Source organism: Amycolatopsis sp. NPDC006131, from assembly GCF_040614175.1.
Classification (GTDB): Bacteria; Actinomycetota; Actinomycetes; order Mycobacteriales; family Pseudonocardiaceae; genus Amycolatopsis_E; species Amycolatopsis_E tucumanensis.
Map to the genome: position 1 here is coordinate 1 of NZ_JBEXTX010000008.1, position 53,285 is coordinate 53,285.

Genomic DNA, 53,285 nt, shown 5'->3' on the forward strand with positions numbered 1-53,285 from the left:
CTTCCGGAGGCGGCAGCCCCTTTCCACCAGCCCCGGCGGATCCGGGGGTGATGTCACCGGGCTTGGGGAGGCCGGAGGTCTTCGACCGGCTCGCTCAGCATGGGCAGATCCCTCCAGGGCGCAACACCTGGCAGCCGCCGGGTCCGAACGAACTCACCAACGGCTTCGGTGATCGGCTCGAGAGGAAGCCCGCTCCCAGCAGGACCCCGTCTCCGACGGCACGGAGGGTGAGCCGCCGAGAGCGTCAATCGGCGCCCTTCCGGAGCGGTCGTCGGGGGGCTGGAGGCGTCCTGCCACATGGGCCCGAACGGTCACGGCGTCACGACGATCTTCCCGTGCACGTGGCCGCCCGCCTGCAGCGCGACGGCTTCCCGGGTCCGGTCGAGCGGGAACGACTCCGCGATGGGCACGGTGACGGCTCCGGTAGCGACCAAGTCGGCGATGCGCTCCAGCGCGGCCGGTTCCGCTGCGAAGGCTCCGGTCGCGTGCACGCCCGGAAGCCGACCGTCCGCGGCGATGGTCGAGATTCGCGCCGGTGGCACGCCGAGCGCGAGGGCTGTCTCGGCGGTTTCCGTGCCGTGCAGGTCGGTTGCGGCGGTGATGCCGTCCGGGGCGAGTGCGCGTACCCGGTCCGCGAGGCCGGCGCCGTAGGCCACCGGCACGGCGCCGAGCCGCTTCAGGAAGTCGAACGTTCCCGGGGACGCGGTACCGATCACGGACGCGCCGGCCAAGCGGGCGAGCTGCGCGGCCAGAACCCCCACACCGCCGGCGGCGCCGCCGACCAGGACGGTGTCCGACGGACCGACGCGAATCGCGTCGAGGGCGGCTGCCGCGGTGAGCCCGGGGGTGGGCAGCGCCGCCGCGGTGGCGTCGTCGATGCCGTCGGGGGTGCGCAGCACCAGGTTCGGCGGCGCCGGCGGCACGCGCAGCACGACGTAATCGGCGACGGCGCCGACCAGGACCCCGCCATACACGCGGTCGCCCGGGGCGTACTCGGTGACACCCGGCCCGACCTCGTCCACGACGCCGGCGAAATCACAGCCGAAACCGGACGGCCCGGTGATGCCGAACCTCGCCGCATGGCGGGCGGAACCGGCGATCTGCCAGTCCACCGGGTTCAGCCCGGCCGCGCGGACGGCGACGCGGATCTCGCCCGGACCGGCATGGGGCTCGGGAACCTCGCGCACCTGAAGCACTTCCGGCCCGCCGAATTGTTCACGGAGGACGGCCCGGCTCATGCCGCGGTCCCCGGTCCGGTGAGGGCCTGCTCGATGATCCGCCCGTACAACCGGACCGACGTCGACCGCGGCAGCAGGTACTTCCCAGCCACGTCGGCGAGGTTGTTCATCAGGCCGGGAATGACGTGCGCCTTCCGGCCGAGCTGCCGCAGCGCCGTGCGCGCGACCACGGCGGGGTCCATCTTGCGCCCGCTGAGCTTGCCGAAGTCGATGCCGGCCGCGTTGTCCAGCCCCTCGGTCCGCGTCGGCCCCGGGGAGACGACGAGGACGTCGACGTCGTGCTTCTTCCACTCGTGGTTGAGCGCCTGCCCGAGCGACAGCACGTACGCTTTCACCGCGGCGTAGTTGGCCTGGAAGGGCACCGGGCTGGCCGCGAGGCTCGACGCCACCAGGATCAGCGCTCCGCGACGGCGGCCGACGAACTCCCGCCCGAACCGGTGCGCCAGCCGCATAGGCAGCACCCCGTCGAGGGTGAGCACATCCAGCTCGTCGGACAGCTCGTTGCCCACGAACGGACCGGCGTGGAAGATGCCGGCGTTCGCGACGACCATCCCGACGTCCAGGGCGCTGACTTGCCTCGACAGCTCGTCGACCGCGCCGTCGTCGAGGAGATCGAGCGCGACGACCTTGCTGTCGACGCCGTAGGCGCCGGAGAGCTCCGCGGCCAGCGCCTCGAGGCGGTCTTTTCGGCGTGCGACGAGGACGGGGTTCACGCCCGCGGCGGCCAGCTGCCGCGCGAACTGCTCGCCGATGCCGGAGGACGCTCCGGTGACGACGGCGTAGGCACCGTAGGTGCGCAGGTCTTTCATGGTGGTTCCTGTCTGTACCGGGGAACGCCCCGATTTCCGTGCAAGCGTTCCAGAAGTCGTCCGCGACCCTACGACTTCTTGAACGCGCAGTCAAGAAGTCGTAGACTGGGGACATGGCAAGGACAGGACGGCCAAGAGCGTTCGACCCGGCGGAAGCGCTGGCCACGGCGCAGGGCATCTTCTGGGCGTCGGGCTACGGCGGAACCTCGATCCAGGCGCTCGTCGATGGCGTGGGACTCGAACGCGGGAGCCTGTATGCCGCGTTCGGCGACAAGCGCCGGCTGTACTTCGAGACGGTGAAGCTGTACTGGGCCGAGTACGAGAAGACCCTCCGGTCAGCGCTCACGCAGGTCCCGCTGCTTCCCGCGTTGCGCGAGGTCCTGGTGATGCCCGCGCAACTCGGAACCGTCGCGTCCGATCCGCAGGCGCCGCACGGCTGCATGATGGGCAACACCATCGCGGAGCTCGTCCCCCACGACGCCGAAGCCACCGCCCTCGTCACCGACGCGTTCGCCCGGTTCGCCGACCTGCTGATCGAGCCGCTCCGGCAGGCCCAGAAACGCGGGGAAGTCAGCACCGCGTCCCCACCCGAAGCGCAGGCGCAGCTCCTGCTCGTCCTCGCTCAGGGAACCTCGCTCCTGACTCGCACGGGAACCGACCCGGCGACAGCCACCGCGGCGATCGACGCCGCCTTCGCCGGACTACGCGCGGACGACTGAACAGGCAGCATGCAGAAGGGGCCGGGTGGAGTGCCCTCCACCCGGCCCCGAAGACGGCAGGCTCAGCCCTTCCAGACCACCGGCGAATCCTCGTACGCGTCGCCGTCGCTGAACTCCGCCGCGGTCACGCTGGCGCCCTCATGCGCAGCGGTCAGCACGCACGTCTCGTACTTCGCGCCCGCGGTCGTGAACGACCGGTCGGCGCTCTCCGACTCGCACTTGGCGGTGTCCCCGCTGATGATCACGCCCGTCGAGCGCCCGTCCGCGCCGAGGCCGCGCAGGCGCACCGAACTGTAGGACAGGTCGGTGCCGCCGACGTTCTCCACCGTCGCACGCAGGTAGAACGGGGTGAGCCCCTTCGCGCGGTCGCCGAAGGCCGCCAGGTCCGCGTTCTCCCCGCGCTCGATGGCGGTCACGGTGATCGCGATGGTGCCCGACTTCGAGTTGCCGTACTCGAACGGCACCACCGCCCGCTCCCCCACCTTGAGCTCGCTGCCCGGCGCGGTCGTCTCCCCCGCCGCCGCGGGACTCGCCGGCGCAGACGGCTGCGACGACTCGGCCGAGGCGCTGCTCGGCGCGGTCGTGGTGCTCGGCGCCGGCGCGGCGGACTCGTCGTCGCTGCCGCACGCGGTCAGCAACACCGGAGCCACCAGGGCGGCCAGCAGGACGGAACGGACGTGCTTCATGGAACTCCTCGTGTGGAAAGAACCTCAGGCCGCGAACCGGACGGCGTGGTCGCCCTCCGGATAGGCCGTGCGGTCGACGTAGACGAACCCGGCCGGGACGGCCGCGGGATCGTCGAAGTACAGGACGGCACAACGCACCTGTTCGGCCCGCAACTCGGTGACGCCCTGCTCGGTGGGGGGATCCTCGCACTTCTCCAGCGAGCGGGGCACGCTCAGCGCGTGCGCGTAGCCCCCCGCCGGGTCGGTCGCGGTGATCTTCGTGAGGGGGTTCGCGTGCGGATCGCCCGCCAGGACGGCGAAGTGGACGTTCACGTAGTACGGCACCGCATCGCGCACCGCCTGCGTGCTCGCACCGAGCCCCCGCACGTCCCGGAAGTCACCGGCCTCGCCGCGCCGCACCTTGCCGATCCGCAGCGCCAGCACGCTGTCCGGCGGGGTGTCACTGCCGGCGTGCAGCTTGACCACGCCGAAAGCGCCCGCCGGGACCGGGGTGGCCGGGTCGGTGAGCGCGGTGGCCGCGGGCAACGCGGGATTGACCGTCGCCCGCGGCCGCTCCGGTTCCTCGTCCTCCCCTGCGCACGAGGTCACCAGAACCGCCAGCACGGCCGCGGCAACCAGCCGCAGCACGCCCCTCGACCGCACACGCCACCCCTGAAACGTCCTCGGCTCCCGGTCCGGCGAGCCCCCTCACGCGGACGTTAACCCGCCCGGACCATCCGTCGTGTGGGCCGTTCGCACCACAGGACTCACAGGTCGTCGACGCTGATCAAGCCGTCCTGGATCGCCCGCGCCACCAGCGCGGCCTTCGTCGGCGCCTCCCGGCCGATCTGGGCGTACTTGACGCGGATCCGCTCCAGGTGCGAGTTCACCGTGTTCTGCGAGATCCCGAGGCGGTGGGCGACGAAGTCCTTGGACTCCGACTGGAACCACTCCACGAGCACCTCGGTTTCCCTGGCCGACAGCGCGGGCCGGTTCGCGGAGCGGTCACCGGCGAGCGCGCCCGCCAGCGACGGCGGCGTGTACGGCCGCCCGCCTGCCGCCGCGCGGGCGGCTTCCACCAGGTGCTCGGCGCCCTCGGCCTTGGTGAGGTAGGACAGCGCGCCCAGTTCGAGGCACTGCAGCGCGATGTCGTCGTCGGCGCGCATCGAGTACACCACCACGCGCCGCCCCGCGGCGGCCAGCCTCCGCAGGTCACCCAGCGCGGGCGTGGTGCCGCCGAGGTGCAGGTCGAGGATCACCACGTCGGCGTCCGCGCCGTCGAGCCACGCGACCCGCACGTCGTCCCCCTCGGCGACCGTGCGGATCGGCGGGCTGCCCGACGCGAGCCAGTGCGCGACGCCCGCCCGCACCGCCGGGTGGTCGTCCACGACCACCGCGGTCAGCTCGTCACCTGCCATTTCGCCTCCAAGCGGGTCCGGTCGCCGTGGGTGTGCAGCACGACTTCGACGTCGGGGGAACGCGGCGGGCTCCCGGCCATGACGGCACGATCGGCGATCACCGCGAGCCGGACCTCCCCGGCGGTGCGCAACAGGCTCACCCTGGCCCGCGTGCCCGCCGCCGACAACACGGTCAGCACCGGATCGGCCAGCGCGCGGCGCACGTGCGTGGGCACCGGCACCGCCTCCCCGCTGACCGCGAACGACACCACCACCCCGCGGCGCTCGGCGACGTCGATCGCCGCGGCGAGCTCGTGCACGAGCGGGTCCGGCACGTCGTCGTTCTCCGCGAACAGCCGGCGCAGCCGGGCCGCGGCGAGCGCGCACTGGTGGCGCACCTCGTCCGCGCGCGGGTCGAGCGTGCGGTCGGCGAGCCCGGCGAGCAGCGGCAGGAGGGTGCCGAGCTGTTCCGCGGCGCGGACGCGCTGGTCGTGCTCCCACTGCTCGGCGAGCGCGGCGCGGGTGGCGGCCCGGTCCCGTTCGCGCAGCACGCCGGCCATCGCGCGGAGCCGGCGCAGCACCACTTGCGTGATCAGCCCGATCGCGACCTGGAACCCGAGCACGCTCACGATCGCGATGGCGGTCTCCCCCAGCGAGACCCGGTCCAGGGGCACCACCAGCAGGAACTGGGTGGTGCCGAGCGTGGCGTGCAGCGCGAAGGCGGCCAGCAACGGCCGGGTCCGTTCGAGCAGCAGCACGAGCAGGTGCCAGCCGACCAGACCGAACGCCCAGTGCCGGGTCAGCAGGTACCACTCGGGCGGGGTGGTCGCGGTCGCCGAGGCGGAGGCGAGCAGCACCACGCCCGCGGCGGGCAGCGCGACCCCGGCCGGCACGCGGCGGCCGCGCAGGATCCAGCCCGCGCTGACCACGAGCACCAGCGCCAGCACGGCGAACGCGGCCTCGGCGAGCCACAACGGGTGGTAGGCGGAGCGGTTGCCGAACAGGGCCGCCCCGGACATGGTCGTCTGCAGCACCGCCGTGGTGCCCAGCAGCACGATCCGGATCGCGGTCAGCACCCGCTCCAGCAGGACCTGGTCAGTCATCCGGCCACACCAGCCGCACGGTCGTCCCGGCGCCGGGCCGGGAGGTCACGGTCGCACTGCCGCCTGCCGTCGCCATGCGTTCGACGAGCGATCCGCGGATGCCGCGCCGGTGCCCGGGCACCGACTCCGGCTCGAACCCGGCGCCCTCGTCGCGCACGGTGACCACGGCACCGTGCCGGTGGGGCGCGACGGCGACCCGCGCCTCGGTCACCCCCGCGTGGCGTTCGACGTTGACCAGCGCCTCCCGCACCGCGCGCGTCACCGCCAGGGCGACGGACGCGGGCAGCAGCGGCACCGGTGTCCAGGCGAGATCGACCCGGAGTGCGCTCTGCGCCAGGACACCCCGCAGCGCGGCTTCCAGGTCCACCAGGCTGTCGTGCGCCGCCGGGCCGCCGGTTTCGCCCGTCAGCAGCGCGAGATCCCGCCGCGCGTACCCCGCGACCGCCTCCGGTTCCGCGTCGTGCAGCGCGACCATCAGGAACGTCGCGGACGCCGTGTCGTGCAGCAGCGCCAGGTACTCCCGTTCCTGCCGCCGCCGCTCCAGCGCCAGGGTCTCGGCCCGTTCCAGCGCCGCCTGCCGGTCCCGCACCCGCTCGATCCAGCGGGTGACGCGCACCAGCAACGCGAACGCCAGCCACGCCAGCGTGGACTCCAGCACCACCCGGAACAGGGTCGGCGCCGCGTCGGCGACACCGATCACCGCGGCTTCCAGCGCCAGCAGCCCGGTCAGGACCGGCACGGTGACCCGCGGCGGCCACTGCCACTGCATGGTGATCCCGGTGATCGTCAGGACGTTGGGCGCCCACAGCCCGGGCACCGTCCACGGCTGCGTCGCGATGATCGCGGCCGCTCTGGCAACGGTCAGGACGCAGGCGAGCGCGCCGCCGCGGCCGGTGAGCGCGTGGTGGCAGTCCGCCACGCCGCTGACGAGGGCGAGCCCCAGCAGGGCGAAGGCCAGCGGCAGCGCGGCCGTGGGGGTGGACAGGACGCCGAAGACGCTGAGCACGGCGAGGGCGATGCCCCGCACCAGGCCGCTGAACTGGCCGAGCGACCGCAGGAACTCCGTCTCGACCTGGCCGCCGCCCAACCCCCCTCCTTCGGTGGTGTCCGCGCCCCGATCCTAAAGCGCGACCCGCCCGAGGAGACTACGATGGCCGGTTTCCGGCTGGGGAGGTGCGTCATGGCGGTGCTCGACGACGTTCGCGCGCTCGGCACGGAGCTCGAGCGCTCGTATCCGGTCTACGTGCGCGGCCGGCTGAAGTTCCGGGTCGGGCAGATCGTCTACGTCGCGTTCTCCGCCGACGAGACGGTGATGGAGTTCGCGTTCCCGAAGGAGGAACGCGCCGCGCTCGTCGCCGGCGAGCCGGAGAAGTTCCGGATGCCCGCCCAGTCGGACATGCGGTTCAACTGGGTCCGCGCCGTGCTCGCCGCGCTGGAACCGGCCGAGGCCCGCGAGCTCGTCGTGGACGCGTGGCGCATGGTTGTGCCGCAGAAGGTCTCCCGCGCCTACGACCTCGCCCATCCCGGCGGTCCGGGCTGAGTCCCCGAAGGCACCTGTTGCACTGCCGGCCGGCGCCGCAGGACCGCTCGCAGGATCTTGCCGGACGCGGATTTCGGGATGGCGTCGAGAAATTCGACGCGCCGCACCTTCTTGTGCGGTGACACCCGCGCCGCGACGTAGCTCATGACCTCCGCGGCGTCCAGCCGGGCGCCGGGGCGGCGGACCACGAACGCCTTCGGGATCTCCTCCCCCTCCTCGTCCGGCACGCCGACCACGGCGGCGTCGTCGATTCCCTCGTGGGTCAGCAGCAGCGCCTCCAGCTCGGCGGGCGGCACCTGGTAGCCCTTGTACTTGATCAGCTCCTTGACCCGGTCGACGATGGTGAACACGCCGTCTCCCGTCACGGTCGCGATGTCGCCGGTGTGCAACCAGCCGTCGGCGTCGAGGGTGGCCGCCGTCGCCGCCGGGTTGTTCAGGTAGCCGGTCATCACGTTCGGTCCGCGCACCCACAGCTCGCCCCGGTCGGCGTCCCGCCCGGCGGAGTCGACGAGCCGGCATTCGACGTTGGGCAGCGCGTACCCGACGCTCGCCGGATCGGTGTCCGGGCGGTCCTCGGGAATGGCGTGCGACACCGGCGACATCTCGGTCATCCCGTAGCCCTGCAGGATCTTGCAGTCCAGCCGGTTCGCGACCGCCCGCGCCAGGTCGCCGTCCAGCGGCGCCGCGCCGCTGAACACCAGCTCCACACTGGACAGATCGGCCCCGTCGACGAGCGGGCTCTTCGCCAGCAGCACCGCGGTGGGCGGCGCGATGTAGAGCTTGGTGACGCGGTGCCGCTCGATCAGCCGGAGCATCCCGGCCAGGTCGAACCGCGGCATCGTGACCAGAGGGACCCGCTGGTGCAGCGCGTGGTTCATCAGCACGGTCATCCCGTAGATGTGGAACAACGGCAGCACTGCCAGCAGCACCGTCGAGGGCGCGGTGCGGCCCATGCGGGAGAACTGCAGCACGTTGGCCACCAGGTTCCGATGCGTCAGCACGACACCCTTGGCGCGGCCGGTCGTGCCGGAGGAGTACGGCAGCACCGCGACGTCGCCGGGCCCGGTCACCAGCGGCGGCGGCTCCCCGCCGGGCAGCGCGTCGAGGCGCGGGCGTCCCGGCGCGTCGTCCAGCGTCAGCACCTCCTCGATGCCGGCCTTCGCCGCGGCCGCCTCGGCCACGTCGAGCAGGTCCGCGGTGGTGACCAGCAGGCAGGCGCCGGAATCGGCCAGCTGGTGCGCCAGTTCATCGGCTGTATACAACACGTTCGCGCTGGTCACGATCGCGTTGGCGCGCAGGATGCCGTGGAACGCGGCGACCCAGTCCGGCGAGTTGGGCGCGAACAGCCCGACCACCGAGCCCCGGCCGATGCCGTGGGCGTGCAGTCCGGCGGCGATCCGGCGGACCGACTCGTCCAGCTGCCGCCGGGTCGTCACCCGCCCCTCGGGGTCGATCAGGGCGGGCGCGGCGGACGGTTCGCCGGAGAACAGCAGCTCGGTGAGCGTGACGTCCGGGATGTCGATGTCCGGGAACGGACTGCGGATGATCATCAGACCGGCAGCCGGTCGCGACCGGTCTCGCGCAGGGTCAGCACCGTGATCAGGCCGACCACCGCCACGCCGAGCACCCAGAACGCGGGCGACATCGGGTTGCCGGTGCTCTCCACGAGCTGCGCCGCGACGTAGGGGGCCGAGCCGCCGGCGATGATCGTGCCGACGTTGAAGCCCAGCGCCACTCCGGTGTAGCGGATGCGGCGCGGGAACAGCTCGGTGAACTGCGGGAACGCCGGCACCTGCGCGAGCCCGTTGACCGCCATGTAGACCACGTAGATCGCGGTGACGACCACGATGCTGGAGGTGGCGCCGAGCAGCGCGAACGCGGGCCAGGCCAGCACCAGGTAGGCGACGTAGGCGGTGATGAGCACGGGTTTGCGCCCGAAGCGGTCGGTGAGCATCCCGGCGAGCGGGTAGGTGGCGCACGCCAGCGCGATCCCGATCGCCGACGCCCAGTACACGGCCTGCTTGCTGAACCCCTGGGTCTGGATCAGGTAGGTGGAGAAGTAGGTGAGCCCGATGTAGCCGGTGCCGTTCATGGCGATCGCGATGCCGATGACGCGCAGCACCGACAGCGGCTTTTCCTTGACCACCGCGAGCAGCGGGCTGCGCACGACCTCGGCCCGCTGCGCCATCTCCGCGAACTCGGCGGTGTCCTCCAGCCGCACCCGCACCCACAGGCAGATCACGGCCAGCGGCAGCGAGATCAGGAACGGCACGCGCCAGCCCCACGCGGACATCTGCTCGGTGGTGGTCACCGCGGTCATCAGCCCGACGACGGCGGCGGCGACGGAGAACCCGAGCGTGGAGCCGACCGGGGTGAGCGAGCCGAACAGCCCACGCTTGCCCGGCGGCGCGGACTCGGCCACGTAGGTCGCGGCGCCGCCGATCTCGCCGCCTGCCGAGAAGCCCTGCGCGAGCCGGACGAGCACCAGCAGCACCGGCGCGATCACCCCGACCGAGGCGTAACTGGGCAGGATCCCCAGCACGCCGGAGAACACGCCCATCGTCACGACGGTGACGACGAGCGCGTGCCGCCGTCCGCGGCGGTCGCCGAGCCTGCCGAAGAACCAGCCGCCCAGCGGCCGCATCACGTAGGCCGAGCCGAACACGGCCAGGGTCAGCAGCACCGACACGGCGGGCTGGTCGCTGGGGAAGAACAGCGGCCCGAGGGTGACCGCGAGGAAGGCGTAGACGCTGAAGTCGTAGTACTCGATCAGGGTGCCCACACCACCGGCGATCGCGGCGCGGCGCGCGGACGGGGTGCGGGTCGGGGCGGAGGTGCCCGCGCGGGCGGTGGTTTCGGCCATGTCGGCTCCTCGTTGAGCGGTGGGGCGGTTCTCAGGTCCGGGCGTGTTCGGCGAGCAGCAGCTTGAGCGATCCGCCCGCTTCGATGACGCGGACGACTCGCGGGCTGGGCGGGGTGCCGTGCAGGACGCGGCCGTCACCGAGGTCCACGGTGGCCGCGCGCCAATCCAGCGCGATGGCGTCGCCGGTCGTGACGGCGGCGGCGATGCCGGGCACGGTGATCAGCGGGACGCCGTTGTAGGTCTCGCCGCGCCAGAACCCCGGGGAGAACGATTCGGCGATCACGGCGGCGATGCCGAGGTCGCGCAGCGCGACCATCGGCGGGTAGTGCGGGTGGCCGTAGCCGAAGTTCCGGCCGCCGACGATGACGTCGCCGGGCCGGACGCGGTCGGCGAACCCGGGGTCGTAGGCCCGCATCACCTTGCCCCGCAGGAAGTCCGCGTCGTAGGACTTGATGTTCTCGACGCCGATGACCAGGTCGATGTCGAAGTCGTCGCCGAAGACCCAGGCGACCCGGCCGCGGATGACGTCCGGCGGGGGCGGGTAGTCCCGCGCGGCGCTCACGAGCGTCCCACCTCCTCGGCGGAGCTGATGGCGCCCGCGACCGCGCTCGCGGCGACGGTGAAGGCCGAGCCCAGGTAGATGTTGGCCTGCGTGCTGCCCATCCGGCCGGAGATGTTGAGCACCCCGGTGGAGATGCAGTTCTCGCCGTCCTGCAACGGTTTCTGGTAGCCGAAGCAGAAGTCGCAACTGGACCGGGCGATCTTCGCCCCGGCGGCGCGCAGCACGTCGAACAGGCCTTCCTCCTCGGCCTGGCGGTGCACCGCCTCGGAGGTCGGGACGACGTTGAGTTCGACGCCGGGCGCGACCTGCCGCCCGTCGAGGACGAGCGCGGCCGCGCGGATGTCCTCGATCCGGCCGCTGGCGCAGGATCCGATGAACGCTTTGGTGACCGGGGTGCCGGCGAGTTCTGCGGCGTCGCGGGTGTTGGCCGCGCGGGCCGAACCGGGCAGCACGACCCGGGGGCGCACCTGCGACAGGTCGTAGGAGTGCACGGCGGCGTAGTCGGCGTCGGCGTCCGGCTGCTGCGGGGTGAACCCGGTGCGGGCGACCCGGCGCGCGTAGGCCAGCGCCGCGTCGTCCGGTTCGAACACCGCCGACACCGCGCCGGTGAACATCGCCATGCCGCACAGGCCCTGCCTGCGGTCGATGGACATCGCCCGCGCGCCCGGCCCGGCGTACTCCATGACCTGGTGGGCGCAGCCGTCGGCGCCGTGGTCGGCGATGATCTGGTGCACCAGGTCCCGGCTGTCCACGCCGGGCGCGAATTCGCCGGTCAGCTCGAAGCGGGTGGTGGCGGGCACGTCGAGGAAGATCTGCCCGGACACCCACGCTTCCAGCAGGTCGCGGCGCACGCCCCAGCCGAGCGCGCCGAACGCGCCCGCGCCGGAGATGTGGCCGTCGAAGTGGATGAGGAAGTTGCCGGGCAGGGCGTAGCCGAGTTCGGCCATGACCTGGTGGCCGATGCCGCGCGCCTCGTGCAGCTCGATGCCGTAGAACTCGCACCAGTCGCGGGTCACCTGGTGGACCTGCTGTTCCTTGTCGTTGCCTTTGGTGAGCATGTGGTCGATGAACACGACGTAGCGGCCGGGCTCGTCCAGCTCGCGGATGCCGAAGTCGTCGTGCATCTGGCGGAACATGACGTCGGTGTAGCCGGGGAAGTCGTAGGCGATCATGTAGTCGGGGCGGACCGGCAGGCTCTCCCCCGCGCGGACGCTGTCGCGCCCGGCCGCGCGTGCCAGGATCTTCTCGGCGATCGTGTGGCCCATGTCAGACCGCCGCCGGCAGGTACTTGTGCTGCTGGCGCTCGATCTCGTCCATGCCGATGAGGGCGACGAAGTCGTGGTGTGGCAAGGCATCCGCGCTCACCTCGGCGGGCGGCTCCCCCGCGGCGAGCCGGCGCAGCGTGGCTTGCGCGGCGCCGGTGACGGCCATCAGGACCTGGGTCGGCAGCAGCGCGATGCGCACCCCGATCTGTTCCATGACCTCGGGCGTGAATTCGCGTTCGGTCCACGCGGAGGCGGTGAGGGTGGCCATCAGCGGGACGCCGACGGTTTCGTGGCAGCGCGCCCATTCCTCGACGGTGGTGAAGGTCTTGGTGACCGGCATGATCAGGTCGGCGCCGGCGCGGACGTAGGCTTCGGCGCGGCGCAGGGCCTCCTCGCCCTTGGCGTCGGTGCGGGCGATGACGAGCATGTCACCGGCGGCGTCCTTGACGGCCCGGACCTTGCCCTCGGCCTCGGCGAGGTCGGTCAGCTCGACCTCGGCGCCGGGGATGAGCGGGCAGCGTTTGGGCGAACGCTGGTCTTCGAGGAAGACCGCCGCGACCCCGGCGTCGGCGAAGCGGCGGGCGGTGCGGGCGGCGTTGACGGCGTTGCCGTAGCCGGTGTCGATGTCGGCGATCAGGGGCAGGCCACTGGCTTCCCGGATGGTCCGGACGGCGGTCAGGTTCTCCGACATCGTGTACAGCTCCGCGTCGGGGTAGCCGAGCGCGGCGGAGATCGCGAAGCCCGAGGCGCACAGCGCGGAGAAGCCCGCCTGTTCGGCGAGGCGGGCGGTCAGCCCGTCCCAGACACCGGGGGCGAACACCAGACGGTCGGAGATCATCTCGCGCAGTTCCACAACTCACCTCTCTGTGTATCGTGATGCGATACGCGTTCCGAAACTGTGCGCGAGAGGGGCAGGGCGTGTCAAGACGTGCTTCGCCGCCGGTGGATAACCTGGGGCGAACCGGGCGGGCGATGGAGGAGGTGCCGGTGGCTGAAGCGGTGCCCGAGGGCAACGGGACCCGGGAGACCGTCACCGCGGTCCTGCGGGCGTGCCAGCTGCTCGGCCAGTTCGGCCCGGACCGGCCGGTGATCACGCTCGCCGAGCTGACCGCGGCGAGCGGGCTGAACAAGCCCACGGTGCACCGGCTGATGAGCTCGTTCGTCGAGGCCGGCTGGGTGCACCGCGACCACGCCGGGGCCTACCGGATCCAGATGCCGGTGTTCACCATCGGCGCGGCGGCGCTCGCCGAGTTCGACCTGCGCGAGTCGGCGCGGCCGGTGCTGGAGGAGCTGGCGGGGCGGTTCGGAGACACCGCGTTCCTGATGGTTCCCGCCGACGCGGGCGCGGTGTGCATCGACCGGGTCGAGGGCGGCAAGCCGCTGGTGCTGGCCGCGATCGGGATCGGCGCGGTGCTGCCCTACCACGCGGCGGCGGCGCCGGTGGCGATGGCGGCGTTCGACCCGGAACTGCGGGCCCGGGTGCTCGACGGCCCGCTGCCCGCCTTCACCGCGACGACGCGTTCGGACCGCGACGAGCTGGCGGCCTACCTCGACCAGGTGCGGGCCGAGGGCGTGTCGTTCAGCCGGGACGACTACCTGGACGGGGTGTCCGCGGTGGCCGCGCCGGTGCTGGGCGCGAACGACTCGCTGGTGGCGACGCTCAGTCTGGGCGGCCGGAGCGAGGACTTCACCGGCGACGAGGGCGAAGCACGGGCCGCCGCCGTGCGGGAGGCGGCGGCGGCCCTGAGCCGTTTGGTGACCGCGGCGCGGATCTGAGCCCGCGCCGCCACGGCGTGGTGGAGAAGGTTGTCGCCGAGCGCCGGCCGCTCGTTTCAGGAGACGCTGCTGGCACATCCGCCCACCCGCCGGGGGCCCACACGTGCCGAGCGCGCCCGCTCCCCCGGTGTTCCATCCGCCGCGCCCCTCGGCCGCGGGCTACTGGCTGATCCCGTCGGCGAGGGAGGTCGCCCGCGCGAGGCGGTGGTCGGTGGTGAGGACCCGGGCGTGCAGGCGCGCGGCGAGTTCGACGTAGAGCGCATCAGCGAGGCGCAGATCAGACCGGCGTGCCCAGGCGCCGGCGGCGAGTTCGACAACGGGATGGCGCGTGACCGGGATCGTGGCCAGCGCACTCAGCGCCGCGTCGACCTCAGACGCGGACAGCTTCCCGGCGCGCTCCAGCCGCCCCAGCGCGGCAAGGACCTCGGCATCCAGGTGCGCCGGCGCGTGCAGGACAGTGCCGGCGAGGCGTTTCCTCGCCGCGGGGGCGTAGTCGGTGCCGGCCAGCAGGTCCACGAGCACCGACGCGTCCAGGACCGCGATTTCCGCCGGCGCGTCACTCATCCTCGGCACCGGCCAGCGCAGCGCGGGCGCCGTCCAAGGCCTCGAGAGCCACCTGGTGTGAAACTGTTCGCCGCGGCGGCGGGAGGGCGTCCAGCCAGGCGTCGGTGGCACGGCGTTGCAGCTCGTCGGCGATCGCGGCCTGCACCAGCGCGGATACGTTCAGGTCCGCGGCCCTGGCGCGTTCGGCCAGCTCATCGGGCACGTAGACGTTCAACCTCGCCATACACACGCTATACACACATGTCAGCCGGCCACAGCCGCTCCGTTGAGGATGCGGGCGATGTTGCCGGGTGCGAAGAACTCGTCGGGCGAGATGGTGCCCGCGGGGACGCTCACGAACTCGTCCATCGCGTCCTGGTTGCCCTCGATCGCGGCGAACAGGTGCCGCATCTCGGGCGGTGGCGGTTCCATCGTCGCCATCGCGGTGGCGAACTCGTAGATCGGCAGCCCGCGCTCGTCGCGCACTCGCTGGTACTCCGCCATCGCGTCCGCGTACGGGCGGCGGCCGGTGAAGTAGTCGTCCAGCGCCGCGGCGCAGAGTTCGGCGCTGGCGAACGCGTCGCTGATGCCCTTGGGGACGACCGGGTCCTTGTTGTAGCCCGCATCGCCGACCAGTGCCCAGCCCGGGCCGTACGGGGTGCGGAAGTAGTTCCACACGCCGCCGCCGACGAACGGCTCGACCCGGGTCGCGGCGCGGACCCGCTCGGCGAAGGCCGGCGCCGCCTCGGCCGTCTCCCAGAACGCGGCTTCGGGGTCGGCCTTGAGCGCCTTCATCTCCGCGACCGGCCGGCCGAAGACGACGAGCGTGAGATCGTCGTTGGTGGCGATCGCGCCCATCGCCCGGCCCGGCGGGACGACGAACTCCACGCCGTCCACCGGCAGGCCGCGGAAGAACGTGTAGTAGCCGTACTGCAACCTGGGCTTGTCGTGGTACTGCCACGCGCCCACCCACTTGGCGACGTGCGATGTGCGGCCGTCGGCGCCGATCACGACGCGGGCCCGCTCGGTCACCGTGCGGCCATCCGCGCCGTGACCCCGGATCCCTGCCACACGGCCGTCGCGCACGACCAGTCCGTCCACATTGAAGTGTTGCCGGACCTCGGCGCCGGCGTCGGCGGCCGCGTCGAGGAGGATCTTGTCCAGCACGCTGCGACGCGGCGCGTACGCCGTCCCGATGCCCTCCACCGGGCGCGGCGTCCCGCTCAGCCGGACGTCCCCGAAGTCGAGCGTCCACGTCCGCAGCGGCGGGCAGCCGGTCGCGGTCACGCGGTCGAGCAGCCCCCAGCGGGCCAGCGCGGCCACCCCCGGCGGCTGGATGATCAGCGTGGACAGCGTGTCGCTGGGAAAGGTGGCCCGGTCGACCAGCAGCACCCGGTAGCCGCGGCGGGCCAGCAGCATCGCGGTCGGCGATCCGGCGCACCGGGCGCCGACGACGATCGCGTCGTATTCGGTGGTCATGGCATCCTCCCTGGGAACGGGTTCGTCCACCAGCCTCGCCCCGGGGGCGTTCCGCGGGCGTTCCGTCAGGCGTTCGCCGGGTGCCCGGCGGCGAGGAACTTCGCCCGGAGACGTTCCGCCTCCGGGCGCCAGACCGCCGAGTTGGTGAGCGCGGACAGTTCCGCGGCCGCGCGCATCCCGGTGTCCCCGTCGCCGGCCGCGTCGCAGGCGGCCAGCAGGACGCGCAGCAGGGCAGACCGCAGCCCGGGCGCGGCTTGGTCCCGTTGCCGGGTGTTGTCGAGGATCCGTTCGATCTCCGCGATGCCCGCCGTGGTCTCGCCGTCAAGCACCCGGAGGTAGCCGTCCAGGGCCGCGATGGCCGCCTCGACCTGCGCGCCGCTCACCAGCCGCAGCACCTCCTTCCCGCGTGCCACGTACTGCCGCATCGCCGGCACGTCCCCCATGTCCAGCGCGAGCAGCGAGGCGAAGAGCAGTGAGGTGGCCAGGCTGTACGGGTGCGCGATCTCCTCCGCCCGCGTCAGCCCGCGGTCGCGGGCGCGGATCGCCGCCCGCTCGTCGCCGAGGAACCAGTGCGTCAGCGCCAGCCGGGTCAGGCAGATCACGGCGGGATCCTGCGCGTAGCGGAGCAAGTGCTCGCGGCGGTTCTCGTCGCGGTAGGTCGCCACCGCCCGTTCCAGGTGGTCGCGCGCGGCGGTCAGCTCACCGGCCCAGAACGCGGTGACGCCGAGCAGATACTCCCCCTCGACGCGCAGAATGTCGTCGTCGTCCCGCTGCCCGCGCTCGCGCAGCGCGGCGCCGTACTCCCGCGCCGCGGCGAAGTCACCGAGCGCCAGGCTGCCCAGTCCCAGCGACCGCAGCAGTGGCGGCGAGGGCTCGGCACGCAGGGTTCGGGTGAGCACCAGCGCGCGCTGGTGGGTCTGGTGGATCTGCAGCGAGGCGTAGCCCTCGCCGGCGACCAGCGGCGCGAGCAACGCCGTGCACAGCTCCAGCTCCCGGTGCCACCGCGGCGCCGACTCGGGCCGGGTCCGCACCAGCTCCAGGGCGCGGGTCAGGAGCCGGGCGGACTCGCCGTGCGCGTACAGCTGCTGCGCCACGTCCGCGGCGCGGGCGTAGGCGTCCACCGCCTGCTCGATCCGTCCGGCCTCCTCGTAGTGCCGGGCGAGGCTTCCGCTGACGCTGTCCAGGTCGTGGGCGTAGGCGTTCTCGAGGGCGTGCGCGATCCGCCCGTGCAGGTAGCGTCGCCGCACCGGGCTCAGCGCGCTGTACACCGCTTCGCGGATCTTGTCGTGGCTGAAGTCGTAGGCCGTCGTGCCGTGTTCGCGGATGATGCGCCGCCGCCACAGCTCGTCCAGCCCGCCGACCACCGGTTCGTCGCCGAGTCCGCCGGCTGCCGTGAGCACCTCGGCGGTGAACTCCCGGCCGACGGCGGCCGCGATCTCGACCAGTTCCCGGGCCGGGTGGGACAGTTGCGCCACGCGGGCCCGGATCACCGCCTGGACCTTCGGGGTGAGCACGTCGCCCGCGCGCACCGCCTCGACGACGAAGAGCGGGTTGCCCTCGGTTTGCTGGTAGAGAGCGTCGACATCGGCGAGCCGGCTCCCGCCGAGCTGCTCGGCCAGCACCGCGGTCTCGGCCCGGCTGAACCGGTCCAGGTCGATCTCGGTCAGGGTCTCGGCGGCTCGCAGGGAGCTGAGCAGGTCGCGCAGCGGCGCCGTGCCGTCGATGTCCTCGCGGCGTGCGGTGGCGACGACCAGCACCGGCACCGGCAGCCTGGTCCGCACCAGGTAGTGCAGGAGCTGCAGCGCCTCCCGATCCCACCACTGCACGTCGTCGGCCACGAGCGACACCGGGGCGCCCGGTGCGGCCAGAGCGCGGGCCACGGCGTCGTAGAGCCGCTGCCGCTGCTCGCTCTCGGGCAGCCGTTGCGGGCGCGGCACGGTGGTCAGCAGTTCCGGCAGCAGCCGGGCGAGTTCGGTGAGGTAAGGGGCGGGCAAGCCGCGCAGCGACCGGTTGAGGCGTTCCGAGCGGAGCCAGGAGGTGACCGGTCCGTACGCCAGCGCGCCTTCCCCGGGGTAGGCGCGAGCCAGTGCGGTGACGGCGCCGCGGTGGCCGCACCAGGCCCGGAACTCCTCCGCCAGCCGGGTTTTGCCGATTCCGGGTTCCCCGGCGAGCAGCACGACCCGCGCCCTGGTGCGGGCTTGCCGCCACGCGGCGATCAGCTGCGCGCGCTCGGCGGAGCGGCCGATGAACGGCGTCCCGCCCACGCGAGTGGAGGTCTCGGCGTCGTCGCGCGCGAGGAGGGCGTCATAGACCGCTCGGGTCGTGGCCGCGGGCTCCACACCGAGGTCGCGTTCCAGCGTCGCCGCGCACTCGTGGTACACGCGGACCGCGCCGGCCCGGTCGCCGCGGGCGTCGTGCAGGCGCATCAGCAGCTGGTAGGTCTCCTCGTGGGTCGGCTGCTCGCGCAGCAGCCGCTCGGCGTGCCGCGTGGCCTCCGCGAGGTCGCCTCGCTGCTGAGCCGAGGCGACCAGCCGCTCGAGAGCGCCGAGGTAGCGGCGGCGCAGCCGGTCCCGGTCGGCGTCCGCCCAGTCCCCGGAGCGGCCGGCCAGCAGGTCCCCGGTGTAGGCCTGCACGGCTTCCCGCCACGACTCGCGATCGAGCGCGGCTTCGAACTCGGCCACGTCGAGGCGGTAGGGCGGGTCCGGCCGCCAGGTCAGCGTCCGCGGAGTCACCTCGAGGTGGCGGTCGAGACCGGGCAGCGCGTGGCGCAGCGTGTGCAGGACGTGCCGCAAGTTGGTCAACGCCTGCGCCTCGGTGGAGTCCGGCCACAGCGTGAACGCCACCCGCTGCCGCGGCTGCGGCTCGTGCCGGTGCAGCAGGAGGAAGGCCAGCAGCGATTCGGCGCGGGCGGACTCCAGCGGCGCCGGAGCGTGACCCCGAAGCACCTGGAACTGCCCGAGCAGCCGGATCGACAACGGCCCATCCGCCACGATTCCGGACGGTAGGTTCCCGGGTCGCGGCTGTCTACGGGCGGCGGGAATCCGTCTCCACGCCGTAAGCGTGCCGGCCGCGGGGGGTCACCGTGTCGGGCCTGGTGCCTTGCCGGTGGCGCGTGGCACCCGGCATCCTGGGTGCGCGGCAACGGGGCGGCGGAGGTGAGGCGGTATGGCTGCTGGACCGACACTGATCGGGTCCGTACAGCGGGCACTGCACCTGCTCGACGCGGTCGGCGCGAGCGAACGGCCGGTAACGGCCAAGGCGCTGGCCCGCGGTGTCGGCCTCCCCCTGCCGACGACGTACCACCTGCTGCGCACCCTGCTGCACGAGGGTTACCTCCGCAAACTCGACGACGGCTACGTGCTCGGCGAGCAAGTCAGCGCACTGCGCAAGCACAACTCGCTGCACGCGCTGCTGCCCAAGATCCGGCCGGTGCTGCGCGCGCTGCGGGACGAGGTCCGTGGCGCGGCCTACCTGTCGCTGTACTCCGGCGGTGAGATCAAGCTGATCGACATCGTCGACGCTCCCGAGCTGCCGGCGGTGGACCTGTGGGTGGGCGTGCAGGAGGCGGCGCACGCCACCGCGTTCGGCAAGTGCATCCTGTCCTGCCTGGACCCCGAGGCGCGGCGCGACCACCTCTCGCGGTACCGGCTCGCCGACCTCACCCCGCACACCATCACCGACAGCCGGGTGCTGGAGCAGCGGCTGGCCGAGGGCGGCGGGGTCTTCAACGACCGCGAGGAGTACCTGCTGGGCACGGCCTGCCTGGCCACCCCGGTGCGCGCGCCCGGGGTGGTCGGCGCGGTGGCGATCTCGCTGCCGGCGCGCCGGCTGCCCGCGGTGGAGCCGGTGTCCCTCGAGCGGGCGTCGCGGCGGGTGTCCCGCGCCTTCGCGCTGCTGTCCTGACCTGCGGAAACCGGTGTTTATCACCATCTGAAATCCGCACCGTTGTCCGCGGCCCGCGCCCGCCGCGACAGTGACTCCCACACCGATTGGGAGGTCACATGGAACCGGAGGACAGGCTGGGCCTGTACCGCATGATGGTCCTGATCCGCACCTACGAGGAGACGATCCTCCGCGAGTACCACGCGGACAAGAAACCCGTGTTCGACATCGGCGCCGGGCTCATCCCAGGCGAGATGCACCTCTCCGCCGGGCAGGAACCGGTCGCCGCCGGGGTGTGCGCGCACCTCAGCGCCGACGACGCCGTCACCGCCACCCACCGGCCCCACCACTTCGCCATCGCGCACGGGGTGGACCTGGAGAAGATGACGGCCGAGATCTTCGGCCGGGTGGACGGCCTCGGCCGGGGCCGTGGCGGGCACATGCACCTGTTCGACCCCGCGACGCACTTCTCCTGCTCGGGCATCATCGCCGAGGGTTACCCGCCCGCGGTGGGGCAGGCGCTGGCGTTCCAGCGGCGCGGCACCGACCGGGTCGCGGTCGCCGTCACCGGTGAGGGCGCGGCGAACCAGGGCGCGTTCCACGAAGCGCTCAACCTGGCAGCACTGTGGCAGCTGCCGGTGGTGTTCGTGGTGGAGGACAACGACTGGGGAATCTCGGTGCCGCGCAGCGCTTCGACGTGCGTGACGTCGAACGCGGTGCGTGCCGCCGGTTACGGCATTCCCGGTCACCGGGTCGAGGACAACTCGGTGGAGGCGGTGCACGAAGTCGCGGGCGAAGCGGTGGCGAGGGCACGTGCGGGCGAGGGACCGAGCCTGATCGAGGTGCACACGCTGCGCCTGTGGGGACACTTCGAGGGCGACGCGCAGGGCTACCGGTCCGATCTGGAGGGTGTGCCGGGCCGCGATCCGCTGCCCACCTACGAGAAGGAGTTGCTCGCCGCGGGCGTGCTCGACGACGCCGCCGTGTCGTCGATCGCCGCGCAGGCCCGCGACCGCGTCGAAGCCGCGGTCGCGTTCGCCAAGCGCAGCCCCGAGCCCGACCCGGACACCGCGCTGGACTTCGTGTTCGCGCAGGCCTGATCCCACCACCGACGAGGAGTAGCAATGACGCTCACGGATGCCTCGGCATCGTCCTCCGCACCCGTACAACGCAAGCTCAGCACTGCCAAGGCCATGGTCGAGGCCATCGCGCAGGAGATGGAGCGCGACGAGGACGTCTTCGTGCTCGGCGAGGACGTCGGCGCTTACGGCGGCATCTTCAGCTCCACCACCGGACTGCTCGACAAGTTCGGGCCGCGGCGGGTCATGGACACCCCCATTTCGGAGACCGCGTTCATCGGCGCGGCCATCGGCGCCGCGGTGGAGGGCATGCGGCCGGTCGTGGAGCTGATGTTCGTCGACTTCTTCGGCGTGTGCATGGACCAGATCTACAACCACATGGCGAAGATCCACTTCGAGTCGGGCGGCAACGTCACCGTGCCGATGGTGCTGACCGCCGCGGTGGGCGGCGGGTATTCGGACGGGGCGCAGCACTCGCAGTGCCTGTGGGGCACCTTCGCGCACCTGCCCGGGATGAAGGTGGTCGCGCCCAGCAATCCCGCCGACGCCAAGGGCCTGATGACCGCCGCGATCCGTGACGACAACCCGGTGGTGTACCTGTTCCACAAGGGCGTGATGGGTCTGCCGTGGATGGCCAAGAACCGCCGGTCGATCGGGCCGGTGCCCGAGGGCGACCACGTGGTGCCGATCGGCAAGGCGAACGTCGTGCGGCCGGGCAGCGACGTCACGATCGTGACGCTGTCGTTGTCGGTGCACCACGCACTCGACGTGGCCGAGGAGCTCGCGCCGCAGGGTGTCGACTGCGAGGTCGTGGACCTGCGCAGCGTGGTGCCGCTGGACACCGACACGGTCGTGGAGTCGGTGGGCCGCACCGGCAGGCTGCTCGTCGTCGACGAGGACTACCTGTCGTTCGGGCTGTCCGGGGAGGTCATCGCGCGCGTCGCCGAGCGCGACCCGGGTCTGCTGCGCGCTCCGGCCGCCCGGGTGGCAGTGCCGGATGTTCCGATCCCCTACGCCCGCCCGCTGGAGTACGCCGTGCTGCCGACGCCGGACCGGATCCGCCGGGCTGTCCTCGGCCTGGTGAGCGCATGACCGATATCGCCTTCCCCCACATCTCCGACAACGAGCCCGACGCCGAGGGCGTGCTCGCCACGTGGTTCGCCGCCGACGGCGAGCAGGTCGGCGAGGGCGACCTGATCGCGGAGGTCGCGGTCGACAAGGTGGACGTGGAGGTGCCCGCTCCGGCCGCGGGTGTGCTGCGGCTGCTCGTCGAGGAGGGAGAGGTGGTCAAGCAGGGCGCCGTGATCGCCCGGATCGAGTAGAAGCCAGGCTGCCGCCGGCCCCATGCCCCGGGGCCGGCGGCAGCCGCCCGTTCGGCTCGCGTCGCGGGGGCCGGCGGCCGGTTGGCGATCGCGAGGCCGAGGCGCGGTTCCCGGCGGTCGCGACGAGCACGACGCACCCCAGCGTGCGCGCCCGCCTGCATAGTGCGGCGCCTGGTTCCGGCCGGGACAACCGGACCATCGGGGGACTTGGCGAGGTCACGCAGCGACCGGCCCGCCCAGATCGTCACTCAGGCGGCACCCCACCGACGGTGGCCCTGGCTTCCGCGGGTGCTCCCTCGGGGACAGGCAGCGGCGCGGCGCGCCGGGACCACGTCGTCATCGGCGACGAACCCTGGCGCCCGCGCGAGCTGAGCGAGACCAGGACGCGCTAGATTGACCCGACGCCGACCGGGGGAACGATCTTGCGACACCACCTCGCCGTGCTGGCCGTGCTCGCCGTGGTGCTGACGGCATGCAGCGCCGGGACGCCCACGCCCACCACCGCTCCGTCCACGACCGCCACTTCGCCGTCCTCGCCGCTGCCTGAGCTGCGGACGAAGCTCGACGCGATCGGCGTCCTGCTCGCCGCCTGCATCCCTCGCCTGATGGGGCAGCCGGTCGACCCGGTGAGCAACTGCGCCAACCTCATGCCGGACGTGGCCGAGGTGATCGGCGAGGTCGAGCAGAAGGCGGACCGGCTGCCGGAGGCGGCGCGCACCGCGATCGGCGAGGTGCGCAGGCAGCTGGCCGAGATCGCGCCCTGCGAGCCGTGGTTCGCCGGAGGCGGACGGTCCGCTGACCCCCAGCTCGACCTTCGCTGCAGCCTGGCCTGGGACAACCTCTACGCGAGCTACACCGAGGTGCGGAAGGCGGCGTGACGGTCGTTCCGACCGAGTCCGAGGGCGTGTGGCAGGTTCAGGCCCGCAGCTCCGCTTCGATCGAGCGCAGCAGCGCGTGCTGGCGGCGCACCTGTTCCAGCGAGCGGTAGGGCGCGCGGTCGCCCTCGTACTCGCTGGACAGCCAGCCGCTCCAGCCGTGCTCGTCGAGCGTCGTCAGGATCTCCCGCCACGGGATGGTCGCGTCGGTCAGGTCGGCGTCGATGTCGAAGAACTTGGCCTGGATGAACACGACGTGCGGCAGGACCTCGTGCTTGGCGGTCACCGGGGCGCGCTGGAAGATCCCGGTGTCGATGAGCAGGCCGAAGTTCTTGGTGCCGGTGCGTTCGAGGAAGGCGAGGTAGCCGTCGACGACCTCGTGCCGGATGGGCGTCGGCGCGTGGATTTCCGGGCAGATGACGATGCCGAGTTCGGCGGCGCGGTCCAGGTTGCGCTCGACGACCCCCTCCCACACCGGGTGCGGTTTCAGGTCGTGCGAGACGACCCCGACCTTGGGGCGCAGGAACGTGAAGCCGAGCGTCGCGGCGAGGCCGAGGTCGCGGGCGAGCATGGCGGCGCCCTCGTCGGCGGTCAGGTCCCGGTCGTGCCACAGCGAGGTGTCGATCCACGAGCCGTAGTTGGTCGGGGTGAGGCCGTGGTGGGCGCAGCGGGCGTGCCAGGCGTCGATCCACTCGGCGGACGGCTCGGGGTAGCCGGGGATGTTGCCCTCGCCGAGAATTTCGATGCCGGTGGCGCCGAGATCGGCGATCTCGGCCATGGCGTCGTCCAGGGTGAGCACGGTGTGCATGTCGCCGGTGTAGCTGTAGAGCGAGACGCCGTAGGAGAAGCTCATGGCAGGATCGTGACCTTTCGCGCGGCGGGGAAGACCGAGGGCTGGAACTCGGCCGGGATGCAAGGGGCGCGCAGGGCGATGCCGACGCGCAGGTCGTGCACGCCGGGGGCGAGCCCGCCGGGGTGCGGCACGGTGATCGTGGCCGCTTCGTCGAGCTGCCACCGCACGTCGCGGGACACTCGCAGTTCGGCGAGGGTGAACCGGCGGCCCTGCAAGGTCCACAGTGGAACGTCACGGTCCCAGCGCAGGTCGCCGACCTCGACGTCGACGCCTTCGATGAGGCTCGCCCACAGGCCGCGGTAGTTGGGCATGCGGAGCCGGAACTGGAACCCGGTGATCGCCCCGTCTTCGACGACGTTGCGGACTCCGCGGTTCTGGATGAGCTCGCGTTCGAGCATGGGTGCTCCTTCTTCTCAGGCGAGGTCGGCGGCGAGTGCCCGCGCGCCGGCGACGGCGAGCGCGACGGCGGTGAGCGTCGGGTTGCAGGCGGTGGCGGTCGGGATGACGCCGTTGCCCGCGACGTGCAGTCCGCGGACGCCCCAGACGCGGGAGTCCGGATGGCACACCGAGGTGCCGTCGTCGGCGGGTCCCATTCGGACAGTGCCCTGGTAGTGCAGGGACGCGCCGGGCGGGAAGGTGAGCGGTTCGGGGTCCAGGACGTCGCCGAGCGCGTGCGCGGCTTCGACGATCGCCTCCCGGGCGGCGCGCAGGTTGTCGTGGTCCCGGGCGGTGAGCGTGTAGTGGATGCGGAGCGCGGGCAGGCCGTGGTGGTCGGTCTCGGTGTCGCTGAACGCGACGCGGTCGCCGGCCTGCAGGTCCTTGGCACAGAACCAGCCCAGCCCGACGATCGAGCCGGGCGCCGGTGGGTCGCCCTCGATCGGCACCGGTGAGGCGTCGAGCTGCATGACCTGGCCGTGGAAGGGGTGGTCGTCGGTGAACGGCACCCAGGACACGCCGCTCTGCGCGGTGATCCCGCCGTCCGACGGCCCGGCTGCGGGAGCGGCGGGCACGTCCCGCAGGCGCACGGCGAGGACCACCTGCGGCTGGTCGTTGAGGTAGCGGCCCAGCGCCGGTGGCCGGACGCCGGAGGCGTGCAGCAGCTGCGGGGTGCGCAGGCTGTCCGCGGCCACGACGACGGACGAGGCGGCGACCTCGTGGTCGGCGCCGGTGGTCAGGTCGCGCACGCTCACCCCGCGCACGGCGCCGTCGCGCAGCAGCACCCGCGTGACGACGGATTCGTCGAACAGGCCGAAGTTCGCGTTGGTGCGGGTGACCTCGCCGAACACGACGTCAGAGCCGGACCACACGAGCCGCCCGTCGGCGGTGCGGCGCACCGCCAGCGGCATCGGCTGCACCCGGCGGTCCTCCGCGCGCCCGGCCTCCAGCGCGGCGCCGAGCCGGGCCCGGACCTCGCTGGCCAGCGGCGCGCCGGCCAGCACCTTCGCCGACACGCCCAGCAGCCGTTCGGCCTCGGTGAGCAGGCGGTCCATCTCGGGCACGAACGGGATGCGCTCGCTGTCGCCCGGTCGCGGGCACGCGCCGGTCCAGTGCGCGGCCATGCCGCCGGCGTTGCTCGACATCGCCGCGGCGGGTCGTGGCTGCGCGACCACTACGACGCGCCGGTGTGGGTGGACAACGACGCGAACCTGATGGCGTTCGGCGAGTGGACCCGGGGCGTGCCGCGCGACGGCCGGGACCTGTTGTTCCTCAAGGTGGGCACTGGTGTGGGCGCCGGGCTGATCGTGCGTGGCCGGGTGCTGCGGGGCCAGCAGGGCGCGGCCGGCGACATCGGGCACATGCACATCACGGACGATCCGGAGGCCCGGTGCCGGTGCGGCCGCACCGGGTGCCTGGAGGCGGTCGCGAGCGGGTGGGCCCTGCTGCGCCGGGCCACCCAGCAGGCTTCGGAGAGCCCGCTGCTGTCGCGGGTGTTGCGCGAGCGGGGCGAGATCAAGGGCGGCGACCTCGGCGAGGCGGTGCGCGCGAAGGACCCGTTCGCGGTGCGGCTGGTGGACGAGGCCTCCGAGGTGATCGCCGGGGTGACGGCCAACCTGCTCAACTTCTGCAACCCGGGAGTGCTCGTGGTCGGCGGCGGCGTCCTGCGCACCGGGACGCGGTTCCTGGACCAGCTGTCGCGCACGGTGCTGGAGCGGTGCACCGACCTGGTGCGCCGGGACCTCACGATCCGCCCCGCGTCGCTGGACCACCTCGAAGGCGTCACCGGCGCGGGCCTGCTGGCGGCGGAAAACCTGCTCGCCCCGGCCGCCCTGAGCCGTTGGATCGACCGCGGGACACCGCTCGGCCAGGCCGCCCTGCTGCAGCGGTTCTCGGCCGATCTGGCCTGACGGCACGGGCCAGCGACGCACCCGGAGCCACTGTGGCATCGGGTAGCGAGGCAGGTCGGCGGCCGCGGGGCTCGCACCGGCCTGCCCCGGACCGGGAGCGGAGCAGGCCCCCTGGGCGCGTCAGCTGGCCGCCGAGCCGTCGATGTCGATGATGTGCTTGCCACGCACGCCGCCCGCTTCCACCGCGCGGTGGGCTTCGGCGATGGCGGACAGCGGGTGCACGCCGTCGACGACCGGTCGCAGCTCTCCGCTCTCGGCGAGCCGGGCGGCCTCGGCGAACAGTTCCCGCTTCGGGTTGCCGCTGAAGAACCGCACCCGGCGGGAGCCGTGCACCACCGACCCGGCGATGTAGGCCAGCGAGCGCGCGATGTGCTTGCGGTCGAAGGAGATCGCCACCATCCTGCCCGTGGGCGTCAGCAGCCGGCGGAACGCGGCGAGCTCGGTGCCCACGGTGTCGAACACGACGTCGAACGAACCGAGGTCGGCCGGGCCCGCGGTCGTGTAACTGACCACCTCGTCAGCACCGAGGCCGCGCACGAAATCCAGGTTGGACGGTCCGGCCAGCCCGGTGACGTGCGCGCCCATCGCCTTGCCGACCTGCACGGCCAGGCTGCCGGTGCCCCCGCTGGCCCCGCGCACCAGGAGGCGCTCGCCGCGGGCGAGGTGCGCCTTGTCGCGCAGGCCGATGATCGGCACGACCGCCACCACCAGCGACGCCGCTTCGACCGGGGTGAGGCCGGCCGGAGCGCGCGACACGCGATCCGGATCGACAGTGAGGTACTCGGCCGCCGCCCCGCTCCGCGAGTCGACCTCGGCGGTGCGCGGGAGCACACCCCACACGCGATCACCCGCCCGGAGACCGGAGTCACCGGAGCCGGGGTCGGCGACCTCGCCCACGAAGTCGAGCCCGATCCCCTTGGGAAAGCGCTTACCCGTCAGCAGGCGCAGCTGCCCGGCTCGGGCGCTGAGCTCGCCGCCGTTCACGCTGGTCGCCTGCACCCGCACCAGGATCTGACCCGGCCGCGGCTGCGGGACCGCGACCTTGCCCTCGTACAGCACGTCCGGCGGCCCGTAGCGGTCGTACTGCGCCGCGCGCATCATCGACATGTCTTCTGTCCTTTCACGACGTTCTTCATCGGTTTTCGGGTGGGCGCCGCGGCCAGCCGACTGCCCGTTCGACCGTCTCGGCCACGGTGAGCAGCTGGGTGTCGGCGAACTTCCGGCCGACGAGCATGACGCCGGCGGGCAGTCCATCGGCGAGACCGAGCGGGAGGGTGATCGCGGGATGGCCGGTGATGTTCGTGGGCGCCGTGTTGCCGACCAGGCTCCAGGCCCGGAGCGCCCGGTCGGCGGGGTCGAGGCCGGGTGCCACCGGGTGGGCCACCACGGGCACGGTCGGCATGGCGAGCACATCGACCCCGGCGAGCGCCTTCTCGTACCCGGTGGTGATCAGGCGGCGCAGGTTCGCCGCCCGCGCGTAGCGGCTGCCGCCGCCCTCGCGTTCCGCTCCGCTGCCCATGATCAGCATGAGTTTGAGCGTCGGCGCCATGCTGTCGCCCGCCTTCTCGAATCCTCGCCGAAGGGCCTCTGCCAGCTCCGGCCAGTAGCGGCCGCCCGCGCCGAACAACGCCCCGCCGCCGCGCATCTGCCCGGCGAAACTCTCCGGGAACATGTTGAACGCGATCGGCGCGCACAACCGGTGCTCGGGCACCGAGACCGGCTCCACCGACGCACCCAGCTCGCGCAGCCGGGCGAGCGAGGCGTCGAACGCCCGGCCGACTTCCGGCGACACCCCGCCCGCCGGATCCAGTCCCTCGGCCAGCACCCCGACGCGCAGACCGTCCAGGGACGCCGGTGCCGACTCGACCGCCGCCACGGCGTCGAGCCGGGGCAGCTGCGCGGGCTGTCGCGGGTCGGGGTCTTCGTCGTCGGTCCCGGCAAGCACCTGCAGCACGGCCGCGACGTCCGCCGTGGTGCGCGCGAGCGGGCCGACGTGGTCGAGCAGCGGTTCCCCGCCGAGCACCCCGGAGTGCGGCACCAGACCGTGCGTGGGCTTGAGACCGACGAGCCCGCACCAGGCCGCCGGGATGCGCACCGACCCGCCGGAGTCCGCGCCGAGCGCGACGTCGACACCGTCGTAGTACAGGGCCGCCGCCGACCCGCCGGACGACCCGCCCGCGGTCCGCGTGGTGTCCCACGGGTTCAGGGTCGGGCCGTAGTAGCTCGAGTCGCCACCGGGGGCGACCCCCATCTCGTCCATGTTCGTGATGGCGCAGATGTGCCCGCCCGCGTCGAGCAGGCGGCGGACCACGGTGCTGTCCCGGTCGGGCACGAACCCCTGCAACAGCGCCGACCCCGCCGTCATCGGGACACCGGCCACCGCCACGCAGTCCTTGACCGCGACGCCGACGCCGGACAGCAACCCGCGCGCGCCCGGCTTGCGCACCGAGACCCAGCGCACGACCGCGTTGTACGGGTCCCGGCCGGCGTCGGTGTCGTCGTGCACGACGCGATCGGCCTCCGCCACCGGCGGCGGGTCCGCCAGCAGGTCGTCCATCGCGGCGATGACCGGTGCCAGGTGAGCGATCGCGGGCAGGACGCCGGCCGCACCGGAGCGCGAGATCCCCCACGAGGAGGCCAGGTCGTAGAACTCGTCCTCGCTGATGGCGTGCGACATGCGCACCCCTTTCGGTCTTCGGTGGACCTCGGCCTGGTCAGCCGAGGGGCATGAATCGTTGAGCCACCCATCCCCGGTCGAAGGGCGTGAACGAGTCGACGGTCAGGACGAGCTCGCTGATCCGCCACCCCGCCGGGGTCAGTTCGTGCTGCTCGCGGTACCGGCCCATGTGCCACGCGGCCGTCCCGTTGATCGTCAGGGGCTGCCAGAGGTACCAGGTGGACCTCGCACTGGCCAGGTCGTCGGCCACTTCGATGTCGCCGCTGACGATGTAGTGCAGTGACCACTCGAGCCTGGCCGCGACGTCGGCGAAGTGCGTGCGCAGCTCCGCGTGACCCGCGTGCCGGCCGAGCAGGTCACCCCCGTCCCACACGCACTCCGGGGTGAACAGCTCGTCGATGCGGTCGGGCGGAAAACCGCCGTCGCAGAAGCGGACGTAAGCCATCTGCAGGGCCCGGATGTCGTCCAGGGCCTCCAGGCGCGCCACCCGGGCCTCGAGTGGCGCGCTCAGCGGTTCGGTCATCCCGCCTCATCGACCTTCACGACGTTCGTCAGCTCGCCGCCCTCGGTTTCGGCGTCGATCACCGTCGCGCGGTACTCGCCGGTTTCCGGGTCGAGGGCGTAGAAGGTGGTCGGGTAGGACGCGGGCAGTTCGACCGCGATGACCTCGAAATCGGACGAGGCGTCCAGTTCGCGGTGCCGGTTGCGCGGCGGCTGGTAGAAGGCGGTGCCTGCCTCCAGGCGGACTTTGCCGACTCCCTCGAACTCGAAGAGGGCCCATCCCTTGACGATGTAGTTGAAGTGCACGTTGAGGTGGTGCATGTGCCAGGGCGCGCCCTGCCACTTGTACTCCGGGTTCGCCTTGATGACGAACGCGTTGGCCAGACCCCCGCTGTACTTCGCGACGGCAGGCAGCGGCCGCAGATCCGCGGCCGGGAAGCCCGCGATCGGCTTGAAGCTGTCCGCTTCCAGGGGCATGAACATGTCCGGCTTGGCGAGCGTCGCCTCCGGCGGTGCGGGCGGCAACGGGACCTCGGGCACGGTTTCGGCGGTGGGGTTCTCTGCGGTCGTCGACATCGATTGACTCCCTGCTGTAATCAGTGGTGACTGTGCGCAATATAGAGTACGATTTCGTTCTCTTGTTGCTACAGTAGCCTGGTCGCGGCCGCTCGGCAAGGCGGCGACGAACCACACGAGGAGCGAGATGCCACCGCATCCGGAGCACGCCGTCGAGCCGACCACCACGGACCCCCGCCGCGGGCCGCGGCGCCGCGGGGAGGCCCTCGAGCACGCGATACTCACCGCGACCGTGGAGGAGCTGAGCGAGGTCGGCTACCCGGCGCTGACCGTCGACCGGGTGGCGGCCAGAGCCAGGACCAGCAAGGCCGCGATCTACCGCCGGTGGCCTGGGCTGCCGCAACTGGTGGTCGACGCCTGCGCACGGCACCGGATGACCGACTTCGCGGTGCCGGACACCGGCACCTACCGCGACGACGTCCTCGCGGTCCTGCGGGAGATGGCGACGCGGATCGCCGGGCCCTTCGGCAGTGCCATCCGCACCGTGGTCAGCGAGATCGCGCGCAACCCCGAGTTCGCGGCACTGGCCAGGGCCCAGCTCGACGTCGCCGAACAGATCATGACGACTTTGCTGGAACGCGGCATCGAACGCGGCGAGATCGACCCGGGTGTGCGCGGCACCCGCCGGGTGACCGTCGCGACCGACCTGATCATCAAACATCTGCTGCTGGCGCCGAGCGAGGACATCGACGCCGTCATCGTCGACATCGTCGACGACATCCACCTGCCGCTCGTGCTCAAGAACACCGGCGCCGCTGACGAGCGCGGAGCGTGACCGGGGCAATGTCCACAATGGCCGGCCGAGACGGTCGCGCCGGGCAACGGTCAGCGTGGTCGGGCGAGCCTGGCGAGTTTCGGTGCCGATATCGGGAAGTTCACTGCCGCGGCGGTGCCGAACCCGGCGTTTCGACCGCTCGCGGGCCACGTGAGCAGCGCACTCCGATCCTCGAGGGAGCCGTCGACCACGGTGGGTTCGCCGCTGGGCGGCAGCGTTCCGGCGATTCGGATGCGCAGCCCGAACATCTCCGTCCAGAAAATCGGCGCGGTGCCACCGAGCCGGGCGTCCGGCTCGCGGCCGAGCAGAGTCGCAGCCGCGATCGTGGCCTGGGTCAGCGCGTTCCACCAGTGCGGGCTGCGCGTGAATCGGCCGTCGGCGCCGGGAAGGCTGATGACATCGCCGGCGGCGACGATGTCCGGCGCTGCCCGGCAGCAGGGGTCGACCACGACTCCCCCGGCCAGGACGAGGCCGCTGTCCCGCAGCCACTCCGTGTTGGGCAGATCGCCGACCGCGGTGACGACGAGGCCGGCCTCGGCGAGAACCGTTCCGTCCGCCGACACCAAGCGGCCGTCCTCGATCCGCACCCCCGCCGGGGAGGTGCGGATCTTCACGCCCGTTTCGGCCGCGGCCGTCCGGCACAGGTCCGACAACAGCGCGCCGAGGCGACCGGCCAGAGGGGTGACCTGGTCGACGACCGTCACCGATTTGCCGAGAGTCGCGGCGGTCGACGCGATCTCCATCCCGAGGAAGCCGCCACCCGCCACGGCCAGGTCGTCGGCATTACGGAGACGGTCCCGGAGCCGGAGCGCGTCGTCGAGCGTCCGCAGCGTGATCTCATCGGCGTGCGGCGACAGCCGGCGCGCCCGGGCACCGGTCGCGATGACCAGTCCGTCATAGCCGATGGTGTCGCCGTCGCTCAGCAAGACCCGCTTGCGGCCGATGTCGAGACCGGCTGCCGTCAGGCCGGTGAGCAGGTCGAGATCATCCGCGCCGGCGAGAAAAACGCTGCTGTCGGGCTCGGCGCCACCGAGCACCCCCTTCGACAACGGCGGCCGGCTGTAGGGCGCGTGCGGTTCGTCACCGATCACGGTGATGACACCGTCGAAGGAGAACCGGCGCAGCGCCGCTGCCGTCGCCCACCCGGCCTGCGATGCCCCGACCACCACGATCCGGCGAAGCCCTGTCATCAGACCTCCCGCCCTCGTCAGGCTCGCCCACGGACGACGGCGTTGTAGTCCGCGACTTTGGTGATGGTCCTGCCGCCGTCGCCGAAATCGAGGAGGACCCGGTAGAGCATTCGGACCCGGTTGTCCGCCCACAGCCCCTGGACCGGCTCGATGCGGAAGAAGAGCTGCTGTCCCTGGTCCGGCAATTCAACATGGGCGTAGAGGGCCGTTTCTCCCGCCCACGGGAACTGCTCCATGCTGATCTCCGCGATCCGCTGGATCTCGGCCGGATCTGTGACCAGGGTGGCGATCCCCTGGATCTGCAACGACCGGGTCTCCTGCCGCGCCGCATAGCCTTCAGGGGGAAGATGGCACACGGAATAGCTGACGTTCGGGTTCTGCCGCAGTTGCGTGCTTTTCCGGGTGTGGCGGAAGGTGTGCATGTAGACGAGGAGTCCGTCGCCGGCGATGTGCATGGCCGAGGCCGAGGGGCGGCCTTCGGAATCGATCGTGGCGAGAGTCGCGACCTCTTCGGTGCGCAACAGTTCGGTGATCGCCTCACGGATCTCTGCCACGCTCGGATCGGACTTGGGCATCGTTGCCTCCTGATGGCCTTATCGCGACGAGAGTTTCAGGGCGGTGACCGGGCAGCTGAGCACGGCGGCGTGCACCGCGGCCTTGTCGGGCTCCGGCACCTCCTCGGCCTTGACCGTCAGCTCACCCTCGTCATCGACCGAGAAGAACTCAGGGGCGACGGCCTCGCACATGGCATGTCCTTCACAGCGGTTCCGATCGACCTCGATCCTCATCGGGCTTCCCCTCCGTCGAGCCGGACCGGTACCGATTCGACCCTCCGAGTCAGGACTCCTTCGCATTTGACCCACGTGGCGTCCGGCGCGAGCCGCATGCCGGGAAACACGTCCATGAGTGCCTCGATCGCCACCCGGGCTTCGATCCGAGCCAGCGGCGAACCGATGCACGCGTGGATTCCCTTGCCGAACGCGAGGTGCGCCGCGGCGTCGGGCCGGTCGGCGCGATACGCACGCGAATCGTCACCCCATCGCTCCTCGTCATGGTTGGCGGACTGGAGGTTCAGGTAGACCTTCTTGCCCGCAGGAATGGGACACCCGGCGAGAGTCACGTCTTCCACCGCCGTGCGAACCATGAACTGGGCCGGTGAGTCCACACGCAATGACTCCTCGATGGCGTTCGGCAACAGCGATCGATCAGCGACGACCGCCTCCCACTGACTGCGATCGTCGAGCAGCCGGTACACGCAATTGGTGATCAACGCGCGAGTGGTGTCGGTCGCGGCGACGACGAGCTGGAAGACGTGGCACACGACCTCGGGCGTCGACATCTCCGCTTCACCGGGTTCGGCGAAGCACAGGTTGTCCAGCACATCCTCGTGCCGGTCCTCGGGACGAGCTCGCCGCTCCTCCACCAGTTGCGCCAGGAATCCCATCAGCGAAGCGAACTCCGGGAGCTCGTGCGAGGGCCCGGGAATGACACGAACGATGGCGTCGGACCACGTCTGGACCTCACGCCACGCGGGCTCGGGAATTCCGATCAGCGCGTACACGACGGCTGACGGGATGAAGTGCACGTAATCCGCGTACAGATCGACCCGGCCCGACGCAGGCAGCGCGTCGACAGCTGTGCGGACGATGTTTTCGACCTTGGGTGTGAGCCTCCGAAGGCGCACCGGCGCCAAGCTCTTCAGCAACCTGCTTCGCAGGAGCGTGTGGCCCGGCGGGTCCGCCATGGTCACGACGGTGAACGGTAGCCGCACATCCTCGGGCCCGACCGAGAAGTTGCCGCGATTGGAGAAGTTCTCGGTGTCGTCGAACACCGCCCGGACCACGTCGTCGGTGTTCGCCGCGTAGAGGTGATCGCTCACCTTGCCGACCGGGCATCCCGTCCGGGACGCCCGCATGAATTCGTCGGGCGCAGCGATGTGCCGCGGATTCAGCGGGTCGAAGAATTCAGCCGAGTCGACAGGAGTGGTCATGGCGAAGATCTGCCTTTCACGCTGGGCCACCTCGATGTAGCGCCATGCGGAACAGTAGACCGCATCACGCGACATCAATGCAAGCAACAGAAGACCCGGGAGCCGCTCAGCCGGATCTGGGATCATGCCGGTATGGCAATCGACCCCACCGCGGAACCCGACGCGCTGGACCTGTCGACGACGCCCGGGCACCTCATCCGCCGTGCTCAGCAAGTGCACACCGCCTACTGGGCCGAAGAGCTGGACGGCCTGCTCACCGGACCGCAGTACGCCGTGGTCGTGTCGCTGGCCGGCTGGCCCGGCATCAGCCAAACCCGCCTCGGCGAACTGGCCTCGCTGGACAAGAACACGGCGGCCGGGATCCTGACCCGGCTGGAGCGCCGTGGCTGGGTGGAGCGGGTCCGTGACCCCGGCGACGCCAGGCGTCGCGTGCTGCGTCTCACCGGCAGTGTGCGAACACGGTTGCGGACGATCACCCCGGCCGCGACGCGGGTGCAGGAGCGCCTGCTCGGCCCGTTGCCACCCGGAGAGCGACAAGCGTTCGTGTCCCGGCTCGCCCGAGTGGCGTTTCAGCAGCGGAGGGTGACGGGCTACGAACCGGAATCGGCGACAGGTCCCGTCCTGTCGTTGCCGACCGCGCCCGGCTACCTGATCCGGCGCGGCGAACGCGTTCACGGTGAGCTCTGGACCGCCGAGGTGGGCGGTGAGCTGACGGCGCCGCAGTACGCGTTGCTGGTCGCCGTGCTGCGCGGCGGCGAGGTGGACCAGCGTCAGGCCGGCGAGCTCGCCTCGCTGGACAAGTCGAGCACCGCGGACGTCGTCTCCCGGCTCGAGCGGCGGGGCTTGGTGCGCCGGTACCGCGACAGCGCCGACGGCCGCCGCTGGCTGCTGGAGCTGACCAGTGCGGCACGGGACACGCTCGGCCACATCACGCCCGCGGTCGCGCGGGTGCAGGAGCGCCTCCTCGAGCCGTTGCCGGCCGCGGAATGGCACACGTTCACGCGACAGCTCGCCCGCGTGGCCTACCAGGGCACGCCACCGACGCTCTCCCCCAGCGCACCACCGTTGCGCACGCTCGCCCGGTGACGCCGGCGGAACCGGCCCGTTGACGGGACCTCCGATGCTCCGTACTCTCCCTATTTAGTACGTACACGGAGCACATGCGCCGGAAGGGGTACGCATGACAAGGACGTCGGGGTCGAGCAGGCGTGCCGCTGTCTCCAGCCTCATCGGCACGACCATCGAGTGGTACGACTTCTTCATCTACGGCAACGCGGCGGCACTCGTGTTCGGCCCGCAGTTCTTCCCCAGGACCTCCACCCTGGCGGCGACCTTGGCGGCGTACGGCACGTTCGCGGTCGGGTTCCTGGCCCGCCCGCTCGGCGGGATCGTCATGGGCCACTTCGGCGACCGGGTCGGCCGCAAGCGGCTGCTCGTGCTGTCGCTGCTGCTGATGGGGTTCGCCACGTGCGCGATCGGCCTGCTGCCCACCTACGCCGCGATCGGCGTGTGGGCGCCCGCGCTCCTGGTCCTCCTGCGCCTGGCGCAAGGTTTCGGCGTGGGCGGCGAATGGGGCGCGGCGGTGCTGATGTCGGTCGAGCACGCCCCCGCCGGCAGACGTGGCCTGTTCGGCGCGTTTCCGCAGATGGGTCTGCCCGCGGGGGTGATCCTGTCCAACGGGGTGTTCCTGGCGGTCAGCGCGTCGATGTCGCGGGAGTCGTTCCTCGCCTGGGGATGGCGGGTGCCGTTCCTGCTGTCCGCGGTGTTGATCGTGGCAGGCCTGACCATCCGCCTGAAGCTCGCCGAGTCGCCGGAGTTCACGAGTGTCCGTGCGCGGAACGCGGTGGTGCGCAGTCCACTCCGGACGGTGCTGCGCACGCACCCGAAGGCTCTGTTCCTGTGCAGCGGCGCGTCGATCGCCGCGCCCGCGCTGGGGTACCTGGTGCTGATCTACCTGCTGTCCTACGGGACGGCGACGTTACACCTGAGCTCGGGGACGATGTTGTCCATCGTGCTGGCGGGCAGTGTGGTGTGGCTGGTGGCGATCGGGGTGTCGGCGGCCCTGTCGGACCGCTACGGCCGCAAGCGCGTGTTCCTGGCCGGCGCCGGGCTGACCGTGGTGTGGGCCGTCCCGCTCTTCCTGCTCGTCGACACGGCTTCGGTACCGCTCATGGTGCTCGCCGTCGTGATCGGCTGTACCGGCATCGCCGTGATGGCCGGGCCGCAGGCTGCGCTGGTGGCGGACTCGTTCACGGCGGAGGTGCGCTACAGCGGCTCGTCCATCGCCTATCAGGTGGGCTCGGTGCTCGGCGGGGCGCTCGCACCCATCGTCGCGACCGCCCTGGTGGCCGGTACCGGCACCTCACTGTCGGTCTCCCTGTTCATGGCCGCACTGGGACTGGTGAGCCTGGTCTCGATGGCGGCCCTCGCCGAACCGAAACCAACGACCGTCAAGGCCGCCACGGCGGTCAGGGAGGCACCATGACGACAACGAGGTTCCGCTCCACGGAAGCGAATGTCGACGATCTTTACCACGAACTGGCCGAGCACGAACTGCAGCCGCTCTGGGAGCTCAAGGGCCTGCTGACCCGGGAACCCGCGGTGGCGGGGACACCGTTCCGCTGGCAGGGTGACGACCTGCGCAAGCTCGCCGAACGCGCCGGCGAGCTCGTACCGGTCGACCGGGGCGGCGACCGGCGGGTGCTGGCCTGCTGCAATCCGGGGCTGGCCGGCGCGCCGTACGCGGTGTCCACCCTGTGGGCCGCGGTGCAGTACCTGCGCGGACATGAGATGGCGCCGGCACACCGTCACAGCCCGGCCGCGCTGCGGTTCATCACCGAAGGCGAAGGCGTGTTCACCCTCGTCGACGGCGACCCGTTGCCGATGGGCAAGGGCGATCTGGTCCTCACCCCGAGCTGGACGTTCCACGAGCACCACAACCCGGGCGACGCGCCGATGATGTGGATGGACGTGCTCGATCTGCCCGTCGTCGCCGCGCTCGACGCGGTGTTCTTCGAGGAGGGCCCCAGCGAGGAGGCCGACACGGCGACCGCCCCGGCGTCGGCGTCCGAACGCTGGTTCGGCGGCGGCCCCGGCCTCGTCCCGGCAGGCCGTGAGACGCCGCCGTCGCACTCGCCGTTGCTGGCCTACCGGTGGGCCGACACCGACCGGGCGCTCACCGCCCAGCTCGACGTGTCCGGCGGGAACTCGGCCACGCTCCGGTACTCCGACCCCGTCCGCGGCGGCGATGTGATGCCCACGATGCGCTGCGAGATCCAGCGGATCGAGGCGGGCGCGAGCACTACGGCGTTCCGGCAGACCGGGGGGCGCGTCGCGTGCGTGCTGCACGGCACCGGCCGGGCCCGTGTCGGCGAGCGCGTGTTCGACATCGCGCCAGGCGACATCATCGCGGTCCCGTCGTGGTCACGCTGGCAACTCCTCGCCACCAGCCGGCTGGACGTGTTCAGCGTGAGCGATGCACCGGTGCTCGAGGCACTGGGCCTGTTCCGGACGAGTGAGGCATGACCGTGACCGGAAGAATTCCGCTCCTCGTCGTCGGCGGCGGTATCGGCGGGCTGGCCACGGCGCTGGCGATCGCTCGCACCGGGCGTCCGGTGCACGTGCTCGAGCAGGCGCCCGAGTTCGCCGAGATCGGCGCCGGGCTCCAGGTGGGGGCCAACGCGACCCGGGCGATGAGCAGGCTGGGGATATTCGACGACGTCCGCGAGGTGTCCGTGTTCCCGCGAGCGGGGGTGCTGATGGACGCGGTCACCGGGGAACGTCTCACCGCCCTCGACACCGGCCCGTCTTACGTGGAGCGCTACGGCCACCCTTACCTCGTGATGCACCGCAGCGACCTGCTCGACATCCTGCTCAAGCACTGCACCGGGACCGGCCTGGTGACGCTGGAGAACGACAAAACCGTGGTGCACGCCGAGGTCCACGCCGGCGGCGCTACCGTCGGGTGCGCCGACGGCACAACCTACACCTGCGACGCGCTCATCGCCGCCGACGGCCTGCACTCCCGGCTGCGCCGGATGATCCGGGACGACAAACCCGTGTGCAGCGGGTACGCCGCCTGCCGGGGCACTGTCCCCATCGGGCAGGTCGCCGACGTCGACGCCGACGACGTGGTGATCTGGATCGGACCGGGCATGCACCTCGTGCAGTACCCCGTCCGGCGCGGCGAGCTGTACAACCAGGTCGCCGTGTTCCACAGCCCGCGACTGTCCGCCGGCGGCTCGGAATGGGGCGGCCCCGGCGAGCTCGACGCCGCCTTCGCGCAGGCATGTGCCCCGGTGCGGAGGTCCGTCTCCCTGGTCAACCGTGACCGGCATTGGCCGATGTTCGACCGTGAGCCCCTCGATCGGTTCGTCCACGAGCGGCTGGCGCTCATGGGCGACGCCGCGCACCCGATGCTCCAGTACCTCGGCCAGGGAGCTTGCCAGGCGCTCGAGGACGCGGTCGAGCTGGCCCGGCAGCTCGACCGGCACGACGTCGACACCGCGTTCGCCGGCTACGAGCGGCGCAGGCTGCCCCGCGCGACCCGCTGCCAGCGCACGGCCCGGCCGTGGGGCGAGATCTGGCACACCGCGGACCCCCTGACCCGGGCCGTGCGCAACCGCATGTTCCAGCTCCGAGCACCCAATGACTACACCGACGTCGACTGGCTCTACGCCGACCCGGAAGGACGAGCATGAAGCTACTCAGCTTTGTCACCAGCGAAGGTACGCCCCGAGTGGGTGCGCTCACCCAGGCCGGGATCGCCGACTTGAGCACACTCGTGCCCGGCCGGAACGGGCTCAGTCCGATGAGGACGCTCCTGGCCACGACCGATCACGCCGGGATCCGCGGTGCCGCCACTGACGCTCCGGTGCTCGCCCCGGAGTCGGTGACCCTGCTGCCGCCGGTACCCGACCCGAGCAAGATCGTCGCCGCGCCCGTGAACTACCTCGACCACAAGGAGGAGATGAGCCAGGCGGTCCACATCAGCTCGCTCGGCGTGTTCCTCAAGGCGCCCTCGTCGCTCACCCAGCCGAGCGGGACGGTACGGCTGCCCTACCACGACCGGCGCTTCGATCAGGAAGGCGAGCTCGCGGTCGTCATCGGCCGTACCGCCTCACACGTGCCGGAGGACCGCGCCGCCGACCACATATCCGGGTACACCTGTCTGCTGGACATGACCATGCGCGGTGGTGAGGACCGCTCCACGCGCAAGTCGTTCGACACCTTCACCCCGATGGGGCCGTACCTCGTCACCCCGGACGAAGTGGGCCCTGTCGAGGATCTGGAGCTGCGCTGCTGGGTCAACGGCCGGCTCCGGCAGCGCGCGGCCCTGACGGATCTGATCTGGAACGTGCCGCGGCTGATCGCCTACATCTCCTCGGTCATGGAACTCCACCCCGGCGACGTCATCGCGACCGGAACCCCGGCCGGCGTCGGCGAGGTCCACGACGGCGACCACGTCGCGGTCGAGATCACGCGCGTCGGGCGGCTCGAGGTCGGCGTGTCCAGTGCCGGCGCGATCAGCTCGCCCACGCTCGGGGCCGATCGCGGCCCGAAACCGCCCGCCGAGGTGACTCCGGTCCGCTGATGCCCGCCCTCGGCGCGCCCGGCGGCGATGCGGCCGAGACACGACGGCGACGACCTACACGATGGCGTCCGTCAGGTCGGCGGCCACGCGCAACGTGGAGCGCGACACCCGGTCGATCCACCCCTGGTCGGCCCTGGACCGGGGCCCGGTCACCACCACCGCCGCGCGGGTGCGCCCCTGCCGGTCCTTGACCGCCACCGCGACGCCGCAGACGTCCTTTTCGTTCTCGCCGTCGTTGACGGCGTAACCGCGACGCCGCACTTGCTCCAGCTCTGCCCGGAGCGCACCCAGCGAGGTGATCGACCGCTCGGTGGGGGCACTCAGCGTCGCACCGGCGTAGCGCGCGGTCAGCTCGTCCTCCGTGAGCTGGGCGAGCATCGCCTTGCCCGCCGCGGTGGCGTGCGCGGGGAAAGTCCAGCCCACCCTGGCGCCGGTCTTCACGACCTGCGCGCTCTCGACACCCTCGACGTACAGCACCTCACTGCCGCGCAGGGTCGCCAGGTGGACGGTCTCACCCGTTTCGTCGCGAAGCCGCACGAGCGCCTGGTAAGCACGTGCGCGCACGTCCATGTTCTGGACCACGGCCAGCCCGATGTCCACCAACGCCGGCCCGGCCCGGTACCCGCGCGAGTGCTCGTCCTGCACCACGAAACGGTGATGACCGAGGGTGGTCAGCATCCGGTGCACGGTGGAGCGGGACAGCCCCATCTCCCTGCTCACCTGATTGACCCGGAGCAGCTCACGGTCCTCGAAGAGCCGGAGAAGCCGAAGCACGTTGTCGACAGCCCCGATGAGACCGGGAGGACGTGCAGCGGGTTCAGGATCCACGCAGAGCAGGCTATCGCGAGGATGACAACCCTTGAATACACCGTGGGGTCGTCGCATAATACGGGCAACTGTTCCGCATCGTGACACCTCCGTTCACTCAGAACCGGGTCATCCGGAACTTCACCAGGTGACCGAACACGAAGACCGAGGACATGACCCACACTGCAGATCATCAGGGACCGGCTGATCCGGCGAGACTGCGCGACGAAGTGGCAGCCGCCAGCCGGGCCCTCGCCGTCGCCGGGCTGACAGACATGGTTTGGGGACACGCCTCCGTGCGTGATCCCGCCGGCCGCGGGGTATGGATGAAGGCCTCCGGCTGGGGTTTCGAAGAGGTTGACGCCGAGCGGGTAGTCCTGGTCGCCCCGACCGGCGAGGTCCTCGACGGAGCGGGGAAACGGCACATCGAGTACCCGATCCACACCGAGATCATGGCGATGCGCCCCGACGTCGGCTGCGTCGTCCACACGCACGCCCCGGCACTCGCGGCGTTCGCCTCTCTCGACGAACCGCTGCGGGCGATCTCCCACGACGGGGTTCCGTTCGCGAAGCTGCCGCGGTTCACCCGGACCGGCGCTCTCGTCGCCAGCGGGGATCTCGGCCGCGCGCTGGCCGACACGCTGGGCGACGCCAACGGCGCACTGATGCCGCACCACGGCGCCGTCACGGCGGGCCCGGACGCGCCCACCGCGGTGATGTACGCCGTCCTGCTCGAACGAGCGTGCCGCACCCAGCTCATGGCCATGGCGGCCGGCGGTCCACGGACCTGGTCGGACGAGGCCGAGGTCGCGTTCAAGAACGAGCAGATCTGGAACCCCGGCCAGCTCAGTGCCGGCTACGACTACCTCGTCCGGACAGCACCGGGCGACAGGATCGCACCGAGAGGAACAACCCTGTGAAGATCGTCGAAATGGACCCGTCCACCACGTTCCGCCAACAGCTCGCGAGCGCCGATTCCCACCCGGTCGTCCTGATCAACCGGTTCTCCGTCCCACCCGAGTTCGAACCCGATTTCCTGGAGCTGTGGCAGAAAGACGCCGCGTTCATGCTCGACCACGGTTGCCTCGGGGCGCAGATGCACAAGGGAACCGAAGGCAGCACCAGCTTCGTGAACATCGCCCTCTGGGAGAACGCCCAGGCCATCGCGAAAGCGTTCGCCTCGGAGGAGTTCCAGAGCCTCATCGCGCGCTACCCCGACACGTGCACGATCTCGCCACACCTGTTCACCCGCATCGCCGTGCCCGGCGTCTGCGTCGCCTGACCGGGTTCGAGCACCACGTCACGTCAGCTTCCGAGCGGTCCGCGCCCGAGTCGCCCCCGGGCGCGGACCGCTCGTGCCCGGCAGGGGATCACCGGCCTGTCACGACCGGATGTCCGCGTTCTTGCTCTCCCGGGCGAACAGCACGATCACCAGGCCGCTCACCACGCACAGGCCGGCCAGGAAGAACATGATCCCCACGACCGAACCGCCTCCGGCGACGGCCAGCGACGACACGATCAGCGGGGTGGTCCCGGCGCCGAGCACGCTGGCGGACTGGTACCCGAGCGACACGCCGGTGTACCGGACGCGCGCCGGGAACTGTTCGCTGATGAAAGCGGCCACCGGCCCGAACGCCACGCTCTGGCACAGCGCCAGCGCCAGCACGAGACCGGCCAGGACGAGGAAGAAGCGGCCGGAGGCGAGCAGCACGAACACCGGGTGGACCAGGACGATCATCGCCACCAGCCCGGCGAGCATGACCGGCCGCCGGCCGTGACGGTCCGACAGCCAGGCCGCACCCAGGATCCCGGCGATGGCCAGCGCCTGGGAGATCGCGAACGCGAGCAGCGCTTCCGACCTCGACAATCCGTGTGCCACGGAATAGGTGATGCCATAGGTGGCGAACACGGCCTGGATCGCGAACCCGGCGAGGCACGTCAGGCAGACCACGATGACGGCACGGGGCCGGCGCAGGACTTCAACCAAGGGGAAACGGCGGCCTGGGGCCTGGCTCCGCGACGCCGCCTCGAATGCCGGGCTTTCGGCGACCTTCACCCGCACGAACAGCCCGACCGCGAGCAGCAAGGCCGAGCACAGGAACGGAATCCGCCACCCCCACGCGAGGAAGTCGTCCTTGGGCAGCAGCCCGGCGAGCGCGAGCGCGACAGCTCCCAGCACCGTTCCCGTGGGGGCACCGGCCATGGTGAACGAGGCAGCCATACCGCGGCGATCTCCGCGGGCGTGCTCGGCCGACAGCAGCGCCGCGCCGCCCCACTCCCCGCCGATGGCGACCCCCTGAACCACCCGCAGCAGCACGAGCAGCAGCGGCCCCCACACCGGGATCGCGGGCACCACACCGATGAGGGTGGAGGCCACTCCCATCGCGGTCATCGAGACGACGAGCATCCTCTTGCGACCGAGAAGATCCCCGAAGTGCCCGAACACCAAGCCGCCGAGCGGGCGGGCGACGAACCCGGCTGCCAGGGTCCCGTACGAAGCGACCGTCGCGACGAGCGGGTCCAGCCCGGCGAAGAACACCGGTCCGAACACCACGGAGGAGGCTGTCGCGTAGAGGGCGAAGTCGTAGTACTCGATCGTGCTGCCGAGATAACTCGACAGCACGGCTCGTCGTTCGACGGCGACGTCTTCGTGAACCCGCTGGTTCGTGGTCTCGTCCGCAAGCGCCATTGCCGCAGACTCCTTTCCGGTGGGCAGGGTGGGGCACGGGGACGGCACGGTGACGCCGTCCCCGGAAATCCGCGGAGGTCAGTGCGACGCCGGCCCGGCGCGGTGCGACAGGCGGCTGGTCGTGTTGTGTTCGGCGATGACGTCGAGTGCTTTCACGTCGCCGGCGGCGATGGCGTCGACCAGCGCCACGTGCAGTTCGTAGCGTTCCTGGATGAACTCCGGCAGCGGTTGCTCACCGGTGGGCAGCACCGAGAGCAGGTGCGACTCGACCATCTCGAGCAGGCTGAGGTAGAGCGGGCGCAGGATCGGGCTGGGACTGACCTCGGCGATGCGAGCGTGGAGTGCCCAGTTGGCGCGGATGAAGGCGGTTCCGTCGCAATCGTCGGCCGCGGTCTTCATCTTCCGGAGCTCGGCGCGCATCGCGGCGATGTCATGCGCCGAGGCGTACTTGAGGGCGTCCTCGACGAGCAGCGGGTCGAGCGCGTCGCGCAGACGGATGGCGTCGGCCACCGACGCGGCGTCATGATCGACAGCCAGCATCGAGTTGCCGAGCCGGACCAGAGGCGACTGCTGGTCGGCGAACAGTCCCCCGCCTGGGCCGGACTTCACCCGCACGAGCCCGCGCTGCTGGACGAGCCGCAGTGCCTCGTTGAAGGTGCCGACGGACACTCCGCAATGCGCCCGGATCTCCTCCTTGGTACCCAGGCGGTCCCCCGGCTCCAGACCGGCCACCAGGGCGGCGATCTCCTCCGCGGCGCGTTCCGGACGGGTCAGGTTGCGCCAACGGCGGGGTTCCCAGTCCTCCCTGCGCAGGGCAGGGATATCCGAGGTCATCGCAGGCAAACCCCTTCGACCACGTTGCAGCCAAATCCAACATGGCGAATTCTGCCAGACCGGTTGACAGATGAACAGCCCTCCTCCCAGACTGACCATCAGAATTCAGCATGGTGGATTTGCCAACGGAGGCAATCGTGCTCGATCAGCACTTCCGCGATCTCATGGCGGGGGTCTGCGCCCCGGTCACCGTGGTCACGACTTCCGGCGACGACGGCCCGCACGGTGCGACGGTGAGCTCGCTGGCCTCGGTCTCACTGCGACCGGCGCTGCTGTCGATCGCCCTCGACCGGCGATCGGCCCTGCTGTCCCGGATCCTGGAGACGCGGCGGTTCGGCGTCAACGTGCTCAGCTCGGCGCAGGAGGACACGGCCGCGGCGTTCGCGCGTCGCGGTCTGGACAGGTTCGCCGGCGTCGGGTGGTCCAGCTCGAGCGGCCTGCCCCGCCTCGACGGTGCCGCGGGCTGGGCGGCGTGTGACCTTTCGCAGACCGTCGAAGCCGGGGATCACCTCCTCCTGATCGGCCTCGTCACCCACGCCTCGTCCGTCCAGGTCGCTCCGCTCGTGTACGGCCACCGCACCTTCGGCACTCATTCCCGGTTCAGCAGCCGGCCCCGGCGGCCCATCGCCGATCACATCGCCGCACTGTCCAGCTGAACAGCATCCACCGGTAACACCCAGGAGAACCGCATGACAGCCCAGACCACTTCGCCGGTTGTGACCGTTCCCAGCGCCTCGGAACTCGTGGCCCGCGCACGCGACCTCAAACCGTTGCTGAGCAAGAACGCTGCCGCCGGGGAGGCCGACCGGAGGGTCGTCGAGGAGAGCATCCAGGCCATGACCGACGCCGGTCTCTTCAAGCTCGCCACCCCCAAGCGCTACGGCGGGTACGAGACCTCGATGCGCACCATGCTGGACGTCTCGGCCGCCGTCGCCGAGGCCGATGGCGGCACCTCGTGGGTGCTGACGCTGACCAACGTCTGCGCCTGGCTGACGAGCCTGTTCCCGGTTCAGGCCCAGGACGACGTGTTCGGCGACGACCCGGACGCGAAGGTGTCGGGTGTGCTCACCCCCACCGCCGAGACGGTCAAGGTCGACGGCGGCTGGCGGGTGACCGGGAAGTGGTACTACAACTCCGGCTCATGGCACGCGACCTGGGCGGTTCTGGGCGTTCCGCTGGCCGACGAGTCGGGCGAGGTCGTGGACCAGGCCCTGGTCCTGATCCCGCGGGCGGACATGGACCTGGAGGACACGTGGTTCGTCGCCGGCATGCGGTCCAGCGGCAGCAACTGCCTGGTCGCCGAAGACGTGTTCGTGCCCGAACACCGGGTGATGCGCGTGCCTCAGGCGATCGCCGGCGACTACCCGACCGAACGCCAGGACAGCGAACCGCTCTACCGATCCCCGTTCGTACCGGTCCTCGCGCTCGTGCTGGTCGGGCCGCAGCTGGGCATGGGCCGGGCCGCACTCGACCTCGTGACCAGCAAGGCGGCGAAGAAGCCGATCTCCTACACGTTCTTCACCGCACAGCGGGACTCGACCGCGTTCCAGCTGCAGATCGCCGAAGCGGCGCGGCTCATCGACACCGCTCACCTGCACGCCTACCGAGCTGCCGACGACATCGACGAGGCCGCCACCCGCGGTGTCTACCCGGACTTCCTCACCCGCGCCCGGGTGCGCTCGGACACCGGGCACGTGGCCGAGTGCATCACCCGCGCCATCGACATCCTGCTGTCCGCCCACGGCGCCGGATCCTTCGCCGAGGTGAACCCGTTGCAGCGCATCTGGCGCGATTCGGCGACGGCCGCGCGGCACGCCGTCGTGAGCCCGGCCGTGAGCTACGAGGTGTACGGCAAGGCGCTGCTCGGCGTCGACGAGTCCATCACCCCACTGGTGTGAGGGCGACATGTTCCACCACGTGGTCACCTTCACCTTCAGACCCGGCGTCACCCGCGCGGACGCCTTCGCCCTCGCCGAGGAGCTCCGTGAAGTCGCGGAGACCCTCCCCGGCCTCCGCTCGTACGCCTGTGGTTCCGACCTCGGCTGGCGCGAGGGAAACGCGGACTTCGCGGTCGCCGCGATCTTCGACTCCGAGAACGCGTTGCTGAACTACCTGAACCACCCGGAACACAAGGACATCATCGCCCGCCACGTCCCCGTCATGGTCGCCGACAGGCACGGCGTCCAGTTCGCAGACGGCGGGCGCATCATCGAATCGACAGAGGAGCGTACATGAGGCTGGCCAATGTGGACGGACGCGCTGTCCTGCTCACCGCCGACGACCGCGGTGTGGACATCGAATCCGCCAGCGGCGGCAAGTTCGGCCCCGGCCTGCCCGCGATCTACGAGGACTGGAAGGGGTTCCGCTCCTGGGCCGAGTCGGCCGACACGACCGGCGCGACCGCCTTCAGCCGCGCTCAGCTCGGATCCCCGTCACCGGCGCCCCGGCAGATCGTCGCGGTGGGGCTCAACTACCGCGAGCACGCCGCCGAGTCCGGGTTCGCGGTTCCGGACCGGCTGCCGCCGGTGTTCACCAAGTTCGACAGCAGCCTCAGCGGACCGGACACCCGGGTGGTGCTGCCGCCGGGTGGTAACACGGACTGGGAGGTCGAGCTCGTGGTGGTGATAGGCGCACGAGCGGCGGGCATCGACGCGAGCGAGGCCTGGGACTACGTCGCCGGCCTCACCGTCGGGCAGGATCTGTCCGAGCGGATCAGCCAGCTGGCCGGCCCGGCGCCGCAGTTCAGCCTCGGCAAGTCCTTTCCCGGCTTCGCTCCGGTCGGCCCGTGGCTGGTCACCCCGGACTCGGTGCCCGACAAGGACGACCTCGAACTGGGCTGCGCGCTCGACGGTGAGGTCGTGCAGCAAGGCCGGACCAGGGACCTGATCTTCCCGGTCGCGGAACTGCTGTCGAAGCTGTCGGAGACGATCGTCTTGTACCCGGGGGACCTGATCTTCACCGGCACCCCCGCCGGCGTCGGCCAGGGCCGGCAGCCGCAGCGGTTCATCAAGCCCGGCGAGACGTTGCGGAGCTGGATCGAGGGCATCGGCGAGCTCAACCAAACCTTCACCGACTCCCCGGAGGCATGAGCCATGGGCCTGCACAGACTGACCAGCGTCACCATCGGTGTGCCCGACGTCGACGCCACCGCGGCCTACTACACCGAGTTCGGGCTCGACCACCGCGGCGACGGGGTGTTCGCCACCCGGGACGGCGGCGAGCAGCTGCGCCTCGTGCGCACCCCGTACCGGCGCCTGGTCGAGCTCGGCGTCGGAGTCGACGACACCGACGACATCACCCGGATCGCCCTACGACTCGAGCGCCTGGGGGTGCCACGGGACTTCGACAGCAACGTCCTGCGCGCCACGGAACCGGTGACCGGGGCTGTGGTCCGTGTCGAGGTCGCGCCCCGCATCGTTCAGGAGCCAGTGCCGGCGACCCGCTACAACGGCCCGGGCCGCCTGGAGCGCACCGGAGCCCGCGCTCCCGGCGTGCTGCGCACGACGCCGGTTCAGCCCAAGAAACTCGGCCACGCGGTGCTCGGCACGACGAACCTGCAGGCGACCATGGGTTTCTTCACCGAGGGCATCGGGTTCAAGGTCAGCGACTACATCAGCGACAAGGGCGCGTTCATGCGCTGCTCCGTCGACCACCACAACGTCCTGGCGATGGCCGCGCCGGTGAACTTCCTGCACCACACGAGCTGGCAGGTCGACGACGTCGACGACGTCGGCCGGGGCGCCTGCGCCATGCTGGACGGGCACCCCGAGCGGCACGTGTGGGGGCTCGGCCGTCACCACGCCGGGTCGAACTTCTTCTGGTACCTCAAGGACCCGGCGGGCAACTTCTCCGAGTACTACTCCGACATGGACTGCATTCCCGAGGACGAAATCTGGAAACCGGAGGTCTGGGAAGGCGCGCAGGGTCTGTTCAACTGGGGTCCCCCGCCGCCGCCGTCGTTCCTCCAGCCGGAGGACCTGGCCGAGCTGATGACCGGTCAGCATGCTCCCGGCTGACGCCACGACGCCCGGCACCGGCGACGCCCTGTGCGGCGTTCCCAGCGAGCTGCTGGAGGCGTTGCAGGAGGTCGTCGCCGGACGCCCGGGCACCGAGCCCGCGGATCCCACCGCGGACCGGCCCACGACACACCGCGGTGCTCCGGCGTGAGGTGACGACGATGTCCATCGAGCCGTTCAGGCCGCCGAGTCAGGCGACTCGGTGGCCTGAACGCGCTCAGGCCCCTCCTCCAGTCGCCGGCACAACTCGTCCAGAACCCGCGCGGCCGTCTCGAGGTCCGCCAGGGGGATGCTCTCGCCGAGCCGGTTCGCCCAGGCCACCCGCTTGCGGTCGACTGTCTCGTAAGCGGTCGCGCCCGCGTCGGTGCGCCGGACGAGCGGTGAACGGCGATGATCCTCGTTGGGCGCGAACTCGACCAGGCCCCGCCGGGCCAGGCGCCGGACCGAGGCGTGCACGCTCTGCCGGGACAGTCCCATGCGCCGGGCGATCTGCGCGACGGTGAGCGGGCGGTCGGCCAGGGAGATCGCACCCAGCACCTGCCACAACGCGGCGGTCAGCTCCTGCTCCGCCGTGAGCCGGTCACCGGTGGCCAGGAAGTCGCCGTTGGCCCGGAACGTGGTCAGCACCAGCCGGGTGACGGCGTCCCCGGCCGCCGTCAAGTCTTCAGCACCCACCACGACATCCTCACACAGCCGTCCACCGCCGACCATGTTGTCAGCTAGTTGACACATTGTGAGCCTCAAGACAATAATCGGCTCACTGCGATCCGCAGACACCAATCCTGGAGACGACGATGTCCACCACCAGTTCAGCCACGGCCGGCTCCGCGGCACCCCCGCGGATTCCACCGCCCACCGGCCGTCGCGAGCCGCTCAAAGCGAACGTCTTCGAACGCATGGCAGGCGCCTCCTGCCAGCTGCAGGCCCTGTTCCCGTACCACGACGCGGGTGCGATCGTGCCGTGCGGCGCGATCTTCACCGGAGACCCGGACGACGGCGAGTTCGGCCACTTCTTCCACTGGAACACCGTCGAGGAGCTCACCGTCGTCTTCGGCGCCAGCGGAGCGATGCTGCAGACCGGGCAGATCTTCGCCAATCAGGCACTGCACGGCGTGAACTCGTTCCTGCGCGACCCGAAGGACCCGGACTCCTACGCGGTCATGTCGATCACCCAGCGCCAGTCCGATGAGGACAAGCAGCGCGAGGCGATCATCTTCCGCTGCCAGGAGTGCCACGAGCAGCTCCTGCGATTCGAGTACGACTCGACGCCGCGGGGGGTCGAGGGGCACAGTCCCGAACAGTGGGGCGGGAGCCACGACGACGAGTACCCGGTGTTCAGCACGATCTGGGGCAGCGTCGAGGCGGCGGCCCAGATGGACGACGACACCGTGCGGACCTGCTCGAAGTGCGGTCACGTCAACGACACGTTCCCCGAACACAAGTGGGGCTGGTCGCGGTGGGTCGAGCAGACCCGCACCGCCAACCGCTCCAAGGAAGCGCTGCGCGCGGCGATCCGCGAGCTCGGTGAGAAGAAGGCGGTGCGGTGATGGCCAGGCGCCGGATGCTGAACGGGCTCAAGGCCGCGCAGGACCTCGGCGACTACGCCGACACCCCGGTCCTGCCGGCCACTTTGGACCCGCAGGCACACCTCTCGCGCAACACGGTCGCGCAGCCGTTCTGGCTGCTCTGCGGCAAGGACACGGTGATCGCGCAGCTGTCCGGATCCGCCGTCGTGCACCTCAAGGACTCATCGGTCAAGTGGTTCACCCTGGAACTCGGCGACCACGTCTACATCCCCGCGGGCACTCCGCACCGGATCGTCCCCACCGAGGAGGGCGTGCAGATCCGCTACAAAGCGCGCAACCCCGGCCTGGAGGGAGTGGCGTGGTACTGCCCCGGCTGCGACGGCGAGGTGCACCGGGTCGAGTGGGACACCGCCGACACCATCTCCCAGCAGGCGTACTACGACGCTTGTGCCGGGTTCAACGACAGCGAAGCACTGCGCACGTGCTCGGCCTGCGGCACCCGGCACCCGCTGATCGACCTGGCTCCCTTCGCGGGCTGGCCGGAGGTCGCCCGGCAACTCCGCGACGAACTCGCCTCGGCCTGAACCACCGCGGCCAACCTCATCCGCAGACCACTCGACGAAGAGAGCTGACACCATGGCCACCTTCCTCACCCTCCACCAGGCGCCCGGGCTCTCGGCCGACGAGATCGCCGGCTACGGGCCTGAGGTCGCCCAGGGCGTGCACGCCCGCTTCCGCAACCTGTTCGTCAACCTGCGCTCGGGATTCATCGTCACCATCTACGAGGCCGACAGCCGGGACGCGGTGGAGCAGGAGTTCGAGCGGATCGGTTTCCCGTTCGACGACATCCACGAGATCGACTACACCCTGGACGAGGCCCGGCTCGCCGCGATGACCTCCGGGGCCACCTCGTGACCGAGCACGCCACCCCGCCCGAGCCGTTCATCGACCGGGAGATCTCCCTGATCTTCCAGGGCGACTGGGGCCAGGCGAACCTGCACCGCATCTGTGGCTGGTTGTGCCAGGAGATCGGTGACCGATCGGCGCCGGGATCACGGTTCGGGATCTGGTCGGGACGCGGCGGCACCGATGCCGTCCGGGCCGTGCTCGCGCAGGACGTCGACGCGGCACTCCTGACCCCCACCGCGGCGGCCGCGGGTATCACGGCCGGCGCCGGTCCGCTCGCCGTGCCCGGCGCCGACCGGCTCCGCGCCCTGGGCACACTCCCCCAGCGCGATCGCCTGGTGACGTGCGTCGACGCCGCGCTCGGCGTCTCGCACACGGGTGAGCTGGCGGAGTTGCTGCCGTCGCTGCGCATCGCGACCAGCCCCGACGACGGGGTCAACCTGATCGGGGCCGCCGCTCACCGGTTGCTCGGCGCTCACGGCATCACACCGGAACGCCTCGAGCAGGCGGGTGGGTCGATGCTCTACGCGGAACGGCCGTTCCCGGCGATCGCCGCGTTCCGCGACGGCGGGGCCAACGTCCTCATCCACGAGGCGATCATGACCCCCGCTTGGCAGCGGGTGGCCGAGCACAGGCCGGTCACCTACCTCGACGTCGACCCCGCGGTGGTCGCGGCGTTCGCCGACTGGCACTGGCCCACCGCCACCGTGCCCGCCGGCTATCTGCCCGGTCTGGATCACGACCTGGACGCGCTGGAGTTCTCTGACTTCCTCCTCGTGTGCCGCGCGGACCTGCCCGACGACATCGCCTCGATGATCGCCTGGTGCCTGGTGGCGACCCGGGAGGCGCTGGAAGTCCAGTACCGCCACCTGCCCCCGGACCGCAGCCCGGTCAGCTACCCGCTCGACCCGAAGGCGATCGCGAGCACGCCCGTTCCGCTGCACCCCGCCGCCGAAGCCACCTACGCGGCGCTCGGCGACGGCGCATCAGCCGCCGGCGCCCTGATGTGGGCCTGAGCGCCCGAAGAAGGAGAACACCGACATGACCACCTCCGAACCCCCGGGCGACTGGCTGGAACTGTCCACCGGCGACGGTCCGATGCGCGTCTACCGGGTGCGCCCGGAGCACCCCGTCACCCCGCCCGCCGCGGTCCTGGTCCTGCAGGAGGCGTTCGGCGTCAACGACCACATCCAGGACGTCACGCGCCGCGTCGCCGCGGAAGGCTACCTCGCACTGGCACCGGAACTGTTCCACCGCACCGGTGGCGGCACGGTCGACTACGCCGACCGCGAGAAGGCGATGGCGCTGATCGACGCGATCACGCCGGACCAGATCGACACCGACGTCGTCGCCGTGCTGGAACACCTCGACGAGAAGGAGAACATCCCGGTCCAGCGCACCGCCGTGCTGGGATTCTGCTTCGGCGGCCGGGCGGCGTTCACCGCGGCGACCACCACCCTGGGACTCGGCGCCACCGTCGCCTTCTACGGCCCGGGCGTCGTCGCCGGGCCGCACGCGGTGCTCGATCGCATCGACAACATCACCGGGCCCGTGCTCATGATCGTCGGGGACCAGGACCCCACCATCCCGGTCGACCACCGCGAGGCGATCTCCAGCGCTGCCCGGCGCACCGGGGTGGACCTGCGGATGGCGGTGTTCCCCGGAGCGGGGCACGCCTTCCACTGCGACGCTCGCCCCGCGATGTACCACGAGGCCGCGGCGCGGCAGGCGTGGCAGCAGGCCACGTCGCTCCTCGCTGACGTTTTCGGGACCCCGGGGCGATGAGCACCGCCGATCTCGACGCCGACGTCCTGATCGTCGGTGCGGGCCCGAGTGGCCTGTTCGCCTCGTACTACGCGGGCCTGCGGGAGCTGTCCGTGGTGCTGCTCGACTCGCTGCCAGAACCGGGTGGGCAGTTGATGGCTTTGTACCCGCAAAAGCCGGTGTACGACGTCGCCGGCCTGCCGGAGGTGACCGGTGCCGCACTGACGGAGGCGCTGGTCACCCAGGCCGAGGTCGCGGCTCCCACCTGGGTGCTCGGTGAACAGGCCACCACGTTGGATCGGAACCCGGCCGGCGGGGAACGCCGCTTCACCGTCACGACCGGCAGTGGGCGGAGAGTCCACGCCGACGGGGTTGTCGTCGCCGCCGGGATCGGCAGCTTCCGGCCGCGCCGCCTCGACGCGGCAGAGCCGCATCTCGGTCGCGGGGTCAGCTACTCCCTCGGCGACCTGACCGACTACCACGCCCGGGACGTCGTGATCGTCGGCGGCGGCGACAGCGCCGTGGACTGGTCGTTGATGGTGGCGCCGGTCGCCCGCTCGCTGACCGTGGTGCACCGGCGCCGCACCCTCCGCGCTCACGCGCGCTCGGTCAGCCGGCTGCAGCAGACCGACGCCCGCATCATCCTCGACGCCGACGTGGTCGCCACCCACGGCGCGGGCCGGCTCGAAGCGGTCACCGTGCGCCGACGGGACGGCGACGAGCAGCAGCTCCCCACCGACGCCCTCATCGCCGCACTGGGCCACACCGCCGATCTCGGGCCCCTCGCCTCGTGGGGCTTCGAGCTGACCGGCCGCCAGATCGTGGTCGACGAGCGGATGTCCACCACCGTTCCCGGGGTCTACGCGATCGGCGACGTGACCGCGCACCCCGGCAAGGTGCGCATCATGGCCGTCGGCTTTGGTGAAGCCGCGACCGCGATCAACAACCTGGCGGCGGCACTGCGCCCTGGTGAGGCAGTGTTCCCCGGCCACTCCACCGAACTGATGGACGCGGCGCGAATCGCGTGACGCGCTGTGGAAAGGAAGACCACCCATGCCATACGTGATCGGCGCGCCATGCGTCGACGAACTGGACGGGTCGTGCGTCGACGCCTGCCCCGTGGACT

Annotated in this window: 61 protein-coding genes (1 of these 61 running past the window's edge); 30 read left to right on the plus strand and 31 right to left on the minus strand. The window is 71.4% G+C overall.

Features of this window, described 5'->3' with window-relative positions; translation table 11 throughout:
- Positions 1 to 311: 311 nt before the first annotated feature.
- Positions 312 to 1,238, minus strand: a complete 927-nt coding sequence (locus ABZ215_RS07015) for an NADP-dependent oxidoreductase (protein WP_354948346.1) — start codon at positions 1,236 to 1,238, stop codon at positions 312 to 314.
- Positions 1,235 to 2,047, minus strand: a complete 813-nt coding sequence (locus ABZ215_RS07020; protein WP_354948348.1) for an SDR family NAD(P)-dependent oxidoreductase — start codon at positions 2,045 to 2,047, stop codon at positions 1,235 to 1,237. Before ABZ215_RS07020 ends, ABZ215_RS07015 begins: the two co-directional genes overlap by 4 nt.
- A 113-nt stretch (positions 2,048 to 2,160) precedes the next feature.
- Here ABZ215_RS07020 and ABZ215_RS07025 point away from each other — a divergent pair, with 113 nt between their 5' ends.
- Entirely contained in the window at positions 2,161 to 2,766 is a 606-nt protein-coding gene (locus ABZ215_RS07025) for a TetR/AcrR family transcriptional regulator (protein WP_354708493.1), read from the plus strand.
- 62 nt (positions 2,767 to 2,828) lie between these two features.
- Here ABZ215_RS07025 and ABZ215_RS07030 read toward each other — a convergent pair whose 3' ends face one another.
- From ABZ215_RS07030 to ABZ215_RS07050, 5 genes are all read right to left on the minus strand, one after another.
- Entirely contained in the window at positions 2,829 to 3,452 is a 624-nt protein-coding gene (locus ABZ215_RS07030) for a hypothetical protein (protein ID WP_354948350.1), read from the minus strand.
- Between the two features lie 24 nt (positions 3,453 to 3,476).
- The gene (locus tag ABZ215_RS07035; protein ID WP_354948352.1) at positions 3,477 to 4,079 is read right to left on the minus strand and encodes a hypothetical protein; all 603 of its coding nucleotides are present in this window, start codon (positions 4,077 to 4,079) and stop codon (positions 3,477 to 3,479) included.
- Between the two features lie 119 nt (positions 4,080 to 4,198).
- Positions 4,199 to 4,849 carry a response regulator transcription factor gene (locus ABZ215_RS07040; RefSeq protein WP_354948354.1) on the minus strand — a complete coding sequence of 217 codons (651 nt, stop codon included), beginning with the start codon at positions 4,847 to 4,849 and terminating at the stop codon, positions 4,199 to 4,201.
- Positions 4,831 to 5,931, minus strand: a complete 1,101-nt coding sequence (locus ABZ215_RS07045) for a hypothetical protein (RefSeq protein WP_354948356.1) — start codon at positions 5,929 to 5,931, stop codon at positions 4,831 to 4,833. The genes ABZ215_RS07040 and ABZ215_RS07045 overlap by 19 nt, the downstream gene beginning before the upstream one ends.
- A complete protein-coding gene (locus ABZ215_RS07050; RefSeq protein WP_354948358.1) occupies positions 5,924 to 7,018 on the minus strand; it encodes an ATP-binding protein in 1,095 nt (364 codons plus the stop codon). The genes ABZ215_RS07045 and ABZ215_RS07050 overlap by 8 nt, the downstream gene beginning before the upstream one ends.
- Before the next feature lie 93 nt (positions 7,019 to 7,111).
- On the opposite strand from ABZ215_RS07050, the gene ABZ215_RS07055 reads away from it, so the two are divergent.
- Complete coding sequence (locus ABZ215_RS07055; protein ID WP_354948583.1) at positions 7,112 to 7,471, plus strand: MmcQ/YjbR family DNA-binding protein; 360 nt, start codon at positions 7,112 to 7,114, stop codon at positions 7,469 to 7,471.
- Here ABZ215_RS07055 and ABZ215_RS07060 read toward each other — a convergent pair.
- Genes ABZ215_RS07060 through ABZ215_RS07080 form a run of 5 tightly spaced genes read right to left on the minus strand, consistent with a single transcriptional unit; the run spans position 7,438 to position 13,014 of the window.
- Positions 7,438 to 9,021: an AMP-binding protein gene (locus ABZ215_RS07060; RefSeq protein ID WP_354948360.1), complete on the minus strand. Its 1,584-nt coding sequence runs from the start codon at positions 9,019 to 9,021 to the stop codon at positions 7,438 to 7,440. The two genes, ABZ215_RS07055 and ABZ215_RS07060, sit on opposite strands and share 34 nt — an antisense overlap.
- Complete coding sequence (locus ABZ215_RS07065) at positions 9,021 to 10,334, minus strand: MFS transporter (protein WP_354948362.1); 1,314 nt, start codon at positions 10,332 to 10,334, stop codon at positions 9,021 to 9,023. Before ABZ215_RS07065 ends, ABZ215_RS07060 begins: the two co-directional genes overlap by 1 nt.
- Before the next feature lie 31 nt (positions 10,335 to 10,365).
- A complete protein-coding gene (locus ABZ215_RS07070) occupies positions 10,366 to 10,896 on the minus strand; it encodes a 3-isopropylmalate dehydratase (protein WP_354708490.1) in 531 nt (176 codons plus the stop codon).
- A complete protein-coding gene (locus ABZ215_RS07075; protein WP_354948364.1) occupies positions 10,893 to 12,161 on the minus strand; it encodes an aconitase family protein in 1,269 nt (422 codons plus the stop codon). Before ABZ215_RS07075 ends, ABZ215_RS07070 begins: the two co-directional genes overlap by 4 nt.
- Position 12,162: 1 nt before the next feature.
- A complete protein-coding gene (locus tag ABZ215_RS07080; RefSeq protein WP_354948366.1) occupies positions 12,163 to 13,014 on the minus strand; it encodes an isocitrate lyase/PEP mutase family protein in 852 nt (283 codons plus the stop codon).
- A gap of 134 nt (positions 13,015 to 13,148) precedes the next feature.
- Here ABZ215_RS07080 and ABZ215_RS07085 point away from each other — a divergent pair, with 134 nt between their 5' ends.
- Positions 13,149 to 13,937, plus strand: a complete 789-nt coding sequence (locus ABZ215_RS07085; protein WP_354948368.1) for an IclR family transcriptional regulator — start codon at positions 13,149 to 13,151, stop codon at positions 13,935 to 13,937.
- Positions 13,938 to 14,096: 159 nt separating this feature from the next.
- On the opposite strand, the gene ABZ215_RS07090 is transcribed toward ABZ215_RS07085, so the two are convergent.
- The 4 genes from ABZ215_RS07090 to ABZ215_RS07105 all read right to left on the minus strand — a co-directional run bounded on the left by ABZ215_RS07090 (position 14,097) and on the right by ABZ215_RS07105 (position 18,949).
- Complete coding sequence (locus ABZ215_RS07090) at positions 14,097 to 14,501, minus strand: type II toxin-antitoxin system VapC family toxin (protein ID WP_354708487.1); 405 nt, start codon at positions 14,499 to 14,501, stop codon at positions 14,097 to 14,099.
- Positions 14,494 to 14,724, minus strand: coding sequence for a type II toxin-antitoxin system CcdA family antitoxin (locus ABZ215_RS07095; protein ID WP_354948370.1), 231 nt, complete (start codon positions 14,722 to 14,724; stop codon positions 14,494 to 14,496). The genes ABZ215_RS07090 and ABZ215_RS07095 overlap by 8 nt, the downstream gene beginning before the upstream one ends.
- A 20-nt stretch (positions 14,725 to 14,744) precedes the next feature.
- Positions 14,745 to 15,959 (minus strand): NAD(P)/FAD-dependent oxidoreductase, encoded by a 1,215-nt coding sequence (locus tag ABZ215_RS07100; RefSeq protein ID WP_354948372.1) that lies wholly within the window; start codon positions 15,957 to 15,959, stop codon positions 14,745 to 14,747.
- A 65-nt stretch (positions 15,960 to 16,024) separates the two neighbouring features.
- The gene (locus ABZ215_RS07105; protein ID WP_354948374.1) at positions 16,025 to 18,949 is read right to left on the minus strand and encodes an AAA family ATPase; all 2,925 of its coding nucleotides are present in this window, start codon (positions 18,947 to 18,949) and stop codon (positions 16,025 to 16,027) included.
- 175 nt (positions 18,950 to 19,124) lie between these two features.
- On the opposite strand from ABZ215_RS07105, the gene ABZ215_RS07110 reads away from it, so the two are divergent.
- From ABZ215_RS07110 to ABZ215_RS07130, 5 genes are all read left to right on the plus strand, one after another.
- Positions 19,125 to 19,862: an IclR family transcriptional regulator C-terminal domain-containing protein gene (locus ABZ215_RS07110; RefSeq protein WP_354948376.1), complete on the plus strand. Its 738-nt coding sequence runs from the start codon at positions 19,125 to 19,127 to the stop codon at positions 19,860 to 19,862.
- A 98-nt stretch (positions 19,863 to 19,960) separates the two neighbouring features.
- Entirely contained in the window at positions 19,961 to 20,941 is a 981-nt protein-coding gene (locus ABZ215_RS07115) for a thiamine pyrophosphate-dependent dehydrogenase E1 component subunit alpha (protein ID WP_354948378.1), read from the plus strand.
- A gap of 24 nt (positions 20,942 to 20,965) precedes the next feature.
- Positions 20,966 to 22,012 carry an alpha-ketoacid dehydrogenase subunit beta gene (locus tag ABZ215_RS07120; RefSeq protein ID WP_354948380.1) on the plus strand — a complete coding sequence of 349 codons (1,047 nt, stop codon included), beginning with the start codon at positions 20,966 to 20,968 and terminating at the stop codon, positions 22,010 to 22,012.
- A complete protein-coding gene (locus tag ABZ215_RS07125) occupies positions 22,009 to 22,242 on the plus strand; it encodes a lipoyl domain-containing protein (protein ID WP_020415769.1) in 234 nt (77 codons plus the stop codon). Before ABZ215_RS07120 ends, ABZ215_RS07125 begins: the two co-directional genes overlap by 4 nt.
- Before the next feature lie 422 nt (positions 22,243 to 22,664).
- On the plus strand, positions 22,665 to 23,120 hold the full coding sequence (locus tag ABZ215_RS07130; protein ID WP_354948382.1) for a hypothetical protein: 456 nt from the start codon (positions 22,665 to 22,667) through the stop codon (positions 23,118 to 23,120).
- 37 nt (positions 23,121 to 23,157) lie between these two features.
- Here ABZ215_RS07130 and ABZ215_RS07135 read toward each other — a convergent pair whose 3' ends face one another.
- The 3 genes from ABZ215_RS07135 to ABZ215_RS07145 are packed head-to-tail and all read right to left on the minus strand — an operon-like array spanning position 23,158 to position 25,550.
- Positions 23,158 to 23,970, minus strand: a complete 813-nt coding sequence (locus ABZ215_RS07135; protein ID WP_354948384.1) for a sugar phosphate isomerase/epimerase family protein — start codon at positions 23,968 to 23,970, stop codon at positions 23,158 to 23,160.
- Entirely contained in the window at positions 23,967 to 24,368 is a 402-nt protein-coding gene (locus ABZ215_RS07140; protein ID WP_354948386.1) for a DUF6379 domain-containing protein, read from the minus strand. Before ABZ215_RS07140 ends, ABZ215_RS07135 begins: the two co-directional genes overlap by 4 nt.
- Positions 24,369 to 24,383: 15 nt before the next feature.
- The gene (locus ABZ215_RS07145; protein ID WP_354948388.1) at positions 24,384 to 25,550 is read right to left on the minus strand and encodes a GMC family oxidoreductase; all 1,167 of its coding nucleotides are present in this window, start codon (positions 25,548 to 25,550) and stop codon (positions 24,384 to 24,386) included.
- Between ABZ215_RS07145 and ABZ215_RS07150 the strand changes: the two genes are divergently transcribed.
- The gene (locus ABZ215_RS07150; protein WP_354948390.1) at positions 25,518 to 26,315 is read left to right on the plus strand and encodes an ROK family protein; all 798 of its coding nucleotides are present in this window, start codon (positions 25,518 to 25,520) and stop codon (positions 26,313 to 26,315) included. The genes ABZ215_RS07145 and ABZ215_RS07150 overlap by 33 nt on opposite strands.
- A 120-nt stretch (positions 26,316 to 26,435) precedes the next feature.
- Here the strand turns inward: ABZ215_RS07150 and ABZ215_RS07155 are convergent, their stop codons facing one another.
- The 4 genes from ABZ215_RS07155 to ABZ215_RS07170 are packed head-to-tail and all read right to left on the minus strand — an operon-like array spanning position 26,436 to position 30,069.
- Entirely contained in the window at positions 26,436 to 27,422 is a 987-nt protein-coding gene (locus ABZ215_RS07155; protein ID WP_354948392.1) for an NAD(P)-dependent alcohol dehydrogenase, read from the minus strand.
- A gap of 25 nt (positions 27,423 to 27,447) precedes the next feature.
- Entirely contained in the window at positions 27,448 to 28,992 is a 1,545-nt protein-coding gene (locus ABZ215_RS07160) for an amidase family protein (protein WP_354948394.1), read from the minus strand.
- Between the two features lie 37 nt (positions 28,993 to 29,029).
- Positions 29,030 to 29,515, minus strand: coding sequence for a nuclear transport factor 2 family protein (locus tag ABZ215_RS07165; RefSeq protein WP_354948396.1), 486 nt, complete (start codon positions 29,513 to 29,515; stop codon positions 29,030 to 29,032).
- Positions 29,512 to 30,069 carry a hypothetical protein gene (locus tag ABZ215_RS07170; RefSeq protein ID WP_354948398.1) on the minus strand — a complete coding sequence of 186 codons (558 nt, stop codon included), beginning with the start codon at positions 30,067 to 30,069 and terminating at the stop codon, positions 29,512 to 29,514. The genes ABZ215_RS07165 and ABZ215_RS07170 overlap by 4 nt, the downstream gene beginning before the upstream one ends.
- 127 nt (positions 30,070 to 30,196) lie before the next feature.
- On the opposite strand from ABZ215_RS07170, the gene ABZ215_RS07175 reads away from it, so the two are divergent.
- Positions 30,197 to 30,844, plus strand: coding sequence for a TetR/AcrR family transcriptional regulator (locus ABZ215_RS07175; RefSeq protein ID WP_354948400.1), 648 nt, complete (start codon positions 30,197 to 30,199; stop codon positions 30,842 to 30,844).
- A gap of 50 nt (positions 30,845 to 30,894) precedes the next feature.
- Here ABZ215_RS07175 and ABZ215_RS07180 read toward each other — a convergent pair whose 3' ends face one another.
- The 4 genes from ABZ215_RS07180 to ABZ215_RS07195 are packed head-to-tail and all read right to left on the minus strand — an operon-like array spanning position 30,895 to position 34,150.
- A complete protein-coding gene (locus tag ABZ215_RS07180) occupies positions 30,895 to 32,034 on the minus strand; it encodes an FAD-dependent oxidoreductase (protein ID WP_354948402.1) in 1,140 nt (379 codons plus the stop codon).
- A 17-nt stretch (positions 32,035 to 32,051) separates the two neighbouring features.
- Positions 32,052 to 32,609 (minus strand): pyridoxamine 5'-phosphate oxidase family protein, encoded by a 558-nt coding sequence (locus ABZ215_RS07185; protein WP_354948404.1) that lies wholly within the window; start codon positions 32,607 to 32,609, stop codon positions 32,052 to 32,054.
- An 18-nt stretch (positions 32,610 to 32,627) separates the two neighbouring features.
- The gene (locus ABZ215_RS07190) at positions 32,628 to 32,888 is read right to left on the minus strand and encodes a ferredoxin (RefSeq protein WP_354948406.1); all 261 of its coding nucleotides are present in this window, start codon (positions 32,886 to 32,888) and stop codon (positions 32,628 to 32,630) included.
- On the minus strand, positions 32,819 to 34,150 hold the full coding sequence (locus ABZ215_RS07195) for a cytochrome P450 (protein WP_354948408.1): 1,332 nt from the start codon (positions 34,148 to 34,150) through the stop codon (positions 32,819 to 32,821). The genes ABZ215_RS07190 and ABZ215_RS07195 overlap by 70 nt, the downstream gene beginning before the upstream one ends.
- A 6-nt stretch (positions 34,151 to 34,156) precedes the next feature.
- Between ABZ215_RS07195 and ABZ215_RS07200 the strand changes: the two genes are divergently transcribed.
- The 5 genes from ABZ215_RS07200 to ABZ215_RS07220 all read left to right on the plus strand — a co-directional run bounded on the left by ABZ215_RS07200 (position 34,157) and on the right by ABZ215_RS07220 (position 39,617).
- The gene (locus ABZ215_RS07200; protein WP_354948410.1) at positions 34,157 to 35,110 is read left to right on the plus strand and encodes a MarR family winged helix-turn-helix transcriptional regulator; all 954 of its coding nucleotides are present in this window, start codon (positions 34,157 to 34,159) and stop codon (positions 35,108 to 35,110) included.
- Between the two features lie 94 nt (positions 35,111 to 35,204).
- Positions 35,205 to 36,509, plus strand: a complete 1,305-nt coding sequence (locus ABZ215_RS07205; protein WP_354948412.1) for an MFS transporter — start codon at positions 35,205 to 35,207, stop codon at positions 36,507 to 36,509.
- Positions 36,506 to 37,549 (plus strand): cupin domain-containing protein, encoded by a 1,044-nt coding sequence (locus tag ABZ215_RS07210; RefSeq protein ID WP_354948414.1) that lies wholly within the window; start codon positions 36,506 to 36,508, stop codon positions 37,547 to 37,549. The genes ABZ215_RS07205 and ABZ215_RS07210 overlap by 4 nt, the downstream gene beginning before the upstream one ends.
- Complete coding sequence (locus tag ABZ215_RS07215; protein ID WP_354708463.1) at positions 37,546 to 38,724, plus strand: FAD-dependent monooxygenase; 1,179 nt, start codon at positions 37,546 to 37,548, stop codon at positions 38,722 to 38,724. The genes ABZ215_RS07210 and ABZ215_RS07215 overlap by 4 nt, the downstream gene beginning before the upstream one ends.
- 110 nt (positions 38,725 to 38,834) lie before the next feature.
- Entirely contained in the window at positions 38,835 to 39,617 is a 783-nt protein-coding gene (locus ABZ215_RS07220; protein ID WP_354948416.1) for a fumarylacetoacetate hydrolase family protein, read from the plus strand.
- Positions 39,618 to 39,671: 54 nt separating this feature from the next.
- Here the strand turns inward: ABZ215_RS07220 and ABZ215_RS07225 are convergent, their stop codons facing one another.
- On the minus strand, positions 39,672 to 40,502 hold the full coding sequence (locus ABZ215_RS07225; protein WP_354948418.1) for an IclR family transcriptional regulator: 831 nt from the start codon (positions 40,500 to 40,502) through the stop codon (positions 39,672 to 39,674).
- 95 nt (positions 40,503 to 40,597) lie between these two features.
- Here ABZ215_RS07225 and ABZ215_RS07230 point away from each other — a divergent pair, with 95 nt between their 5' ends.
- Together ABZ215_RS07230 and ABZ215_RS07235 are read left to right on the plus strand one after the other, a co-directional pair.
- Entirely contained in the window at positions 40,598 to 41,344 is a 747-nt protein-coding gene (locus ABZ215_RS07230) for a class II aldolase/adducin family protein (protein WP_354948420.1), read from the plus strand.
- Entirely contained in the window at positions 41,341 to 41,706 is a 366-nt protein-coding gene (locus ABZ215_RS07235; RefSeq protein ID WP_020415805.1) for an antibiotic biosynthesis monooxygenase family protein, read from the plus strand. The genes ABZ215_RS07230 and ABZ215_RS07235 overlap by 4 nt, the downstream gene beginning before the upstream one ends.
- A 99-nt stretch (positions 41,707 to 41,805) precedes the next feature.
- On the opposite strand, the gene ABZ215_RS07240 is transcribed toward ABZ215_RS07235, so the two are convergent.
- Together ABZ215_RS07240 and ABZ215_RS07245 are read right to left on the minus strand one after the other, a co-directional pair.
- Positions 41,806 to 43,113, minus strand: a complete 1,308-nt coding sequence (locus ABZ215_RS07240; RefSeq protein ID WP_354948422.1) for an MFS transporter — start codon at positions 43,111 to 43,113, stop codon at positions 41,806 to 41,808.
- Positions 43,114 to 43,191: 78 nt separating this feature from the next.
- Positions 43,192 to 44,046, minus strand: coding sequence for an FCD domain-containing protein (locus ABZ215_RS07245; protein ID WP_354948424.1), 855 nt, complete (start codon positions 44,044 to 44,046; stop codon positions 43,192 to 43,194).
- A 38-nt stretch (positions 44,047 to 44,084) separates the two neighbouring features.
- Here ABZ215_RS07245 and ABZ215_RS07250 point away from each other — a divergent pair, with 38 nt between their 5' ends.
- From ABZ215_RS07250 to ABZ215_RS07275, 6 genes are read left to right on the plus strand one after another with little or no spacing between them, the layout of a single operon-like run.
- Positions 44,085 to 44,603 carry a flavin reductase family protein gene (locus tag ABZ215_RS07250; protein ID WP_354948426.1) on the plus strand — a complete coding sequence of 173 codons (519 nt, stop codon included), beginning with the start codon at positions 44,085 to 44,087 and terminating at the stop codon, positions 44,601 to 44,603.
- Between the two features lie 33 nt (positions 44,604 to 44,636).
- Positions 44,637 to 45,845, plus strand: a complete 1,209-nt coding sequence (locus ABZ215_RS07255) for an acyl-CoA dehydrogenase family protein (RefSeq protein ID WP_354708456.1) — start codon at positions 44,637 to 44,639, stop codon at positions 45,843 to 45,845.
- A gap of 7 nt (positions 45,846 to 45,852) precedes the next feature.
- A complete protein-coding gene (locus tag ABZ215_RS07260; protein ID WP_354948428.1) occupies positions 45,853 to 46,182 on the plus strand; it encodes a Dabb family protein in 330 nt (109 codons plus the stop codon).
- Entirely contained in the window at positions 46,179 to 47,036 is an 858-nt protein-coding gene (locus ABZ215_RS07265; protein ID WP_354948430.1) for a fumarylacetoacetate hydrolase family protein, read from the plus strand. Before ABZ215_RS07260 ends, ABZ215_RS07265 begins: the two co-directional genes overlap by 4 nt.
- Positions 47,037 to 47,039: 3 nt before the next feature.
- Entirely contained in the window at positions 47,040 to 47,963 is a 924-nt protein-coding gene (locus ABZ215_RS07270; RefSeq protein WP_354948432.1) for a VOC family protein, read from the plus strand.
- Positions 47,950 to 48,114, plus strand: a complete 165-nt coding sequence (locus ABZ215_RS07275; RefSeq protein ID WP_354948434.1) for a hypothetical protein — start codon at positions 47,950 to 47,952, stop codon at positions 48,112 to 48,114. The genes ABZ215_RS07270 and ABZ215_RS07275 overlap by 14 nt, the downstream gene beginning before the upstream one ends.
- Positions 48,115 to 48,140: 26 nt before the next feature.
- Here the strand turns inward: ABZ215_RS07275 and ABZ215_RS07280 are convergent, their stop codons facing one another.
- Positions 48,141 to 48,638 (minus strand): helix-turn-helix domain-containing protein, encoded by a 498-nt coding sequence (locus tag ABZ215_RS07280; RefSeq protein WP_208722460.1) that lies wholly within the window; start codon positions 48,636 to 48,638, stop codon positions 48,141 to 48,143.
- Positions 48,639 to 48,859: 221 nt separating this feature from the next.
- Between ABZ215_RS07280 and ABZ215_RS07285 the strand changes: the two genes are divergently transcribed.
- The 7 genes in view from ABZ215_RS07285 to ABZ215_RS07315 are tightly spaced (at most 52 nt apart) and all read left to right on the plus strand, a layout consistent with a single transcriptional unit that may run on beyond the window.
- On the plus strand, positions 48,860 to 49,510 hold the full coding sequence (locus ABZ215_RS07285) for a hypothetical protein (RefSeq protein WP_354948435.1): 651 nt from the start codon (positions 48,860 to 48,862) through the stop codon (positions 49,508 to 49,510).
- Entirely contained in the window at positions 49,510 to 50,073 is a 564-nt protein-coding gene (locus tag ABZ215_RS07290; protein ID WP_354948437.1) for a hypothetical protein, read from the plus strand. The genes ABZ215_RS07285 and ABZ215_RS07290 overlap by 1 nt, the downstream gene beginning before the upstream one ends.
- A gap of 52 nt (positions 50,074 to 50,125) precedes the next feature.
- Complete coding sequence (locus tag ABZ215_RS07295) at positions 50,126 to 50,404, plus strand: hypothetical protein (RefSeq protein WP_354948438.1); 279 nt, start codon at positions 50,126 to 50,128, stop codon at positions 50,402 to 50,404.
- Positions 50,401 to 51,411 carry a TAXI family TRAP transporter solute-binding subunit gene (locus tag ABZ215_RS07300; protein WP_354948440.1) on the plus strand — a complete coding sequence of 337 codons (1,011 nt, stop codon included), beginning with the start codon at positions 50,401 to 50,403 and terminating at the stop codon, positions 51,409 to 51,411. Before ABZ215_RS07295 ends, ABZ215_RS07300 begins: the two co-directional genes overlap by 4 nt.
- Before the next feature lie 25 nt (positions 51,412 to 51,436).
- Positions 51,437 to 52,180 (plus strand): dienelactone hydrolase family protein, encoded by a 744-nt coding sequence (locus ABZ215_RS07305; protein WP_354948442.1) that lies wholly within the window; start codon positions 51,437 to 51,439, stop codon positions 52,178 to 52,180.
- The gene (locus ABZ215_RS07310; protein WP_354948444.1) at positions 52,177 to 53,187 is read left to right on the plus strand and encodes an NAD(P)/FAD-dependent oxidoreductase; all 1,011 of its coding nucleotides are present in this window, start codon (positions 52,177 to 52,179) and stop codon (positions 53,185 to 53,187) included. Before ABZ215_RS07305 ends, ABZ215_RS07310 begins: the two co-directional genes overlap by 4 nt.
- A 25-nt stretch (positions 53,188 to 53,212) precedes the next feature.
- Positions 53,213 to 53,285 carry the beginning of a 4Fe-4S binding protein gene (locus ABZ215_RS07315; RefSeq protein ID WP_354948446.1) on the plus strand. The gene runs 269 nt beyond the window's last position, so 73 of the gene's 342 nt are visible here — the first part of the coding sequence; it begins with the start codon at positions 53,213 to 53,215; its stop codon lies beyond the right edge, outside the window.

Excerpts from the sequence above, each read along its gene's own strand:
- ABZ215_RS07015 (WP_354948346.1), bottom strand. The coding sequence starts at position 1,238 with ATGAGCCGGGCCGTCCTCCGTGAACAATTCGGCGGGCCGGAAGTGCTT.
- ABZ215_RS07020 (WP_354948348.1), bottom strand. The coding sequence starts at position 2,047 with ATGAAAGACCTGCGCACCTACGGTGCCTACGCCGTCGTCACCGGAGCG.
- ABZ215_RS07025 (WP_354708493.1), top strand. The coding sequence starts at position 2,161 with ATGGCAAGGACAGGACGGCCAAGAGCGTTCGACCCGGCGGAAGCGCTG.
- ABZ215_RS07030 (WP_354948350.1), bottom strand. The coding sequence starts at position 3,452 with ATGAAGCACGTCCGTTCCGTCCTGCTGGCCGCCCTGGTGGCTCCGGTG.
- ABZ215_RS07040 (WP_354948354.1), bottom strand. The coding sequence starts at position 4,849 with ATGGCAGGTGACGAGCTGACCGCGGTGGTCGTGGACGACCACCCGGCG.
- ABZ215_RS07045 (WP_354948356.1), bottom strand. The coding sequence starts at position 5,931 with ATGACTGACCAGGTCCTGCTGGAGCGGGTGCTGACCGCGATCCGGATC.
- ABZ215_RS07055 (WP_354948583.1), top strand. The coding sequence starts at position 7,112 with ATGGCGGTGCTCGACGACGTTCGCGCGCTCGGCACGGAGCTCGAGCGC.
- ABZ215_RS07060 (WP_354948360.1), bottom strand. The coding sequence starts at position 9,021 with ATGATCATCCGCAGTCCGTTCCCGGACATCGACATCCCGGACGTCACG.
- ABZ215_RS07065 (WP_354948362.1), bottom strand. The coding sequence starts at position 10,334 with ATGGCCGAAACCACCGCCCGCGCGGGCACCTCCGCCCCGACCCGCACC.
- ABZ215_RS07075 (WP_354948364.1), bottom strand. The coding sequence starts at position 12,161 with ATGGGCCACACGATCGCCGAGAAGATCCTGGCACGCGCGGCCGGGCGC.
- ABZ215_RS07090 (WP_354708487.1), bottom strand. The coding sequence starts at position 14,501 with ATGAGTGACGCGCCGGCGGAAATCGCGGTCCTGGACGCGTCGGTGCTC.
- ABZ215_RS07095 (WP_354948370.1), bottom strand. The coding sequence starts at position 14,724 with ATGGCGAGGTTGAACGTCTACGTGCCCGATGAGCTGGCCGAACGCGCC.
- ABZ215_RS07100 (WP_354948372.1), bottom strand. The coding sequence starts at position 15,959 with ATGACCACCGAATACGACGCGATCGTCGTCGGCGCCCGGTGCGCCGGA.
- ABZ215_RS07110 (WP_354948376.1), top strand. The coding sequence starts at position 19,125 with ATGGCTGCTGGACCGACACTGATCGGGTCCGTACAGCGGGCACTGCAC.
- ABZ215_RS07115 (WP_354948378.1), top strand. The coding sequence starts at position 19,961 with ATGGAACCGGAGGACAGGCTGGGCCTGTACCGCATGATGGTCCTGATC.
- ABZ215_RS07120 (WP_354948380.1), top strand. The coding sequence starts at position 20,966 with ATGACGCTCACGGATGCCTCGGCATCGTCCTCCGCACCCGTACAACGC.
- ABZ215_RS07125 (WP_020415769.1), top strand. The coding sequence starts at position 22,009 with ATGACCGATATCGCCTTCCCCCACATCTCCGACAACGAGCCCGACGCC.
- ABZ215_RS07135 (WP_354948384.1), bottom strand. The coding sequence starts at position 23,970 with ATGAGCTTCTCCTACGGCGTCTCGCTCTACAGCTACACCGGCGACATG.
- ABZ215_RS07140 (WP_354948386.1), bottom strand. The coding sequence starts at position 24,368 with ATGCTCGAACGCGAGCTCATCCAGAACCGCGGAGTCCGCAACGTCGTC.
- ABZ215_RS07145 (WP_354948388.1), bottom strand. The coding sequence starts at position 25,550 with ATGTCGAGCAACGCCGGCGGCATGGCCGCGCACTGGACCGGCGCGTGC.
- ABZ215_RS07155 (WP_354948392.1), bottom strand. The coding sequence starts at position 27,422 with ATGTCGATGATGCGCGCGGCGCAGTACGACCGCTACGGGCCGCCGGAC.
- ABZ215_RS07160 (WP_354948394.1), bottom strand. The coding sequence starts at position 28,992 with ATGTCGCACGCCATCAGCGAGGACGAGTTCTACGACCTGGCCTCCTCG.
- ABZ215_RS07165 (WP_354948396.1), bottom strand. The coding sequence starts at position 29,515 with ATGACCGAACCGCTGAGCGCGCCACTCGAGGCCCGGGTGGCGCGCCTG.
- ABZ215_RS07170 (WP_354948398.1), bottom strand. The coding sequence starts at position 30,069 with ATGTCGACGACCGCAGAGAACCCCACCGCCGAAACCGTGCCCGAGGTC.
- ABZ215_RS07175 (WP_354948400.1), top strand. The coding sequence starts at position 30,197 with ATGCCACCGCATCCGGAGCACGCCGTCGAGCCGACCACCACGGACCCC.
- ABZ215_RS07180 (WP_354948402.1), bottom strand. The coding sequence starts at position 32,034 with ATGACAGGGCTTCGCCGGATCGTGGTGGTCGGGGCATCGCAGGCCGGG.
- ABZ215_RS07185 (WP_354948404.1), bottom strand. The coding sequence starts at position 32,609 with ATGCCCAAGTCCGATCCGAGCGTGGCAGAGATCCGTGAGGCGATCACC.
- ABZ215_RS07190 (WP_354948406.1), bottom strand. The coding sequence starts at position 32,888 with ATGCGAAGGAGTCCTGACTCGGAGGGTCGAATCGGTACCGGTCCGGCT.
- ABZ215_RS07195 (WP_354948408.1), bottom strand. The coding sequence starts at position 34,150 with ATGATCCCAGATCCGGCTGAGCGGCTCCCGGGTCTTCTGTTGCTTGCA.
- ABZ215_RS07200 (WP_354948410.1), top strand. The coding sequence starts at position 34,157 with ATGGCAATCGACCCCACCGCGGAACCCGACGCGCTGGACCTGTCGACG.
- ABZ215_RS07205 (WP_354948412.1), top strand. The coding sequence starts at position 35,205 with ATGACAAGGACGTCGGGGTCGAGCAGGCGTGCCGCTGTCTCCAGCCTC.
- ABZ215_RS07210 (WP_354948414.1), top strand. The coding sequence starts at position 36,506 with ATGACGACAACGAGGTTCCGCTCCACGGAAGCGAATGTCGACGATCTT.
- ABZ215_RS07215 (WP_354708463.1), top strand. The coding sequence starts at position 37,546 with ATGACCGTGACCGGAAGAATTCCGCTCCTCGTCGTCGGCGGCGGTATC.
- ABZ215_RS07220 (WP_354948416.1), top strand. The coding sequence starts at position 38,835 with ATGAGGACGCTCCTGGCCACGACCGATCACGCCGGGATCCGCGGTGCC.
- ABZ215_RS07225 (WP_354948418.1), bottom strand. The coding sequence starts at position 40,502 with ATGCGACGACCCCACGGTGTATTCAAGGGTTGTCATCCTCGCGATAGC.
- ABZ215_RS07230 (WP_354948420.1), top strand. The coding sequence starts at position 40,598 with ATGACCCACACTGCAGATCATCAGGGACCGGCTGATCCGGCGAGACTG.
- ABZ215_RS07240 (WP_354948422.1), bottom strand. The coding sequence starts at position 43,113 with ATGGCGCTTGCGGACGAGACCACGAACCAGCGGGTTCACGAAGACGTC.
- ABZ215_RS07245 (WP_354948424.1), bottom strand. The coding sequence starts at position 44,046 with ATGGTCAGTCTGGGAGGAGGGCTGTTCATCTGTCAACCGGTCTGGCAG.
- ABZ215_RS07255 (WP_354708456.1), top strand. The coding sequence starts at position 44,637 with ATGACAGCCCAGACCACTTCGCCGGTTGTGACCGTTCCCAGCGCCTCG.
- ABZ215_RS07260 (WP_354948428.1), top strand. The coding sequence starts at position 45,853 with ATGTTCCACCACGTGGTCACCTTCACCTTCAGACCCGGCGTCACCCGC.
- ABZ215_RS07265 (WP_354948430.1), top strand. The coding sequence starts at position 46,179 with ATGAGGCTGGCCAATGTGGACGGACGCGCTGTCCTGCTCACCGCCGAC.
- ABZ215_RS07270 (WP_354948432.1), top strand. The coding sequence starts at position 47,040 with ATGGGCCTGCACAGACTGACCAGCGTCACCATCGGTGTGCCCGACGTC.
- ABZ215_RS07275 (WP_354948434.1), top strand. The coding sequence starts at position 47,950 with ATGCTCCCGGCTGACGCCACGACGCCCGGCACCGGCGACGCCCTGTGC.
- ABZ215_RS07285 (WP_354948435.1), top strand. The coding sequence starts at position 48,860 with ATGGCAGGCGCCTCCTGCCAGCTGCAGGCCCTGTTCCCGTACCACGAC.
- ABZ215_RS07290 (WP_354948437.1), top strand. The coding sequence starts at position 49,510 with ATGGCCAGGCGCCGGATGCTGAACGGGCTCAAGGCCGCGCAGGACCTC.
- ABZ215_RS07295 (WP_354948438.1), top strand. The coding sequence starts at position 50,126 with ATGGCCACCTTCCTCACCCTCCACCAGGCGCCCGGGCTCTCGGCCGAC.
- ABZ215_RS07305 (WP_354948442.1), top strand. The coding sequence starts at position 51,437 with ATGACCACCTCCGAACCCCCGGGCGACTGGCTGGAACTGTCCACCGGC.
- ABZ215_RS07310 (WP_354948444.1), top strand. The coding sequence starts at position 52,177 with ATGAGCACCGCCGATCTCGACGCCGACGTCCTGATCGTCGGTGCGGGC.